This window comes from Actinacidiphila cocklensis, from assembly GCF_907177275.1.
In the GTDB taxonomy this organism is placed as follows: domain Bacteria; phylum Actinomycetota; class Actinomycetes; order Streptomycetales; family Streptomycetaceae; genus Actinacidiphila; species Actinacidiphila cocklensis.
Map to the genome: position 1 here is coordinate 1 of NZ_CAJSLV010000114.1, position 57,671 is coordinate 57,671.

The following is a 57,671-nucleotide window of genomic DNA, read 5'->3' on the forward strand; positions in this document are numbered from 1 at the left end:
GTGCAGGCCGCGGGCGCCGCGTCCGGCGACAGGCCGGCGGCCGGGCCGGTGGCGCCCGCCGCGCCCGCGACGCCGAGGCTGACGGCGGCGGCGAGACCGGCCGCGCCGGCACCGGCCATCAGGGAGAGAAGTCGTTTCCTCATGTACTCATCGGTCCTCTCGGAGGTGGGGGATGAGCCGGCAAGTGGCGCTGCCGTAGGGGGAGTCTGAACACGGCCGCTCCCCGCCGGTAAGGCCCGGCGGGGAGCGGTAGGGATATCCCTATGGGGTTCCTGTGCGATTCACCGCGGCGGCGGCCGGCGGGGGTGCGCGGCTCAGGGCGGAGGCCGGGCCTGCCGGCGTCCGGCTCGGGCCGGCGGCCCCGCGGGAGGTACGGCGGCTGCAGGCGGTGCGGGTGTCGTGCGGTGCGGGACGGCCGGCGGGTTCTTCGCCTGCGGGGTCGCGGTGCCATGGACCGCAGGCCCACGAAGGCGGTGCGGCCCACCGCCTTCGGAGCCTGGGCGGTCGGCGCGGGTGCCGCGGCCATCGCCCACTGGCACGCCCCGCAGCTCTCCGACGCGGTGACCGGCCTGGTCGTCGCCGTGGTGGCCCACGCCACGCTGGAACGGCTGCTGCCCCGGGAACCGGCCCTGCCCGCCGCGGCCTCGGAGCCCCGGGCGACATCGGCGATCTGAGCGGAACCGGCGCCTGACGGCCACCGGCAGGAGCAGCGTCCTCCTGCCGGTGGCCGTCGCCGTCCCCGCGCGAAGGCCGGCCTCGCGGTCGAAGGGGTGGCGCATGGAAGCCCTCAGTCGACGAGCGCGCCCGCGGACAGGTTGACGACGGCCCCGGTCATGGCCCCGGCACGGTCCGACGCCAGGAAGGCGGCCGTCTCGGCGACTTCGGAGAGCCACGGCAGCCTTCCCAGGAGCGTGCCCTGCGTCATCGCGCCGCCGTCCAGCAGCATCTCCTGGACCGACTGCCCGGCCGCTGCCGCGGTCTGCCCGAAGAGGTCCGCGGTGTAGGAGCCGGCCGCAGGCGCGTCGGCGACGGCGTGCGGGCGGATGCCGATCACCCGGACGTCGGGGGCCAGTTCGGCGGCGAGCACCCTTGCGAAGGCCTCCTTGCCCGCCGCGCTCACGGCGTGCCCCAGGATGCCGCCCACCGCGAGCTTGGCGCCCGGCTCGGACAGCGTCAGGATGACGCCGGGGCGTCCGCGGCCCATGTGCCTTGCCACGGCCTTGCTGGTGACGAAGAGCGCCCGCAGGAAGCCGTCCACCGGCCGCATGAACTCCTCCAGCGAGAGGTCCGCCAGCGTCGTCCCCTGGTCGTGCGGGAAGCTCACGGCGTTGAGGGCGATGTCGATGCGGCCGGTGCCGGTCCTCGCCGCGACCGCGTCGGCGTGCGCTTCGACCGCCTGCTGGTCGAGGACGTCGACCAGCGCGGTCTCGGCCTCGCCGCCCGTGGCGGCGATGTCGCGCGCCACGGCGTCGAGTTTCGCCTGCGTCCGTCCGGCGACGAAGACCCGCGCGCCCTCCCGGGCGAACACCCGGGCGACGGCGCCGCCGATGGCGCCTCCGCCTCCGTAGATCACGGCGTTCTTACCGCCGAGCAGCAGCCCACTCACCTGAGTCCTCCACGTGCGATGCGTTCTTCCTGGTGGTGCGGGGCCGGCCCGAAGGCCGCCCGCACCCGCGACGCCGGCAGGGCGCCGGCGCCGCCGGTCAGCCGTTCTTCCGGCGCTGGATCTGCTCCGCGATGCGCTTGATGCGGTTCAGCCGCGCGTCCCATGTGCTGCCGACCTCGTTCAGCTGCCGGACGGCGCGGGCGAGTTGTGCCTCGTCGACTTCGTAGCGCCTCTCACGGCCCAGGGGCGTCGCGTGCACGAGGCCCGCGCGGTCGAGGACGGCCAGGTGCTTGGCGACGGCCTGGCGCGAGATCGGGAGGCGGTCGCTCAGGCCCGTCGGCGTACCGACGCCCTCCGCGAGCAGCAGGTCGAGCAGCCGGCGCCTGACCGGGTCGCCGACTGCCGACCAGAGCTGGTCGTCGTCGACCGTGTCGGCCGTCATCGCACGACCACGGAAGGGGCGTAGCTCCGCAGCCTGGGCAGGAACACGTCCCAGCCGCGCTCGTGGTCGTGGAAGGCCTCCTCCAGGACCGCGGCCTCCCATCCCCGCTCCCGCCAGCCGCTCTCGGTCATGCGCAGGATCGTGCCGTCGCCGGAGGGCTCCAGCTCGAAGGTGACCAGCAGGGAGTTGTCCGCGCCGGGCAGCTCGTCCGGGGGCGCGACCCAGTGGAAGGCGAACCGGTGCGGCCGGTCCACCTCGACCACCGTGATCCGCTCGACCGCGGCGCGGTCACCCCACACGAGCTCGCCGACCTCGCCCGGCTCGGGCACGAACGACGCGTCGTCGGGCCACCACATCCTGATGTGCTCGGGGCGGCTCACCACGTCGAAGACGACGTCCGGTGCCGCGTCCACGCGGATCTCGCGCTCCAGCTTCCCGAATTCCACCACTGACCTCCCATGTGCAACCATCGGTTGCGTATGAATGTAGTGGTGGTGCCGGTGATCCGCAACCTTGTGTTGCGCATGCTGGCGGTGGGTGTGGTTCGGGGCCGTCCGCGGATGGTGGTCGGACGGCCCCGAAGCGGTGCTCAGGTGCTCATGTGCTGGCGTGCCGGTGCGGTCAGGCGGGCAGGTGCCAGAGTTGCCAGGCGTTGGTGTTGCGGTCCCAGATCTGCAGGCGGGTGCCGTTGGCGGTGCTGCCGCCGGGGACGTCGAGGTAGCGGCCGGACTGCGGGTTCTTCAGATGGCCGTCGGACTCGGCGACCCACTGCTGCGCACCGGAGCCGTTGCAGTCCCACAGCTGGAGCACCGTGCCGTTCACCGTGCCCTGGCCTGTGGCGTCAAGGCACTTGCCCAACGCCCGGACCGTCCCGTCGGAACCCACCGTCCAGGACTGGGCAGTCGTGCCGTTGCAGTCGTACAACTGCACCGCAGAACCGTTCGCACTGCTCGCCCCGGCCACGTCCACGCACTTGCCGCCCACACCCGTGACCGGGCCGGTCGCCGAACCACCCGGAGGCGTCGTCGGCGGGGTCGTCCCCCCGCCGGCGGGGACGGTGAACTGGCCCTGGCTGAGCACGCGTGCGGAGTTGAAGGTGGCCTGGAGGCCGGAGGCGGAGTTGGCCGAGGTGATGTAGTCCGCCCAGATCATGAACCAGGTCCACTGCGGCTGCGCCGCCAGCTGCGAGGGGGTGGGCACCGTGCCGACCTCTGCGAGGGAGACGGGCTTGCCGTGGGCGACGTTGACGATCGCCTGGTACCAGTCGCTCGTCGGGAAGCCGTGCACCCACGGGTCGAGGCTGGCCACGTCGACGTAGTTGTCGCCCGGGTAGAAGCCGGACGCGCCGCCGGAACCGCCGTTGGCGTCGCTGTCCTTCACGTTCCACACCCAGATGATGTTGCTCAGGCCCTTGGACTGCAGGTAGTCGTGGGTGATCTGGAACAGCCGCGCGCTGCCGTTCGGCCCCGAACGGCCGCCCCACCACGCCCAGCCCTCGTTCATCTCGTGCAGCGGCCGGAACAGCACCGGGATACCGGCGTCCTTGAGCTGCTGGAAGTAGGGCACCGCGGTGTCGAGTTTGGCCTTGTAGGCGTTGTTGAGCGCGGTGCCGCCGGTGATCAGCTGGTTCCAGTCGGAGTCCGACAAGGACGAGCCGTTGATGCCGCCGTCGAAGGCGCAGGTGGCCACGTCGGGGCGGCACATGTGCCAGGTCAGGTTCACCAGCGAGCCGTTGGCCCACTCGGTCTTCGCCTGGTTGACCATCGTCTGCCGGTTGGCGATGTCCGTGGCCGTGAAGCCCAGTTCACCGCCCCACAGGCCCGGCCACTTGCCGGTGATCGTGTGCGCCTGCGCGGTGTACTGCGACGGGTTGCTCAGCGGTTCCTTGTTGTGCACGCCGCTGACCGTGTGGTTGCCGCTGATCTGGTGCAGGTAGCCGATCACGGCGTCGGGCGTCGAGGCGCCGGTCGCGGACGCCGGGGACGTGGAGGTGGCCAGCCATGCGGCGCCGGCCAGCGGTAGCGCGGCCAGCAAGGCGGCGGCCCTGCGCGTGAAGATCTTCGGTCTCAAGGGGGGACCCTCTCATGAACGGTCATGGGTCATGGGGGTGGAACGTTGCATGTCCGCAGGCAGCCGGCCCTGTTCGGCCGCGCCCGAGTGACATCGCTGTCACGCTCTGGACTGACGCCAGAAGCTAGAACTCCGCACTTCCGGTGTCAATGGATTGGACCAGACCAGATGTAAAACGTGCCAGCAACGCTGGAGAGGAACCCTGCAACACCGTTCCCGCGCCCGGAGTTCCGGCCCCCGCCACGCCCGTACGGCGGGTCCGCGGAGGCCGCCGTCGCCTGACGGGCGCCGGGGAACACCGGAGTCGTGCAGTGGAACAACCCGCAGTTCAGGGGTACTTGCGGCGTCCACGTCGGCGAAGACCTCGGGATTTCTACTTGAACGATATATGGACAGCGGTAACCCGCGGGTCTACTGTGACGCCGATCCGGGACCGCACCACCATCGCCCGGCAGCACTGCCACTTCCCTTCCTGAACCTGCCAGGGCACCCCCCGGCCGGCCCCCGAACCGGGGCACCGGCCGGCGCGGAACGAGGCGCCGGCCGGACCACCTCCTCCCCTCGAAAGGCACCTCCATGTCCTTACGCGCCAGAACCCGCGCGCTGCTGGCCGGTATCGTGGCCGCGGCGACGGCGGGCGTCGCGCTCACCCTGACCGGCGGGAGCGCCGCGGCGGCGCCGCCGGCGGCGTCCGGTGTCACCAAGGCCGACGAGATCGCGTACCTCAAGAGCCTCACCGGGAACCACGTGCTGTCCGGCCAGCAGGGCGGCGCCAACAGCAGCCCGTCCCAGTGGATCAGCAAGGTCCACGACATCACCGGCAAGTACCCGGGCATCTGGAACGGCGACTTCGGTTTCAGCCAGAACGACATCGACAACCGGCAGACCGTCGTCAACGAGGCCAAGGCCGAGTGGAACAACGGCGCGCTGCCCGGCCTGATGATGCACGCGTGCCGTCCCGACGTCGCCACCTGCGCCTTCGAGGGCGGCTCGAACCCCGTCAACGGCAGCAAGCTGTCGGACCCGGAGTGGCAGCAGGTCATCACCGACGGCACGACGCTCAACACCGACTACAAGCGCAAACTCGACCAGTTCGTCCCGTACTTCCAGCAGCTCAAGGACGCCGGTATCCCGGTGCTGTTCCGGCCGCTGCACGAGATGAACGAGGGCTGGGCGTGGTGGGGCGGCCGTTCGGGGCCGAACGGCAGCGCGCGGCTGTTCCAGATCACCCACGACTACCTGCAGTCCAAGGGCCTGGACAACATCATCTGGGTCTGGGCGCTCAAGGACGTCCAGGGCGCCGCCCCCCAGGCGTCCGGCTACTACCCGGGCGACAGCTACGTCGACGTCGTCGGCCTGGACGTGTGGTGGCAGAAGTTCCCCGCCACCGACTGGTACAACGCGATGTCGGCCATCGCGGGCAGCAAGAAGCCCATGGCCCTGGCCGAGGTGGGCAGCGTGCCGCAGCCCGCGCAGCTGTCGGCACAGCCCAAGTGGGTCTACTGGAACGTGTGGCTGGACTACCTGACGAACTCCGGCTACAACACCAACGACTCCGTCAAGGCCGGCTACTACGACGCACGCGTGCTCAGCCGCGGCGACATCCACATCCCCGGCGGGGGGACGCCTCCGGGTGGTCCGGGTACGGGGCCGATCACGGGTGTGGGCGGCAAGTGCGTGGACGTGGCCGGGGCGAGCAGTGCGAACGGTTCTGCGGTGCAGTTGTACGACTGCAACGGCACGACTGCCCAGTCCTGGACGGTGGGTTCGGACGGGACGGTCCGGGCGTTGGGCAAGTGCCTTGACGCCACAGGCCAGGGCACGGTGAACGGCACGGTGCTGCAGCTGTGGGACTGCAACGGCTCCGGTGCGCAGCAGTGGGTCGCCGAGTCCGACGGCCATCTGAGGAACCCGCAGTCCGGCCGCTACCTCGACGTCCCCGGCGGCAGCACCGCCAACGGCACCCGCCTGCAGATATGGGACCGCAACACCAACGCCTGGCAACTCTGGCACCTGCCGCAGGGCGGGGGCGGCACGACGTCGCCGGGATCCTGCACCCCGAGCCTGGGCAGCGGGCAGTACAGCACGCCGGTGTCCTTCGGCGGCAGCAGCTACCAGGTCCTCGTGCACATCCCGGCCCGTGCCGCGGGTACCCGGCTGCCCCTGGTCCTTGACCTGCACGGCAGCCAGTCCACCGGGGCAGGGCAGCTGTCGTACAGCGACATGGCGCCCACCGCCGACGCGGGCGCCTTCATCGTCGCCGCGCCCACCGGCGTGGTGCCCGCCGGCAGCGGCTACATCTGGAACGTCCCCTCCGTCACGCCCAGCGGCACGCGCGACGACGTCGGCTTCCTGCGGCAGGTCATCGACACCCTCACGGCGAGCGCGTGCGCCGACCCGGCGCGGGTGTACGCCACGGGCTACTCCGGCGGCGGGCGGATGACCTCCGCCCTGGGCTGCATGCTCGCGGACAAGGTCGCTGCGATCGCCCCGGTGGCCGGCATCCGTGCGGGCCGGCCCGACCCGGCCGACCACAGCAAGCCGGAGGCGTCGAGCTGCACGCCCTCCCGCGCTGTCCCGGTGATCGCCTTCCACGGGCAGCAGGACGCCACCAACCCCTACGACGGGGGAGGCGACGGGACGGCCTGGCAGTACTCGGTGCCGGTGGCGCAGCAGGCGTGGGCAGGACTCGACGGCTGCACCGCGGCGCCTGCCACCAGCCAGGTGAGCACCCACGTCAGCAGGACCGTCTACAGCGGCTGCCGGGACGGCGCAGAGGTCCAGCTCTACACCGTTTCCGACGGCGGGCACACCTGGCCCGACTCCCCGCAGGACAACGGCAACGGCACGGTCACCCACGAGGTCAGCGCCGACACCCTCATGTGGCAGTTCTTCCGGCAGCACCCCATGCCCGGGGCCTCGTGACCGGATGAGCACCCCTGGGCGGCCGGGACGTGCGGTCCCGGCCGCGCAGGCGACGCCGTACGCGTCGGACCACCGCTACCAGTCGTGGACGGTGCCGTCCACCAGCCGGTTCACCGGCAGATACGCCGCCTCGTAGGGGAAGCGGGCCGCCGCCTCCTCGTCGATCTCCACCCCGAGCCCGGGGTTCTCGCCCGGGTGGAGCAGGCCGTCCTGGAAGGTCGCGGAGGTGCGGAAGACCTCCAGCGTGAGCGGGTCGTGGCGCATGTACTCCTGGATGCCGAAGTTGTGGACGGCCAGGTCCAGGTGCAGGGCGGCGGCCATGCCGACGGGGGAGATGTCGGTGGGGCCGTGCATGCCCGACTTCGCGCCGTACAGGCCGGCCAGGTCCAGCAGGCGGCGCATCGGGGTGATGCCGCCGGTGTGGGTGACCGCCGAGCGCACGTAGTCGATCAGCCGCTCGGTCAGCAGCGTCGTGTAGTCGTGTACGGAGTTGAACACCTCGCCGATGGCCAGCGGCGTGGTGGTGTGCGAGCGGATCAGCCGCAGCGCGGCCTGGTCCTCGCCGGGGGTGGCGTCCTCCAGCCAGAACAGGTCGTACGGTTCGAGGTCGCGGCCCAGGCGGGCCGCCTGCACCGGCGTCATCCGGTGGTGCCCGTCGTGGAGCAGCGGCAGTTCCGGGCCGAACTCGCCGCGCACGGCCTCGAAGACGCTCGGCACGTGCCGCAGGTAGGCGCGGGTGTCCCAGGTCTCCTCAGCCGGCGCCGGCGGGGCGCCGGCCCCCGACCGGCGGGCGGGCTCGTAGTCGTAGCGGGTGCCGGCGGTCGACGCGGCGACCCCGTAGACCGGGCCGAGCCCGGGTACCCCGGTCTGCACGCGGACCGCGCGGAAGCCGGCTTCCAGGTGGGCGCGCACGGAGTCGAGCAGTTCGGGGACGTCCCGCCCGGAGGCGTGCCCGTAGGCGAGGGCGCCCGTGCGGGACTGGCCGCCGAGCAGCTGGTAGAGCGGCATGCCGGCCGCCTTGGCCTTGATGTCCCACAGCGCGGTGTCCACCGCGGATATGGCGGCCATGGTGACCGGGCCCCGGCGCCAGTAGCCCCCGCGGTACAGGTACTGCCAGGTGTCCTCGATACGGGCCGCGTCGCGGCCCACCAGGAGCGGCACGAGGTGGTCGGACAGGTAGGAGGCGACCGACAGTTCACGCCCGTTGAGGGTGGCGTCGCCCAGACCCGTCAGCCCGTCGTCCGTGGTGATCTTCAGGGTGACGAAGTTGCGGCCGGGGCTGGTGACGATGACCTCGGCGCTGAGGATTCTCATGAGTGCGTCCTTGGCTGCTGGTCGATGGAGGTGCGACCGCAGACTATCGCCCCGGCGCTCGCGCGTTTTAGGCAGGCCGCTCGGAGCGGGGAGCAGGGTGGTGTGCGCTTCCGGCTGTCGCACGCGGCTCTCGCCGGGGAAGCGGGGCTGATGCCGCGACAGAAGTTAAGTAAAGACACAGTAGTCATCCGCTCCGGTGCAGGTGGGATCAGCATGCCATCGGCAAACTAGACCGTTCTATGGACACGGCCCTGCGATCCGTCTACGTTATGCAGCCATCGAGCCGCTTCGCCCCGACGACGAGACGTCCGTCGCTGCGCGGCATGCAGTGCGGCGCTTTCCGTTCAGTGACAAGGGAGTGGGATCGGCATGCGTAGAACAGCTCTTGCGGCCACCGCGGTGGTGCTCGCCATGGGCCTGGCCGCCTGCGGCCAGGGGAGCGGCGGCGGTGGCTCGTCCGCGGACGACGCGGCCCAGGTGCCGGCCGACCCGGCCACGGTGACGGGCACCATCACCGTCCTGACCAACCGCACCGACCAGGTGCAGGACGGCACCGCCAAGAAGTACGCCGCGGAGTTCAACAAGCTCTACCCGCATGTGACGGTGAAGTTCCAGGGCCTCACCGACTACGAGGGCGACGTCAAGATCCGGATGAACAGCAAGAACTACGGCGACGTGCTGTCCATCCCCAACTCGGTGCCGCTCAAGCAGTACCCGACGTTCTTCGCCTCCCTGGGCACCTCCGCCGACCTGTCCAAGACCTACGACTTCACCGACCACGCCACCGTCGACGGCAAGGTCTACGGCATCGCCAACATCGGCACCGCGAACGGCTTCGTCTACAACAAGGCCGTGTGGAAGCAGGCCGGCGTCACCGACTGGCCCACCACGCCCCAGCAGTTCGTCGACGACCTCAAGGCCGTCAAGGCCAGGACCGGCGCGACCCCGTACTACACGAACTACCACGACGGCTGGCCCATGACGAACTGGGGCAACGCGCTGGGCTCGCCCAGCTGCGACCCGGCGGCCAACGACAAGCTCGCCACCACCAAGGACCCCTGGGGACCCGGCCAGGACCTGAACACCGTCGACTCGCTGCTGTACGACGTCGTGCACGAGAAGCTGTCCGAGGCCGACCCCAACACCACCAACTGGGAGAACTCCAAGGCCCTGATAGGCAGCGGCAAGGTCGCCACCATGTGGCTCGGCTCGTGGGCCGTGGTGCAGATGCGGGACGCCGCAGAGAAGGCCGGCAAGAACCCCGACGACATCGGCTTCATGCCCTTCCCGACCCAGAAGGACGGCCACTTCTGCTCCGTCGTGCGCCCCGACTACCAGTACGGCGTCAACGTCCACTCCAAGAACAAGGCGGCGGCGCGCGCCTGGATCGACTGGTTCGTCAACAGGTCCGGTGACGCCCGGGCCGCGCTGTCGATCTCCTCGGTCAAGGGCTCGCCGCTGCCCGACGACCTCAAGCCGTTCCAGGACGCGGGCGTGCAGTTCGTGCACATGGCGTACGGCAGGACGGCGCAGGTCGACGAGATCGACAAGGCCTCCGAGATCGGCCTGAACTCCCAGGACTACCCGCAGCACATCGTCGACGTCGCCCGCGGGGCGGCAGGCGGCGACAAGGACTCGATCTTCGACGACCTGAACAAGAAGTGGTCCGACGCGCTGGGCACGGTCGGCTGACCGGCCCCTGCCGGCACCGCGGCTCCGACCCGGCACGGGTCCGGGCGGAGCCGCGGTGCGCACCACCGGCGTACGGGGCAACGCCCCGCGCCCGTCCTCGGCCAGCACCGACCCACGACGCCGCCGCCCAGCCGAGCGGCCACCGGAAGAAGGACCCCATGAGCGCACCGCGGACCGCGGGCCGCACGCCGCCCGCCCGCACCCTGCCGCCGCCGGACGCGGCCCGCTCCACGACCCGGCGCCGCCCGCGGCTGCGCCGCCGGGGCGGAGCCTGGTGGTTCACCCCCTGGCTGTACCTGCTCGCACCGCTCGTGCTGCTGGTGGCCTTCACCTGGCTGCCGGTGGTGGACATGTTCTCCTACAGCTTCACCGACTGGGACGGCATCAGTCCCACCCGCAACTGGGTCGGGCTGGACAACTACACCGACCTGTTCACCCGGCCGCAGCTCTTCCAGGTCTTCTGGGTCAGCCTGTTCTACCTCGGGGCGTCTGCCGTGCAGATCTGCGCGGCGCTGTACTTCGCCACCGTCCTCAGCTTCGACACCCGGCTGCGGAACCTGTTCAAGGGCATCCTGTTCTTCCCCTACCTGATCAACGGAGTCGCCGTCGGCTTCGTGTTCCTCTACTTCTTCCAGCCCGGCGGCACCCTCGACACGGTGCTGCACTGGTTCGGCGTCGGACCGCACCTGTGGCTGGGCGACCCGCACCTGGTCAACACCTCGCTGGCCGGGGTGTCGGTGTGGCGGTTCATGGGCCTGAACATGGTGCTGTTCCTCGGCGCCATCCAGTCCATCCCGCCGCAGCTCTACGAGGCCGCGGCACTGGACGGCGCGAGCCGCTGGCAGCAGTTCCGCTACGTCATCGCGCCCAGCATCCGGCCGATCATCAGCCTGAGCGTGATCCTCGCGGTCTCCGGATCGCTGTCGGTGTTCGAGATCCCGTTCATCATGACCGGCGGCTCCAACAACAGCGAGACCTTCGTCATCCAGACGATCAAGCTGGCGTTCAACTTCAACAAGACCGGACTGGCCTCCGCGGCGGCCGTCGTACTGCTGGCCATCGTGCTGCTGGTGACCTGGGTGCAGCGCCTGCTGTTTCCCGACGAGAGGGTGGAACAGTCATGACCGTGCTCAGCAGCCCCGCCGTGGCGCGGGCACCGCGGTCCGCCGTCCGGCCGGCCCCGCTGCGCAACCGCGTCGCGGTGTTCCTGAAGTACCTGTCGCTCGTCCTGTCCTGCGCGGTCGTCGTGGTCCCGCTGGCCGCGGTGCTGCTCACCTCGCTGCGCACCAGCAAGGAGATGGCGACCGGCGGGGCGCTGGCCGCGCCGCACGACTGGTTCAACCTCCACAACTACGCGGTGGCGTTCACCGACGGCAACATGCTGCGCGCCCTGGGGAACACCACGTTCATCCTGGTGTTCTCGGTGACCGGCACGGTGCTGATCGGGTCGATGACCGCCTACGCCATCGACCGGTTCACCTTCCGGTTCAGGCGGCTGGTGATGGCGCTGTTCCTGATCGCCTCGCTCGTCCCGAGCGTGACCACCCAGGTCGCCACCTACCAGATCGTCAACCGGCTCGGAGTGATGGACACCCGCTGGGCGCCGGTCCTGCTCTACATGGGCACCGACATCGTGTCCATCTACATCTTCCTGCAGTTCATCCGGTCGATCCCGATCTCGCTCGACGAGGCCGCCCGGCTCGACGGCGCCAACTCCTTCACCATCTACTGGCGGATCATCGTCCCGCTGCTCAAGCCCGCCATCGCCACCGTCGTGATCGTCAAGGGTGTGGCCATCTACAACGACTTCTACATCCCCTTCCTCTACATGCCGGACGACAGCCTCGGCACCATCTCGACCTCGCTGTTCCGCTTCAAGGGTCCCTACGGAGCCCACTGGGAGGTCATCTCGGCGGGCGCCGCGCTGGTCATCATCCCCAGCCTGGTCGTCTTCCTCGCCCTGCAGCGCTTCATCTACAACGGCTTCGCCTCCGGCGCCACCAAGTGACGCCGCCGGAGGGCAGGCGGCCGCGTACCCCCGCCACTGACGAGCCCCTCGGGGCCAAGGAGACCGCATGAAGGTCAGCACGCCGCTCACCCGCGGCTGGACCCTGCGCCCGGACGACTCCAGGCACCTGCCCGCGCACGCACCCGGCGGCCTGGCCGGCCGGCCCGTGGCCGCGACCGTTCCCGGCTGCGTGCACACCGATCTGCTGGCCGCGGGCCTGATCCCCGACCCCTTCCTCGACCGCAACGAGACCGACGTGGCCTGGGTCGGCCGGGCCGACTGGACGTACAGCACCGAACTGCCCGCGGGCGGCGCAGGACACGAGCGCACCGACCTGGTCTTCGACGGCCTCGACACCGTCGCCGAGATCCGCCTCGGCGGCAGCGTCCTCGGCCGCACCCGCAACATGCACCGCTCGTACCGCTTTGACGTCACCGGCGAACTCCGCGGCGGCGGAGTGCCGTTGACCGTGGCGTTCACCTCGGCGTACGCGGAGGCCGAGCGGGTCCGCGGGCTGCTCGGCGACCGGCCCGGCCCCTACTCCGAGCCCTTCCAGTTCATCCGCAAGATGGCCTGCTCCTTCGGCTGGGACTGGGGACCGACCCTGGTCACCGCAGGACTGTGGCGGCAGCCGCGGCTGGAGCAGTGGTCGACCGCCCGGCTGGCGGAGGTCCGCCCGGAGGTGACGGTCGCCGAGGACGGCACCGGAATCGTTTCCGTACACGTCACCGTCGAGCGGGCCGTGAGCGGGGCCGGCCGCGCCCTGCGCCTGGTCCTCAGCGTCGCCGGCACCGACGTCCACGCCGAACTCCCGGCAGGCAGCGACCGGTTGACGGTACGAGCCGAGGTGCCCGGCGTCGAGCGGTGGTGGCCGCGCGGCTACGGCGAGCAGCACCGGTACGCCTGCACCGTCACGCTCTCCGGCGACGGCGCTGCCCCGCTCGACGTGTGGGAGCGCGCGGTCGGCTTCCGCAGCGTGGCGATCGACACCACCCCCGACGAGCACGGCAGCGCCTTCACCCTGGTCGTCAACGGGACACCGCTGTTCGCCCGCGGCGTCAACTGGATACCCGACGACGTCTTCCCCTCCCGCGTCACTCCCGAGCGCTACCGGCGGCGCCTGGAGCAGGCCACGGCGGCGGGCGTGGACCTGGTGCGGGTGTGGGGCGGCGGCATCTACGAGAGCGACGACTTCTACGACGCCTGCGACGAGTTGGGCCTGCTGGTCTGGCAGGACTTCCCGTTCGCCTGCGCCGCCTACCCCGAGGAGGAACCGCTGCGCTCGGAGGTCGAGGCCGAGGCGCGGGAGAACGTCGTCCGGCTGATGCCGCACCCGTCGCTTGCGGTCTGGAACGGCAACAACGAGAACCTGTGGGGTTTCCGCGACTGGGATTGGGAGCCGGCTCTTGCCGGGGCGTCCTGGGGCGAGGGCTACTACCTCGACCTGCTGCCCCGCGTCGTCGCGGGGACCGACCCCACGCGGCCGTACTGGGCGGGCAGCCCCTGGTCCGGCTCGCGCGAGCTGCACCCCAACGACCCCGGGCACGGCACCACCCACTCCTGGGAGGTGTGGAACCGGCTCGACCACACCGCCTACCGCGACGACGTCCCGCGCTTCGTCGCCGAGTTCGGCTGGCAGGCGCCGCCCGCGTACGCCACCGTCCGCCGCGCGCTGTCCGACGACCCGCTGACGCCCGACTCGCCCGGCATGCTGCACCACCAGAAGGCCGGCGACGGCAACGGCAAGCTCGCCCGCGGCCTGGCCCACCACTTCGCGGAACCCGCCGACTTCGACACCTGGCACTACCTGACCCAGGTCAACCAGGCCCGTGCGATCGCCACCGGCGTCGAGCACTGGCGCTCGCACTGGCCGCGCTGCGCGGGAGCCGTCCTGTGGCAGCTCAACGACTGCTGGCCGGTGACCTCGTGGGCCGCCGTCGACGGCGACGGCCGCGAGAAGCCGCTCTACCACGAGCTGAAGCGCCTCTACGCCGACCGCCTGCTGACCCTGCAGGAACGCGGCGGCCGGCTCGTGCTGGCCGCCGTCAACCAGAGCGGCGAGCCCTGGACCTGCCAGGCGCGGGTGCGCCGGGTCGACGCCCACGGAGGACCGGGGGCGGAGGCGCAGCTGCCCGTGCGGGTGGCGGCCCGTTCCGTGGCCCTGATCGAGCTGCCGGGTGAGGTCGCGGTCCCGGCCGGCTCCGCGCGCGACTTCCTCGTCGCCGACGCGGACGGGCTGCGTGCGGTGCACTTCCCGGTCCCCGACCACGCGTTCGCCTACCCGGTCGCGGAGATGGCCACCGAGGTGACGCTGCGGCCCGGGGGAGTGCGGGTGACCGTCACCGCCCGCACCCTGCTCCGCGACCTGCTGCTCCAGGCCGACCGCCTGCACCCCGACGCCCGCACCGACCGCGGGCTGGTCACCCTGCTGCCCGGCGAGAGCGCCGAGTTCACCGTCACCGGCTGGAACGGCGAGTATCCCGAGCGGCTGGCGACGGCCCTGCGCTGCGTCAACGCCACCGGCGCGATGAGTCCGGTCGCCGAGTCGGTGCGGTGACGGGTCCCGGCGCGGAGGTTCGTCGGCCTTCAACAGGGCGCCCGGCGTGGCCCGATCGTGCGTGAGCCCGCGCCGGCTACCCGGGCAGCACGCACACCGGCGCCGTGACCGCGAACGGGGCGCCGGCCGGCGTCAGGGCGCCCGTCGCCCGGTCGCGGGCGAACACCGCCACCGTCCCGGAGTTCTGGTTGGCCGCGAACAGCCAGTCGCCACCGGGGTCCAGGGCCATGTGGCGCGGGTAGGCACCGCCGGAGGCGACGGCGTCGAGCAGCCGCAACTGCCCGCCGTCTGAGGACACTTCGTAGCGCGCGACACTGTCGTGGCCGCGGTTCGACACGTAGACGAACGCGCCGTCGGCCGATACGAGCACCTCAGCGGGGTAGTTGCGCCCGGAGCCGCCCTCGCCGGCCGGCACCGTCGGCAGCGAGTCGCCGGGAGTCACCAGGCCCGATTCCGGGTTGTAGCCGCACACGGTCAGGGAGTCGCCCAACTCGTCGGCCACGTACAGGTAGCGCGCCGAGGGGTGGAAGGCGGCGTGCCGGGGACCCGCGCCCGGGGACACCGTCGCGGTCGAGACGGCGGCGAGCTTCCCCGTGCCGGTGTCGAGGCGGTAGGTGTAGACGCTGTCCGTGCCCAGGTCGACGGCCAGCACGAAGCCCCCGGCAGGGTCGTTGAGCACCATGTGGGCGTGCGGCCCGCTCTGCCGGTCGGGGTCGGGGCCTGAGCCGGTGTGCTGCACGAGGTCGGTGCGCTGCCCCAGCGAACCGTCGGCGGCGAGCCGGTGGACCGCGACGCTCCCGGAGTCGTAGTTCGCCGTCAGCAGGTGGCCGCCGGCCGGGTGCACCACGAGGTGGCAGGGCCCGGAACCGCCGGTGCCGCTGCTGTTCAGCACGGCAGGTCCGCCGTCCGACACCGTGACGGCGGTCACCCGGTTCTGGTACTCGTCGACGCAGTAGAGCAGGTCGCTGCCCCACGCGGCCAGGAACGACGGGTCGGACACCTCGGACAGGGCGCCCGATCCGCTGACCGCCCCCGTTGCGGGGTCGTACGTCCTGAGGGCGACACCCGGGCCGCCGGAGGAGGTGTACGTGCCGACGAACAGCGGCCGCGTGCCGGCCCGGGCGGCCCGCGGTCCGGGCACGGGGGCGGCGGCCGGGGCGGGCGCAGGGGTGGTGGCAGGGGTGGTGGCGGGCGCGTCGGCCCGCGCTGTTCCGGCGGCGCTCGCGACGGCGAACGCCCCTGCCGCGCCGAGGAGTTGCCGCCGCGGCAGGCCGCGCGGCCGCCTCTGCGGTGTGGTCCCTGTGCTGATGTGCTCTTCGTTGCTCACGCCAGTGGCCTTCCTTGTGGGGAGGAGGAGCCGGCCGGATCGCTGCGGAGCCCGCGACGTGCGCGGGTCCGCCCGGACTCCGGCCGCGCCCTGCCACGACGGCGACGGGGGAACCCGTGAGTCGCTTACGTCACTCCGGCCACAGGTCCACTTTAGGCGGGCCGGGTTGGCCTGCGCGAGACCGTACGAGACCGGACCAGCCGGGCCGCCTGCCGGGGAGAGGGGATCTGCCGGCCCCGCTCAGCAGGCCGCCCCGGCCGGTTGCAGGTCGGATGCGATCAGCGCGGCTCCTATCAGCCCCGCGTCGGCACGCAGTGCGGCCACCTCGATGCGGACTCCGGCGGCGAACGGCAGCACCGCGTAGGACGCCAGGTGCCGGCGCAGCGGGGGGAAGAGCACGTCGTGGGCCTCGGCGACACCGCCGCCGATGACGGCCACCTCGATCTCCACCAGGGTCGCCACCGCCGCGACGGCCGCGGCCAGCGCCCGCGCGGAGGTGTCGAAGGACGCCAGGGCGATGGCGTCGCCGGCGCGGGCGTCCGCCGCGAGGGCGGCGCCGTCGGGCTCACCTGCGGGCCGCCACCCGTTCTGCAGCGCCCGCCGGGTCAGGGACGTACCGCTGGCCAGCTGCTCGACGCAGCCGCGGGCGCCGCATGGGCAGGGGTCACCGAGCAGGTCGACGGTGATGTGCCCGAGGTGGCCGGCGTTGCCGGTCGGGCCGTTGCGGACGGCGCCGTCCATGACCAGGCCCGCGCCCACTCCGGTGGACACCACCATGCACAGCGCGTCCCGGCAGCCGCGGGCGGCGCCGAGCCGGTGCTCGGCCGCCGTCATGGCGACCGCGTCGCCGCACAGCACCACCGGCAGCCCGGCGGCCTGCGGCAGCTCCCGCACCCTGTCCACCAGCGGAAAGCCCCGCCATCCCGGGATGTTGACCGGGCTCACCAGGCCCCGGGCGATGTCGACGGGACCCGCGCTGGCGATGCCCAGCGAGCTCACGCGGCCCCACTGCGGCAGCGCGGCCAGCTGTTCCAGGACTTCCCGGACGGCGGTGAACACGTCCTCGGGCCCGCCGCCGGGCGGGGTCGGCCGCTGAGCGCGGTGCAGGACGGTTCCGCCGGCGTCGAGCACGGCCCCGGCGATCTTGGTGCCGCCGATGTCGACGGCGGCCAGGAGCCGGCCGCCGGCCGGTGGCCGGGAGGCATGCGATGCCTCGGGAGCGCTGGTGACCATGACTGTTTCTCCGTCCGGATCAGGAGGGTGGGCGAGGAGGCGGTACGGTCGTGCGGGACGCGGCACCCGTTTAATGTAGCGTTTTAGGTCCAGCCGGACAGCGCGGCCATGAACCCGGGGAAGTCGTCGCGGTGGACGGAGTGCCCCGTGCCGGGCACCGTACGCACCACGAACCCCGTGACCGCAACTGCCGCTGCTGCTGCGGCGGGACGCGCTCGCTGGGGTCGGCGAGCAGCACCAGCGACGGTGTGAGTGCGGACTCCGGAAGGCCGGGCGGCGGTTCCAGCACCGCCAGCGTGTCCGGGTCCCACACCGCCAGGCACCGCACCTCGTCGTCGACGGCCGCGTCCTCCCAGCGGGGGTTGGCGGTCCGGATCTCCTCCCGCGTGGCGTGCTTGTAGGCGCGTGCCGGTGCCAGGTCATGGGGCTCGCTGCGCCACGCGGGGTCGCTGTAGACGGCCCGGCCGACCGTCAGACCCCGGGAGATCGCCCGTTCCAGCACCAGCGCGCCCAGCGAGTGCCCGATCGCCAGGTCCGCGCCGCCGGGGCAGGCGGCGGCCACGGCGCGGGCCATGTCCCCCAGCCGGTAGCGGCGGCCGCCGTCCGGGCCGGCCGCACGGAAGCTGCCCCCGTGGCCCGGCAGGTCGAGCCCCCGCACGTGGTAGCCCCGGTCGGCCAGCGCGGGGCCGACCCGGCGCCAGGTGCTGTGGTCGGCCATCATGCCGTGCACCAGCAGCGCCACCCGGCCGCCGGCGGCGCCCCAGGTGCGAGTCGCCAGTTCCATCGTCGTCTCCCGGTGTCGTGGGCAACAGGCCGGGCGGCAGCCCCCGGATCCGCCTCTTGAACGTTTTATAGACGTAATGCCGGTGCGGCGTCTACCGTGAGCCGCAGACCGGCACTCACCGAATCCTCGGCCACCGTGCCGGACCGCCGGGGCAGGCGGCGCTGCGACGCCCTGACGGGCACGGCTGGTTCGCCCCGCGGCGGGGTGTCGGGTCGAGTGCCTTGCGCCCGGGTTCATGTCGGGGCCTGGTCGTAAAACGTTCCACCAGATCCCCTGGTGAGAGCGGCGCACCCATGCGCAAGGCCGCAGGCCGGCAGCGTCGCGCGGCCGTGGTGCTCCCCCCGGCCGGAGGCTATTGTGGGCGTCGTCGTATCGGTCCAGCACAGTGGGGTCGCGGGTACTCGCGCGCTCTACCGGTCGCGGCGCGGTACTCCGGCAACGACGTGAAGGTGGACTTCCTGATGGCTCGCACGACAGCGTCGGGGGAGGGCCGCAAGGCCACGATCAAGGACGTGGCCAAGCTCGCCGGGGTGTCGCCCTCCGCCGTCACCATCGCGGTCCACGACAAGCCGGGCGTCTCCTCGAAGACCAAGGAGCGCATCCTGCAGGCCGCCCGCGACCTGGGCTGGAGCCCCAACCAGGCAGCGCAGTCGCTGTCGGGGCGCGCGGTGCACACCGTCGGCCTGGCCATCGCCCGGCCGGCCCGGATGCTGGGCCTGGAACCGTTCTACATGGAGTTCATCTCCGGCATCGAGAGCGTGCTGTCCCGGCACTCCTGCTCGCTGCTGCTGCGCCTGGTGGAGCCCGAGGAGGAGATCGAGGTCCAGCGCGGGTGGTGGCAGGGCAACCGGATCAACGGCTCGATCCTCGTCGACCTGCGGACCGACGATCCGCGTATCCCGGTGCTCTCGGGCATCGGCCTGCCGGCCGTCGTGGTCGGGCACCCGTCACTGGCCGGCCCCTTCACCTCGGTGTGGACCGACGACGCCGCGGCGACCGCGGAGGCCGTCCAGTACCTGGCGGCGCTCGGCCACCGCAGGATCGCCCGGGTCAGCGGCCCGGAGGAGCTGGGCCACAGCGCCATCCGCAGCAAGGCGTTCGGCGAGACCGCGCAGCAACTCGGCCTGACCGCCCGCACGGTGGTCGCCGACTTCTCCGCCGACCAGGGCAGCCGCGCCTGCCGCTCGCTGCTGCTGTCCCCGGAGCGCCCGACGGCGATCGTGTTCGACAACGACCTCATGGCGGTCACCGCGCTCGGCGTGATCGCGGAGTTCGGCCTCTCCGTGCCGCACGACCTGTCGGTGCTGGCCTGGGACGACTCCCTGCTGTGCCAGCTGACCCGGCCCACCCTCTCGGCCATGCAGCACGACATCTTCTCCTTCGGCGCCGATGTCACCGAGACCCTCTTCGATGTGATGGCGCACCGCGAGGCGGTCTCCCACGCAGCCCAGGTCCCCAGCCTGGTCCCGCGCGGATCGACGGCGCCGCCCCCGGCCGGCCAGCGCCGCTGAGGCGGTACGGGGCAGTACGGAGGTCGGTCCCCGTACCGCCCCGCTCCGGGCGGAGGTGCGGAGGTGCGGAGGTCAGGAGGTCAGGTTGACCTCCGCGATCGACCACCAGCTGGTGGACGTGCCGGTCTGGACGACCTTGACGTAACGGGCCGTCGTCGCCGGGAAGTTCGCCGTCACCTGGGCGGCGGTCCCGGTGCCGGTGGCCACCGCGCTGCCGAAGTTCGTGCCGTCGGTGGAGGTGAGGACCTGGTAGCCGCGGGCGTAGTCGGCCGCGCTGCCCGCCGAGTCCATCGTCAGCTTGGAGAAGGTCCGCGCCGCGCCCAGGTCGAGGGTGAAGGACTGCCCGTTCGCCATCGGGACGCCGGTGCTCCAGCGGGTTGCCGTGCTGCCGTCGAGCATGTTCGCCGGCACGTCCCCGCCGCCGCTCGACGACCCGGTCGCCGTCCAGCCGGTCCTGGGCAGGACGGTGCCCGTGCCGCCCGTTCCACCGGTGCTGCCGTCGGTGAAGACGTTCAGCTCCGCGATCGACCACCAGCTGGTGGAGGTGCCGGTCTGGACGACCTTGACGTAACGGGCCGTCGTGGCGGGGAAGTTCGCCGTCACCTGGGCGGCGGTCCCGGTGCCGGTGGCCACCGCGCTGCCGAAGTTCGTGCCGTCGGTGGAGGTGAGGACCTGGTAGCCGCGGGCGTAGTCGGCCGTGCTGCCCGCCGAGTCCATGACCACCCGGTCGATGCTCCTGGCCGCCCCCAGGTCGAGGGTGAAGGACTGCCCGTTCGCCATCGGAGCGCCGGTGCTCCAGCGGGTTGCCGTGCTGCCGTCGAACATGTTCGCCGGGACGTCGCCGCCGCTGCTGGAGGTTGCGGTCGCCGTCCAGCCGGTGCGCGGCAGGGCCGTCTGCGTACCGCCGCCCGTACCGCCGGCGATCGTGGTGCTGCCGGTGAGCCGGATGTCGCGCGACGAGGAGCCGACGTAGACGCTGTTGGTGCCGGCCGCGTCGGTCCAGCCGTTGTTCCAGTACTGGAAGCTGCGCGCGTCCAGGGTGATCGCCACGTGCTGGGTCTGCCCGGGGTTGAGGGTGATCCGGGTGAAGCCGCGCAGGTTCTTCGGCGGTTCACCGGTCGTGGCGGGCTGGCCCACGTAGACCTGCGGCACCTCGGCCCCGGCCCGCGAGCCGCTGTTGGTGACGTCGAAGCCGACCGCCACGTTGCCTGCGCCGTCGGGCTGCCCGACGGTCAGGTTCGCGTAGGAGAAGGTGGTGTACGACAGCCCGAAGCCGAACGGGAACATCGGCGCGATGTTCTGGCTGTCGTACCAGCGGTAGCCGACCTTGAGCCCCTCGGAGTACTGCACCTGCCCGTTCTGGCCGGGCCACTGGGCCGCGGAGGTGGTCGGCCCCTGCGACAGGGCCGTCGGGAAGGTCACCGGGAGCTTGCCGCTGAAGTTCGTGTCGCCGAAGAGCAGCGACGCGATCGCGTTGCCGTCCTCCTGGCCCGGGTACCACGCCTCGACCACGCCCTTGACGGCGTTGACCCAGGGCATGGTGACGGCCGAGCCGCTGTTGACGACGACGACCGTGTTGGGGTTCGCCGCCGCCACGTCGGTGACGAGGGTGTTCTGCGCGGACGACAGGCCGATGCCGCTCAGGTCGCCGCCCTCGGACTCGAAGTTCGAGACGAACACGACGGCCAGCTTGGCCGCCCGCGCCGCCGCGACCGCCTGGTCGTGCGGCGACTGGCCGGGGATCGACCAGCCGAGCGTGGCGTTGCTGGCGCCCGCGGCGTTGTAGTAGTCGACCTCGATGCTGACCGGCTGCCCTGCGGTCAGCGACACGCTGCCGGTGCGGGTGGTGCTGCCCTGGTTGAACCAGTTGTTGACGATCTGCTGCCCGTTGACGTACACCCGCGAGCCGTCGTCGCTGGTCAGCGACAGCTGGTAGGTGCCGGTGGCCGGCGGGTGCAGGGTGCCGGTCCACTTGGCCGACCAGTTCGCGGCGTTGACGCCGGGGGCTGGTGACGCGCCGCCCCACACGTTGTCGACGGCGGACTCGTTGCGGGTGACCACCGGGGTGCCGGTCAGGCCGGTGTTGTTGTAGTACGACGCGGTGAGCCCCGCGCCGCTGCCCGAACTCGGCGTCAGGTACGCGCTGCCCAGCGGCGGGAGCGCCCCGTCGGCGGCCGCGGTGCCCTGCGAGTAGCTGACGTTCACGCCGCTGCCGGCCCGGTCCTTGATGCCCTGGTAGGGCGTGACCAGGTAAGAGGCGTTGACCGCCGCGCTCCCGCCGCCCTGCGCCATGGCGTGGGTGCCCGCGTCGTCGCCGATCACGGCGATCGAGTCGGTGCCTCCCGCCACCGGCAGGACCGGGCCGCTGTTCTTCAGCAGCACCGCCCCCTCCTGCGCGACCTGCTTCGCGGTGGCGTTGTGCGCGGCGCTGGTCACCACCGCGCCCGCACTGCCGGACTGCGTGCGGTCGAAGAGGCCCGCCTTGAACATCGAGGTCAGGATGCGGCGGACGTGGTCGTCGATCGTCGCCTGCGACACCTGGCCGCCTGCGACCGCGGTGGTCAGCGCCGAGCCGTAGTAGTCGCTGCCCGGCATCTCCATGTCCAGGCCGTTGTCGGCCGACGCGACGGTGGAGTGGGTGGCGCCCCAGTCGGAGGTGACGAACCCGGTGAAGCCCATGTCGCCCTTGAGGACGGTGTTCTGCAACTGGCCGTTCTCGCAGGCGAAGGCGCCGTTGACGGCGGAGTAGGAGCACATCGCCGAGTCGGCGCCGCCCTGCTTGACCGACGTCTCGAACGCCGGCAGGTAGATCTCCCGCTCGGTGCGGTCCGAGACGATCGCGTTGTCGGTGATGTTGTTGCGGTTGGTCTCCTGGTTGTAGACCGCGTAGTGCTTGACCTGCGCCATCGGTCCCTGGCTCTGGATGCCCTGGATGTCGGCGGCGCCCATCTGCCCGGCGAGGTAGGGGTCCTCGCCGAAGGACTCGAAGGCCCGTCCCCACTGCGGGTCGCGCACGATGTTGATGGTCGGGGCCAGCACCACGTTGGTGCCCTTGCCCCACTGCTCGGAGCCGAGCACCTGGCCGTACTGGTTCATCAGCGCGGTGTCCCAGCTCGCGGCGCCCGCGACCGGGGCCGGCAGCTGGGTGACGTCGGTGAACCCGTCGCCGGCGCCGACCGGGCCGTCCTGCAGGCGCAGCGCCGGTATCCCGAGGCGGGAGTTGGCGTCGACGCAGCCGGCGTAGCCGCATCCCTGGCCGCCGTGCATCATGGCCAGCTTCTCGGTCTGGGTCATCGCCGCGAGCAGTTCGTTGGCGCGGTCCAGCGGGGCCTGCGCGGCGTTCGTCCACGGCTGGTCCGCGGCGGCGGCCTGCCCGGTGACGGCGGCGACGCCGGTCGACAGGACCAGGGCGACCGCGGCCGCCAGGACCTCCACGGTGCGCCGGCGGCCCTGCGGACGGCGCCGGCGGGACCGGAAGCGCTGGGCGGGGCTGGGCGGGGCGTTCATGCGTGCGCGCTCCGTTTCTGGTGACGCGCCGCCCTGCGCGGGCGCGGGTCACCGTGAGCCCGGGCGGAACCGCGGGAGCCGTCCGTGCGGGCTGGTGGGGGGTGGGAACTCGACGGGCGAAGCAGGCGGGAGAGCGCTCTCCCGACGCTGACGAGACTCGCCCACGTGCGAGGCGGTGTCAAGGATTCCGACCACTTCTTTCACGCCATGAACTAGCCCCGGGGCGCCGGGCGTTATCGGCTACCGCCCGTCGCGGCCCGGCAACGGAATGACCGCTTCCGTGCACGGTGTCGTCACAGACCGGGACGGCGCGTGAGGGGCGGGTGCCCGTGCCGCAGACTCGGCGTGCGTGCCCGCCCGCATCGACGCAGGGCCGCACAATGCCGACAACGGGGGAAGACCATGAAGACCACCGCCCGCAAGAACCACCGGAGTTCCAGAGCCCGGACGTCCTGCCTCCTGGGGGCCGCGGCGGCCGCAGCGCTGCTCGCGTCCACCGGATGCGGTCCGTCCGACGACGACGGATCGGCCACCGCCGAACCCAAGGACACCCCGAGCGCGACGAGTCCGGCGAGCTCCACGTCCGCGCCGAGCCCGACCGCGACCGCCACCGGCAGCACCGGTGGAGACGACGGCAGCGGCAGCGGCGTCGCCGCGTGCACGGCCGGCTCGGTGTCGCTCTCCGCGACGAGCGCGGACGGCAAGGGCAAGAACGCCAGGCACATCCTGCTGACCGTCGCCAACACCGGCGGCAAGAAGTGCACGGTCTACCACTACCCGTACCTGCGGTTCCCCGACGCCAGGGAGCCGGTCGCGGTGATCAAGGACAGCGCGGACGACCCCGTCACCCTGGCTCCGGGCGAGCAGGCGTACGCCGCTCTGCTGGCCAACGGTGGTGGCATGGACACGTACGACACGAAGACCGTGCCCCTCAGCCTCCAGGGACCCACCCCGGGCAGCAGGGCGACCGATCCGGTCGAGGTCGCCCTGCCCGGTACGGTCTCCTTCGACGACGGTGCGCAGGTCACCTACTGGACGACCGCCTCCGGCCTCGTCCTGCGCTTCATCATGTCGCACTGACGGGCGGACGGGCGCCCCCCGACCCGGTCGGGGGGCGCTCAGGTCAGCGGCGGGATCGTGAGTCGCCGAACAGCACCCGGTAGACGATCAGCAGCACCAGCGAGCCGGCGATGGCGGCCAGCCAGGTCTTGCCGTCGAAGAAGTCGTGCGGGATCGGCTTGTCCAGCAGCTTCGCCGACAGCCACCCGCCCAGCAGAGCGCCGACGAAACCGATCACCGTCGTCCCCACCAGGCCGCCGGGGTCGCGCCCCGGCAGGATGACCTTGGCGATGACGCCGGCGAGCAGTCCCAGAACGATCCAACCTATGATGCCCATATCGGCCTCCTGCCCCGGGCTTTCCGGGACACGCCTGTTCGACTCGCGGGCAACGCGGCGGTCAGCGCCGCCGGTCGGTGTGCCGGTAGCCGAACGGCCCCGGCAGGTCCGCCGAGGTGGTGCGGCGCCCGGTGGTCGACCAGGTGCGGTGGGCGCCCTTGCGCCCGAGGGTGATGGACAGCGACTTGCGGTTCACGTTGACCCGGACGCCGGGCAGGATGTGGAACGACTTGCGGAATGTCATCGGCATGTGGTGGCCTCCCGAGGTTGTCGGGGGTCCGTCTGCCCGCCGCCGGGCCTTTCACCGCGGCGCCGACCCGAATTGACGGGATCTCAGCGCGGACCGCTCCGCCCGCCGGCCCGGTAGCGGCCCGGGGTCGTTCCGATGACGGCGGTGAACGCCGCGATGAAGCTGCTGGGGTTGGACCATCCGCAGGCGTGGGCGGTCCTGACGGTGTCGTGGCCGTCGGCGAGCAGCACGAGCGCGTGGTGGATGCGCAGCTGCGTGCGCCACTCGTAGAAGGTCATGCCGAGTTCGTTGCGGAACAGCCGGCTGAGGGTGCGGGTGCCGGCTCCGACCGTCCTGCCGAGTTCGGCCAGCGTGGAGTTGTCCGCGGGCGTCTCGCGCAGCATCCGGGCGATGGCCTGCAGCCGGTCGTCCCGCGGCTCCGGCAGGTGCAGCGGCTGTTCGTGTGCTTCGCGGAGCTCGTCGACCAGGACGCGCAGGAGGCGGGTGCGCGCGGCTCTGCTGTGTCCCGGTGCGGCGTCGTCGCCGCTGGGGCCGGTCAGGGTGAGCAGGACCTCGCGGGCGAGGCCGGAGGCGAGGAACACGGCGGGACGGTCCGGTACGAGCCGGGCCAGCGACGGCGCGAGGAAGACGATCCGCATGTCGGTGTCGCCGTGGGCGCGGTGGCGGTGGGTGAACCCGGCGGGGGTCCAGGCGACCCGGTTGGCCGGCACGATCCACGTGCCGTGCTCGGTGTGGACCGACAGGACGCCGCCGGCCGCGTACACCAGGTGGCCCCGTGCGTGCGACTGCATCTCGCTCGACCCGCCGGACGGCCACAGGTGCCGCCCGCCGGACGGCCACACGTAGGACGTCGCGCCGGCGGTCGGGCGGGGTTGGCGGCGAACGGGCATCACTTGGCATCGTAGCGGTGGTGAGCCACACCGTGAGCCGGTGAGACTTCCTCCATGGGCGGTGGCCGCCTGCCGCACACACGGCGTCGAGGCGGCGTACCCCGAGGCCACGGCGTGGGAGGGAAGGGGAGACACATGGCGACATTCGTTCTGGTGCCCGGCGGTTGGAAGGGCTCCTGGTCGTACGAGACGGTGGTCCCGCTGCTGGAGCGTGCCGGTCACGAGGTGCACGCGCTGACCCTGACCGGCCTGGGGCCGGACGACGACGAGGCGGCGGTCGCGACCGCCAACCTCGACACGCACGCCGCGGACGTGGTGCGGCACCTCGACCGCCACCACCTCACCGGCGTGACGCTGGTGGGCCACAGCTACGCCGGGATGGTGGTCGCCGCCGCCGCGGACCGCGCGGCCGGCCGGATCTCACGGCTGGTGCACCTCGACGCCTTCGTACCGCGCGACGGCGAGTCGTGGTGGTCGTCGACGAACGAGTACTTCAGGGAGGTGGCCGCCGCCGGCGCTGCGGCCACCGGCTACTCCGTCCAGCCGCCGGAAGGCGGCGACCCCCGCCGCCGCCCCCACCCCCTCGCCTCGTTCCTGCAGGCGATCCGGCTCACGGGCGCCGTCGACCGCGTGCCCCGCCGGGAGTTCGTCTACTGCTCGGGATGGGAGGACCGGACGCCGTTCGCCGAACTCCGCACCCGGCTCCGGGCCGATCCCGGGTGGCAGGTCCACGACCTCCCCACCCGGCACGACGCCATGCACGAGGCACCCGAGGCGGTGGCCGCTCTCCTGCTCGGCGGGGTCGCAGCGTCCGCGTCGTGAACGTACCGCCGGGATCGGGGCGGTGGCCGCCGAACGGCCCGCCGGGGGCGGACCCCGGCCTCACCACCCGGCCACGCGGCCCGCCCGGACACCGGCAGGCCCGGCCCACTATCCTGGCGGCTGTCCGGCACCTCGGGCATCGTTCGTCGCATCGGTGGAGGACCGCGTGTCAGCTCACGACCGCCAGAGCGAGGTACCGGGCCTGGACGAACTCCAGCGGCGGGCCGCCGCGACCAGCGCCCCGCGCCGCGAGGAGGGACTGGTGGTCTGCGAGAACCTCGTGCGGATCTACCAGACCGGGGGAGTGGAGGTGCAGGCCCTGCAGGGCCTCGATCTGGCCGTCTCCGAAGGGGAGATGATCGCGGTGATCGGGGCGTCCGGCTCCGGCAAGTCGACCCTGCTGGGCATATTGTCCGGCCAGGACGTCCCCACCGCGGGGACCGCCGAGGTCGCGGGACACGACCTGCTGACGATGAAGCGCCGCGCCCGGCTCGGCTACCGCCGTACGGCGGTGGGCTTCGTCTGGCAGCAGACGGCCCGCAACCTGCTGCCGTACCTGTCGGCGGCGGAGAACGTGATGCTTCCGATGACCTACACCAAGGTCGGACGCTCCGGCCGCCGCGCCCGCGCCGAGGAGCTGCTCGACCTGCTCGGTGTCGTCCACTGCCGGGACCGCTACCCCGACGAGCTCTCCGGCGGGGAGCAGCAGCGGGTCGCCATCGCGGTGGCCAACGCGAACGAACCGAGGGTCCTGTTCGCCGACGAGCCCACCGGGGAGCTGGACACCGCCACCAGCGACGAGGTCTTCGCCGCCCTGCGCCGGGCCAACAAGGACCTGGGCGTCACCGTCGTCGTGGTCACCCATGACGCGCTGGTGTCCGAGCAGGTCCAGCGCACCGTACGGATACGCAACGGCCGCACGTCGACCGAGGTGCTGCGCCGGGTCGCCACCGACGAGCACGGCGTCGAGGCGCTCTCGGCCGAGGAGTACACGGTGATGGACCGGCACGGGCGGCTCCAGCTGCCGAGCGAGTTCACCGAGCGCCTGCACATGCGCAAGCGGGTGCGGCTGGCCCTGGAGGACGACCACATCGGGGTGTGGCCCGCCCCCGCCGTACCGCGGCAGGACCCCGAAGGGGAGAGCGGGACGCCCGACCCCCTCACATGAGGCGTAGGACCGCGCCCAGCCTGCGCCTGCGGGCCAGGACGGTCTCGGTGGCCGCGGCGGCGAAGACCACCAGGGCCACGCCGCCGACCAGCGCGAGGGTCAGGCTGTAGTCGGTGCGCAGCGCCGGCTGGGCGGGGCCGCCGGTGAACTGCCGCAGGTCCATCGTCCCCGCCAGCAGGCGCGGTTCGAGCACCCCGAGGAGGGTGCCGCCGACGGCCGAGGCCACCGCGAGCGGCAGCAGTTGCAGGAAGTGCACCGCACCGGCCTGCCTGCCGCCCAGTCCGAGCGTACGCAGCAGCGACGTCGTACGGCTGCGCTCGTCGTAGGTGAGGATCAGCTCCATGGCGACCGCGAGCAGGCCTGCCAGGGCGGCCAGCGCCGAGCTGGTGACGTAGACGCTGCGCAGGCCGCGGACCAGGCCGTCGTCGCGCAGGGTGGCCAGCGCCTGGGAGCGGGTGCGGACCTGCGCCAGCGGCCCGAGCGCCTGGACGGCCGCCGACCGCAGCGCCGCGTCGCCGGTGGCGGCGGAACCGTCACCGCGCAGCAGCAGGACGGTGCTGCCCGAGGACTGCTGCGGTATCAGGCGCTCCGCGGCGGCGGTGGTGATGAGGATCGGCGTCCCGGCCCGGATGCGTGCCGTGACCGGCCCGAGCAGCGGGTCGTGCAACTCCGCGGTGCTGAGGGTGCGGACGGGGTCCAGCAGCAGGCTCACCGGCCGGTCGCCGTGGGACGCGCCGGTCGCGGTGAAGCCGCCGGTGCGCTCGCTCGCCCGCAGGTCGGGGGAGATCACGGACGGCACCCGGACGCTCCCGCCGGCCTGGGCCGGGGGCGGCGCCGACAGCGCGGCGAGCAGGGTGGCGGCCAGCGGCGACTTCGGGGTGACGGCGGCCAGTTGACGCGGGTCGACGGTGATCACGGCGACCGCGGAGATCGCCGCGCCGTCGGCCTGCCCCACCAGGTCCAGGGGGCGCAGATGCTGGACGGCCGTACGTATCCCGGTGCCGGCCGGCGTGCCCGGCGCGGGTGCCGTGATCCCGTCGACGGTGGCGGCGGCGTCGGCACCGGCGCTCCAGGTCGCGCCCGTCGCCAGGCCGTCGCCGACCGTGCGCTGCACGAGTCCGCCGAAGACCGCGGTGCCCAGCGTCAGGACCAGGACGAACAGGGCCAGCCCCGTCGCAGGGGCGTCCTGGCTCGCGCGGGCCATCCCGACGACGCCGACCGCCCCCCTGCTGCGCCGGGTGCGGCCCAGCAGGAGGCGCAGGACGAGCGGGTAGATCCGCAGCAGGACCAGCACGGCGGCCAGCGCCACCAGGACCGGCACCGCGCCCAGGATCCCGTCGGGACCCTGGGACCGCAGTGCGACCACCCCGGCGGCCGCCGCGAGCAGCACCGTCAGCTCCATGACGATGCGCCGGCCGCCCGCGGGGGTACGGCGCGAGCGCCGCAGCCGGCCGGGCCTGGGCCGCTCGCGGACCGCCAGCCAGGTCATCACCGACAGCGTCAGCGCCACGGTCACGGCGGCGGCTGCGGCGGCCACCGGCTGCGCGGAGCCGGAGGTCCCCGCAGGAGCCAGCTGCCCGCCGGCCGCCCAGCCGAGCAGGGCGGCGAGCAGCACGACAGGCCACGCCACGGCGCTGCGGAGCAGGACCAGCCGCGCCGTGGACGCACCCCGGGCGCGCTGCAACCCCAGCTGCGCCCTCCTGCGGCGCAGCAGCAGCCGTACGGCGACCGCGGTGGTGGCCAGCGCGACGGCGGCCAGCGAGTCGACGGCGAAGGACGCGAGCGCCCTGGCCTGGTGGTCCTGGGTGGTGAAGGTGCCCAGGAGCGGTGTCAGGTTGTCGGTCACCAGCAGGGACCCGGTGGCGTGGTCACCGACCTGGCAGCTGGCGTCGCCGGTGTACGGGTCCGCACCCTGGCACAGCGCCACGTTCAGGTCCGCGCTGTACTCGGACAGCGGACCGGCCAGGTCGCGGGCGCGGTCGAGCGCCGCCCCGCGCAGGTCGGCGCGCAGCCGCCAGGTCACCATCGGCCCCGATACCCCGGCGTGGGCCAGCAGGTCGGCGGCGTCGGTGCCGACCAGGCCGCGGGCGGCCAGTACGGTGCCGCCGCCCTTCTGCGCCGGATAGCGCAGCGGCTGGGCCAGCGCCGCGTGGCCGCTCCAGAAGCCGTCGGAGCCGGATGCGGCGCGGTAGACCCCGCTCACCACGAGCGTTGCCCTGGGGTCCGTGAGCTGCGCGGTGGGAAGTTTGGCGAACTCCAGGTCGAGCCGGCTGCCGACCCCCACGCCCAGCGCCTGCGCGGTGGCCTGCGACAGCCCGACCTGCGGCGGTGTGCCGGACGGCGTGTGGTCGGCGGGTGCCCGGCCGCTGACGTAGCGCAGGTGCGCCGCGGCGTCCGGCAGGTTGCTGATCGCCAGTCTGGTGCTGCTCACCGGCGGCCCCGGCGGGCTCGGGGCGTCCACGACCGCCTGGTTGTAGTCGTAGCTGCCGCCGGCGAAGGCGAGGTCGCGCGCCGCGGAGCCGCCGAGCCGCCCGGCGAGCGTACGGCCGTCGCCGAGCAGGGCGGCCATGTGCAGGGAGGGCGGGTCGGAGAGGAAGACCTCCGGCACGGTGGTGATGGTGATGAGGGGAGCCTGGGCCTGCGCGGCGTCGATGCGCTGCCGCAGCGCCCGGTCCTCCTGGCGGCCTGCCATCGCGGGAGCCCACGCGCACAGTGCGGTCAACACGACGACCAGCACCGCCAGGCAGGCCAGCAGCGGCAGATCGCCCCGGGTCTCCCTGCGGATCAGGCGCAGCGTCATCGCGGCGCCGGTCTGCGCGGACCGTGTCGCGGTCCGCTCCTTCCGGGTGTCGCCGGCCTTACGGCTCAACGGTCCTCCCCCGCTCGCAGTACGCGGACCAGGTCGACTCGCGCCAGCAGCCGGGCGAGCAGCAGCACGACCGCGCCGATGGCCACCGCGGTCAGCGCCGTGACCAGCGCCACCGTGGCCCACGGCAGCACCACCGGCAGCGGTGGGTAAGGGGCATGGCCGGTGTCGTCCAGGGTGACCAGCGGCAGCACGGTCGAGGCCAGCGCCATGCCCATCAACGCCCCGGGGATCACCGCGAAGAGCACCAGGCCCAGTTGCTCGGCGCCCAGCAGCACCGAGAGGCCCTGGGAGCGGATGCCGATCGCCCGCAGCAGGGCGAACTCCTTGCGGCGCTGCCGGGTGGAGACCACCGCGTGGACGGTGAAGGCGACGACCGCGAAGGCGGGGGCCAGCAGCCGGACCAGTTCCAGCACCCGGTGCAGCCCGCGGCGGAAGGGGTCGGCCTGCAGTGCCGCGGCGGCGCTCGCCGTGGTGGTCGCGTGCCCCAGCGCGGGCTCCGCCGCGACGGCGGCGGCCGTACGGGAAGTGTCGCTGCTGTCGATCCGCCAGAAGGCGGGGTCCTTCTGGAGGCCGCCGGCGAGCGTCAGGGCGGCGGCGAGCTGCCGCTGGTCGGCGATCAGATGGCCCTGCCCGCGGCCCAGCCCGCGCAGCGAGGCGGGCACACCGACGATCTTCGCGGTCACCGGGCTGCTCAGGCCCACGTCCAGCGTGGTGGTGCTGCCCACGGTGAGATGGCCGTCGCGCAGCGCCGTGGCGTCGGCCACCACCGGAAGCGGCGCAGGTCCGCCGGCCGGACCGGCCACCAGCCGCACCTGGCCGCCGGGCGCGGTCGGCGCCTCGACCGAGGCGGAGTCCTGCCCCGGCGGGGCGTCGCCGGCGTACTTCGGGTCCCGGAAGCCGGTGCTGACGTCGGCATGCAGCACGCCGGGGCTGCCGGGGAGGATCGCGCACACGCCGGGAGCGCCGATGAAGGCGTAGCTGTCGGGGCCGTCCTTGCCGCACGCCGCCGCGCGGACGTCCGCGGCGTGCGTGGTGCCGTCGGTCCAGACCTGCCCGGCGGGCAGGGCGGTGGCCCAGCTGTCCGTGGCGCCGCGGGAGCCGACCCGGTGGAGCCTCAGGTCCAGCCGCGCGGCGCGCACGCCGGGTTTCGGCAGGACGTTGAGGGCGGACACGGTCAGCGGGTACGTCCGCGGGTGGCCGCCGCTCTGCGGGAGGCCGAGCGGGACCACGAGGGTGTGCCTGGCTCCGTCGGCGGCCGGCAGGGCGGCGGACACGGTGCTCTGCAGCCCGTCCGCGTCCTGCAAGGTCAGCGACAGGACCGGCGCGGAGCTGTCGCCGTCGCTGCGCAGCGTCTCGTCGAGCAGCAGCGCGGTCGGGCGGCCGGGGAGGGTGATCCCGTCGGCGATCGGGGACCGGGGCCGGGGCGCGGGGCCGCCGAGCGTGCCCACCAGGTCCTCGGTGGCTCCGCCCGGCAGGTTGGCCGGCGTACGGGTCACCGGTGCCACGCCCGTCACCGCGGGCAGGGCGCGGTAGGCGCCGCCCAGGACCGTGGCGGAGTAGCCGTCCTGGCCGGTCGGGGCGACCCTCACGTCGGCGCCGACGGTGTAGGCGGCCTGCTCCGTCGTCAGGCCGCCCAGGCAGGCCAGCGCCGTGGTGGCGAAGGCGCTCGCCGACACCGCCAGGCACATCAGCACGATCGGCCCCGCGTTGCGGGCCGACCGCCGGCTCAGCTGCCACCCGGCCAGCGCGCCGACCAGCGTCCGGCTGCGGCGGCCGAACGCGTCGAGCAGCCGGGACGTCAGCGGCAGCAGCCGCAGCAGCAGGAGCGCCGCGGCCCCGCTCGCCGCGGCGGGGACCAGCACCAGCACCGGGTCAACCGACAGGCCGCCCGCGTTCGACCCGCTGCCGGCGCCGACCAGCGAGTGGTGCCGCCGCAGCTCCAGGTACCCGAGCACCGCGACGGCCAGCAGCGCCAGATCGGCGCCCAGCCGCTGCGCGACCGCGGCCCGCGGGTTCCGGGCCGCCGACAACCGCACCTGCGGCAGCGCGGGCAGCAGCACGGCCCCGGCGTGCACCAGCAGGGTCAGGCCCACGGCCGCCCAGGCGCCGGACCCGCGGCTGCCGGGGTGCAGCAGACCGGCGACGTACGGTGCCGCGAGCGCGGCCGGGACGCCGGTGAGCGCCCATTCGACGCCCGCGCCGCGCAGCAGCCGCAGCGTGCCCGAGCCCCTGGCCTGCTGCAGGGCCAGTTCGCCGCGGCGGCGTACGGTCGTCTGGCGGCCGGCGAGCACCAGGGTGGCCAGCGCGAGCACCGCCAGCATCACGCTCGGCAGGTACAGCTCGGACCGTGCCGCCACGGCGGGCAGCGCCAGCTGGTCGATGGCTCCCGGCAGGCCGGAGGAGATCTTCAGGTCGTCGAGCGGCGGCTGCTTCCCGCGGAAGACCGACACGTTGCTGTGGCTGCCGGCGAAGGCGCGGACCCGGTCGCGCAGCCCCGTGAGGTCTCCGGCGCCGAGGCGGGCGAAGTCGGGCTGCACGCTCCAGTGGGCCGTCAGATGCCCGTTCAGCACGGCACTGCCGTTCACCGCCGCGGCCGGGACGAGCAGCACCTTCTCGCCGGCGCTCTCGTCCGCGGACCCGTCCCCGGCCATCGCGGACCAGAACCCGGCCGCACCGCTCGCGCGGAAGACGGCGGATATCCGCAGCTCCATCGTGCGGCTGAAGGCGTCCTGCACCTGGACTCGGGAACCCGGTCTGAGCCCCAGGCGCCGGGCCAGCGGCTCCGGCACGGCGGCATCGACCGGGGCGGTGGAGCCCGTGCCGACCCGGACGCTCGGCAGCGCGGTGAACGCACCGGCCGCGGCGTCCGCCGCGCCGGCGGGCCAGCGCCCGGCGACCAGCTGCCCGAAGGCCCGCCCGTCCTGTACCGCGATCGGGTGGAGCCCGCTGCCGCCGGGGCCGTCGGGCACCTTCGTGCCCCCGTCGACCCGCTTCACCGCGACCGGCGCGGTACCCACCAGCCCCACGTAGGTCCGCTCCGGCGCACCCGCGAAGACCCGGTCGGCGGCGGCCCGGACGTCGCGGTCGGCTGCGGCCATGCCGGCGGTGTCGAAGGACGCGGTGACCGAGACCCGGGTGTCGGGGTCGGCGGCGAGCCTGCGTATCTGCCCGGACCCGACCGAACTGCCCGCCAGTGTCACCAGGGTGGCCAGCGCCGTCGCGCACAGCAGCACGGAGACGGTGACGGCGGCCAGGGCCAGGCCCTGCTGGGTGGAGCGCCGGACGGCGGCGGGAAGGCGTCGCCTGAGCCGGTGCCGGATGTCCTGGCGCCGCTGTGCCGAAGGCCGCCTCGACGACGAGGGAGGGACCGTCGCGACCACACGTACCCCCGCGAATCGAACATGTGACGACGCCGGTGCGCCTCATTTTTACCAGTGATGAACATTCGTCGCAATGAAATCGATCTTCACCGGACGGGACCTGGCGGTGACCACCCTACGCAGCCGGGGCGGCGTCCCCGCGCGGGGGTCCGCGGCGGCACGGCGGTTCCGGAGGCGATAACCGGGCGAGGCTGGGTAGTCGGCAGGCACACAGCAGTTCGACGCCCGGACCACCGAGGAGAAGAATGTTCGCACTCCCGTCCCGACGGCTGCGCGCCACCGCGCGCCGGGTCTTCGGCTGGCAGAAGCTGCGCCCGGCCCAACTGGCCGCGATGAAAGCGGTGATGAAGCGCCGCGACGTGATCGCCGTGATGCCGACGGGGGCGGGGAAGTCCGCGATCTACCAGGTGCCGGCGGCGCTGCTGGGCGGCCCCGCCGTGGTGGTCTCACCGCTGATCGCCCTGCAGCGCGACCAGATGCAGGGCCTGCTCGACTCCGGGGCACTGCGCGCCGCGGCGGTCAACTCGGCCCAGCGCCGCAGCGACAACGACAGCGCCTGGGAGAGGATCAGCGCCTCGTCGATCGACGTGGTCTTCCTCGCCCCCGAACAGCTCGCCAAGGACGAGGTGCTCGACCGGCTCGCCGCCGCGCGGCCCCGGCTGCTGGTGGTGGACGAAGCGCACTGCGTCTCGTCCTGGGGGCACGACTTCCGCCCGGACTACCTGCGGCTGCGCCACGCGCGGGAGCGGCTGGGCGATCCGCCGGTGCTCGCGCTGACCGCGAGCGCGGCGGCCCCGGTCCGCCGCGACATCGCCGAACGCCTGGGCATGGACGACCCGGTGGAGATCGTGGCCGGTTTCGACCGGCCGAACATCGCGCTCGAGGTGGCGGCCTTCCAGGACGAGGCCGCCAAGAACCGCTTCGTGGTGGAGCGGGCGGCCGTGGAGGAGAAGCCGGGGGTCGTGTACGCGACGACCCGCAGGGCTGCCGACACGCTGGCGCGGGAGCTGTGCGGCCTCGGTCTTGACGCGGAGAGCTACCACGCAGGCCGGACGTCCACCGACCGCGGCGACGTCCAGGACCGTTTCCTCGCCGGCGGCCTGGACGTGGTCGTGGCGACCTCGGCCTTCGGGATGGGCATCGACAAGGCGGACGTGCGGTTCGTCCTGCACGCGTCGGTTCCCGGGTCGCTGGACGCGTACTACCAGGAGATCGGCCGGGCGGGTCGCGACGGCGCCCCGGCCCGGGCGATCCTGGCCTACCGGCACAAGGACCTCGGCCTGCAGCGCTTCTTCGCCGCGGGGGCGCCGGACGCGGAGGTGCTGGCGCGGGTCGCCGAGCGGCTGCGCAAGGCCGGGGGGAAGGTGCGGGCGACCGCGCTGCGGACGGAGTGCGACCTGTCCGCGACCCGGCTGTCCGCCGCCCTGAACCTGCTGGAGGAGGCCGGGGCGGTCCGTACGGCACGCGACGGCAGCCGCTGGACCGGCGGCGGCGGTGGGGACGGGGTGGACGCCGCCGTCCATGCCGCGCTGGCCGTCGACGCCACCCACCGGAAGCTGGAGCAGTCGAGGGTCGACATGATGCGGGGGTACGCCGAGACCGTCGACTGCCGGCGCCGCTTCCTGCTCGGGTACTTCGGCGAGACCGCGGCCGGCTCCTGCGGGTCCTGCGACAACTGCGGCGGAAGGCCTTCCGGTCTGCCGGACGGCCGAGCCCTGCGGGCCGGCGCGGACGAGCCCGCCGCCCGAGGGCGCCGGGCGGGCCGCCGCAGGTCCGCCGGCGGCGGGCGCCCCGCCGGCCGTTCCGAGGCGGCGGCCCACCCCTACCGGCCCGGCGTCCGCGTGCGCCACGAGCAGTGGGGCGACGGCGAGGTGATGAGCGAGGGCGACGGCAAGGTCACCGTGCTGTTCTCCTCCGTCGGCTACCGCACCCTGTCGGTGGCGGTGGTGACGGACCGGCGCCTGCTCGCCCGGCTGCCGGAACCGGGACGCTGAGGCCCTCGGCGACCGCGGGCAGCGCCGTAGGATGCGCGCCATGGGCGATCTCGTGAAGGGCCTCGGGCTGCTGGCACGGGGGCAGCACTGGGCGCTGCGGCACAGGTCGGACTGGCGCTACGGGATGATCCCCGCCCTGATCACCCTGGTCGGCTACGTCGTCGCGCTGGTCGCCCTGGTGGTCTGGGCGGACGATCTCGCGAGCTGGGCGACCCCCTTCGCCGACGGCTGGACGTCCCCGTGGCGCGGCCTCTTCCGCGACCTGGTGACCGCGATGCTCGTCGGCGGCGGGCTGCTGCTCGCGGTGGTCTCCTTCACCGCGGTGACGCTGCTGGTGGGCCAGCCGTTCTACGAGTCGCTCGCCCAGCGGGTGGACGTCGCCGAGGGCAACGCCCCGCAGCCCCCCGAGCGTTCGCCGCTGCGGGAGCTGTGGATCGGGGTGCGGGACAGCGTGCGGGTGCTGCTGCTGGTCGCCGCCTTCGGCGCGGTCCTCTTCGCGCTGGGCTTCGTGCCCGCCGTCGGGCAGACCGTGGTGCCCGCGGTCGGCTTCTGCGTGTCCGGCTTCTTCCTCACCGCGGAGCTGTGCGCGGTGTCCATGCAGCGACGTGACGTCGAACTGTGCGAGCGCCTGCGGCTGATGCGCGGCCGGCCGCTGCTGGTCCTCGGCTTCGGGGTGCCCCTGGTGCTGTCCTTCCTCGTGCCGTTCGCGGCGGTCGTGCTGATGCCGGGCGCGGTCGCCGGCGCGACGCTGCTCACCCGCGAGCTGCTGCCCGCCGCCCCGCCCGGATCCGCCGGCACGCCCGGCGACTGACCCGGCAGCAGGTTCCGCACGCCGGACGTCTCATGCTCCGGAGAGCGGGCAGGGATACAGCGTGGCCCGTGCGCCTGGGCGAGCGGGCGCTGCTCGGCATCCGGAGAGGGGAGCGTGGCGATGGGCGAAGGATCGCTGAAGGCCGTGGGATGGGCGCAGTCCTTCCCGATCTCCGGCGGAGTGCAGTCGGGCAGGCAGTGGGCACGCCGGCACCTGAAGACGCTGAAGTGGACGCAGGACGCCCCGGAGACCGTCGACGCGATCGTCCTGACGGTCTCTGAACTGATCACCAACGCGCACATCCACGCCCACAGCGGTGCGCAGCTGGTCATGGCCTGGGACAGCCGGTGCCTGCACGTCAGCGTCCACGACTCCGACAGCGGCGAACCGGCCTCACCCTCGCAGGACCCGGACCGCACCTCGGGAAGGGGCCTGATGCTGATGGACGCGCTCGCCGACAGCTGGGAGACCCGGCACCAGGCGGACGGCAAGACCGTGACGGCCTGCTTCATCCCGCCGGACCACCCCGACCCGCACGAGTCCGGCACGCGGTGAGCGGACACCCCTGCGCGGAACCGTGCCCGGACGCGGCGCCCGGCCCCGGCAGGGTTCGCGGGGGATTCAGCCGTTGCCGTCGGCGGTGAGTTGTACCGGCAGCGCCCCGCTGGAGATCGCGGCGGCGAGGTCCTGCGCGCCTTCCTTCGTGTAGCTTCCGCTGATCTGGGCCTTGCCGCCGGTGATTGCGGACACGACCGAGGGCGCGGAGATCACCTCTGCGTCGACCACGATGGCGAACTGGTTCGTCGGCGGGGTGTGCTGGGCCAGGGTGCCGGTGACGGCGGCGAACGTCTTGCTGCCCGCGGGGCTGAACGCGAGGTCGACGAGCCATCCGGCGCCGGTCACGGAGTCGAACTCCGCCGTCGCGCTCTCCACCTTCGCGCCGTCGAGGGCGGTCGGCCCGAGCAGGTACTTCTGCTCCTTCACCCCGTCGCAGGCCACGGTCGGACGTGCCGGCAGCGACGGAGTCGCCCGCGTCGTCCGGCTGCAGTCCATGGAGTCGTAGGCCTGCTTGAGCCCGTTCTGCCCGGCGGTGGCCGGGTCGAGCACAGGCCGGAACTCCAGCAGGGCCGTGGTCGTCATCCGCCGCAGCCGGTCGGCGTTGCCGTGCGGCGCCGTGATGGTGACCACGGTGCCGTCGACCCGCACGTCGGTGTCCTTGAGCCCGAGGGCGGCGGCGCGTTCGCGCACCCGGTCGGCGGTCACCCGCATGTCCTCGTCGGTCGGCGTGCCGGAGCCGGCCAGGCTCGCGGTGTACGCCGCGGTGGTGCGCGCCGACGCGTTCTTCTCTTCGGCGCCACCGGAGTCGGAGCAGCCCGAGACGGCGGACGCGAGGGCGAGCACGACGACGGCGAACGCGGCGGAATACGCCTTGCGGTGAGGAAGCATGAACCCAGTGTGGCGTGTTCCTCCCCGCCGGGTGATATTGCCGTGCCCTGAGGCCCTTTCACGTGCCAGGATGCGCCGCGTCGTGATGTCGGCACCTTCGTGGAGCTGCTCTTGCCCGGCAATCGCCGCCCGTTCACCGCCGTGCTCGCCGCCAACGTCGTCTCCATCACCGGGAACGCGCTCACCGGGATGGGCGTGCCGTGGTTCGTGCTGCAGAGCACCGGGAGTGCGGCCGAAGCCGGGTTCGTCGCGCTCTGCACGATGCTGCCCGTCGTGCTGTCCGCCGTAGCCGGCGGTCCCGTCATCGACCTGATAGGGCGTCGGCGGGTCGGCATCGCGTCCGACCTGGTCTGCGGGGCGGCCGTCGCCGCGGTTCCGCTGCTGGAGTTCGCCGGGGTGCTGCGGTTCTGGATGCTGTGCGGGCTGATGGCCGTCACCGGGCTGTGCCACGCCCCGGGCGAGACGGCCCGCGGCGTGCTGCTGCCCACGCTCGCCGGCTCCGCCGGGATGCCGCTGGCCAAGGCGGCCGCGTGGTACGACGGCGCCGCACGCTGTGCGGGGATGATCGGATCGGCGGTCGGCGGCGTGCTCATCGCCCTCCTGGGAGCGCAGAACGTCCTGCTGCTGGACGCCGCGACCTTCGCCGTGTCCGCCTCCCTGCTCGCGTTCGGCCTGCGCGGCCTGGCCGAGGCCCAGCCGCGGAAGCGGTCGGTACCGGCGCTGCCGCGCACGTACCGCCGAGAGCTGGGCGAGGGCTACCGCTATGTGCTCGCCACGCCGCTTCTCCTCGGCATCTGCCTCATGACCCTCGTCACGAAGGGCCTCGACCAGGGCTGGAGCGCGGTGCTCCTCCCCGTCCACGTCCGCGAGGATCTGGGCGGGTCCGCCGACCTGGGCCTGCTCAACGCGCTGTTCTCCGCGAGCGCGCTCACGGGTGCACTGGTCTACGGTGCCGTGGCCGGGCGCTTGAGGCGGTGGCCGGTGTTCACCGTCGCCTTCCTGGTCGGCGGCATGCCCCGCTTCCTGGTCGCCGCCCTCACCGGTACCGTCGCGCCGCTGGCCGTGACGATGGCGATCGAGGGCCTCGCCTTCGGGGTCCTCAACCCCATAATGGCCACGGTGATGTACGAGACCGTGCCCGAGGAGCTGCGCAGCCGCGTGCTGAGCGTGACGACCGCCTCGGTCCTGATGGTCACCCCGCTGGGCGGGCTCGCCGCGGGCTTCTTCGCCGACTCGGCCGGTGTGCCCGGCACGATGCTGGTTGCCGGCGGGGTGTACCTCCTGGCCACGCTCAGCCCGGTGGTCTTCCCCGCATGGCGGCAGATGGACGCCCCCGGCCCCGCCGCGGCCGGGCGGCAGGGCCTGGTGCCGCGGGAGCCGGGGCCGGAGCCGGGGTAGCCGGGCGGCCCCGGTGCGCCGCCGCGGACGAGCCGGTGTCAGCGGCGCAGGCCGAGGGCCGCGGGACCCGCGTAGCGGGCCTGGGAGCCGAGTTCCTCCTCGATGCGGACGAGCTGGTTGTACTTGGCGGTGCGGTCGGAGCGGGACAGGGAGCCGGTCTTGATCTGGCCGCATCCGGTGGCGACGGCGAGGTCGGCGATGGTGGTGTCCTCGGTCTCGCCCGAGCGGTGGGACATGACGACCGTGTAGCCCGCGCGGTGGGCGGTGGCCACCGTGGCCAGCGTCTCCGTCAGGGTGCCGATCTGGTTGACCTTCACCAGGATCGAGTTGGCGATGCCGTCGCGGATTCCGGCGCTCAGCAGCGCCTCGTTGGTGCAGAAGACGTCGTCGCCGGTGAGCTGGCAGCGCGCGCCCAGCCGTGCGGTCAGGTCGCGCCAGCCCTCGTGGTCGTCCTCGGCCATCGGGTCCTCGATGGAGGCGACGGGGAAGCGGTCGACGAGCATGGCGAGGTAGTCGGCGTGTTCCCCAGGGGTACGGCGGACGCCCTCGCCGGCGTAGTCGTACACGCCGTCGCGGAAGAACTCCGAGGTGGCCGGGTCCATGACGAGGGTGATGTCGGTGCCGGGCTTGTAGCCGGTCTGCTCGACGGCGCGGACGACGAAGTCGAGGGCCTCCTCGGCGGTCCGCAGGTCGGGGGCGAAGCCGCCCTCGTCGCCGACGTTCACGTTGTGGCCGGCGGCGAGCAGGCCGGCGCGCAGGGTGTGGAAGACCTCCGAGCCCATGCGGACCGCCTCGGCGAAGCTGGCCGCCCCGATGGGGGCGATCATGAACTCCTGGAAGTCCAGCGGATTGTCGGCGTGGGCGCCGCCGTTGACGATGTTCATCATCGGGATCGGGAGCACCCGGGCGTCGACGCCGCCGACGTAGCGGTACAGCGGCAGCCGGTGGGCGGCCGCGGCGGCCTTGGCGGTGGCCAGCGAGACGCCCAGCAGGGCGTTGGCGCCGAGCCGGGACTTGGTGTCGGTGCCGTCCAGTTCGATCATCGTGTGGTCGACGGTCGCCTGGTCCTCGGCGGCCAGCCCCGTCACGGCGTCCGCGATGCTCTCGTTCACCGCGTCGACCGCCCGCCGAACTCCCTTGCCGTGGTAGCGGGTCGGGTCGCCGTCGCGGAGCTCCACTGCCTCGCGGGCTCCGGTGGAGGCGCCGGACGGCACGGCCGCGCGGCCCAGCGAGCCGTCGGCGAGCTCTACGTCGACCTCGACGGTGGGGTTGCCCCGGCTGTCGATGATCTCCCGTGCGACGACCCGGCTGATGGCGGTCACGGTGCAACTCCTCGCGCTGGGCCCGCGTGGCGGCGGGCGTAGGTTAAGTTCCATAAGGAAACAAAGTGAGTCCCGAAAAGGAACCTACTATGGGCGCATGAGAATGCACAACGCGGACGAGAGCTGCGGGATCGCGCAGGCCGCCCTGGTCCTGGGGGACTGGTGGAACGTCCTGGTGCTGCGGGAGATCGCCCGCGGCCACGTCCGCTTCGACGCGCTGGCCGCTGAGATCGGCCTGTCCCGCAAGGTGCTCACCGAGCGGCTCGGCCGGCTCGTCGGGAGCGGGGTGCTGCGGCGCAGCCTCTACCAGCGGCGCCCGGTGCGCTACGAGTACCTGCTCACCGACGCGGGGGACGCGCTGCTGCCCCTCCTGGCCGCCATGCAGGACTGGGGCGACCGGTGGGTGCTCGGTGACGGCAGCCTCACCGCGACGGCGGTCGAGGACGGGGCCGAACACGCCCGCGTCCACGCCCTGGTCGGCACCCGGCTGCCCGACGGCCTCGAACTGCCCGGCGCGCAGGGCGAGATGCTGCCCGTGGTCGCCCCGGGCGCCGCCGCGACCGTGCTGTTCACCTATCCCGGCACCGGAGTCGAGTGGGGCGCTGTCCCCGGGGCGGCGGGCTGCACCCTGGAGAACCGGCTGTTCCGCGACGCCTGGCCGGACTTCCGGCGGGCCGGCGTGGACCTGCGCGGGGTCAGTACGCAACTCGTCTCGGAGCAGGCGGAGTTCGCCCGCGCCGAGGACATCCCTTACCCGCTCCTGTCCGACGCCGACCACCACCTGGTCGCGGCCCTGCGACTGCCCGCCTTCCGGGGCGCAGGCCGGCTGCGCCACAAACGCCTCGCCCTGGTCGTCGACGCCGAACGGACCGTACGGCACGCGCTCTTCCCCGTCGACGACATCCCGCACGCGGTCACCGAGACCCTGCGCCTGGCGGAGGAGCGTGCCCGCCCGGCCTGACCGCCCCGCCGCCGCGACCGCAGCCCCGCGAGCACCGAGGTGCTCATCTCGGGATCGCTCGCCTCCTCCGGCATTTTCGAGAGCAGGTACCTGTACCTCGCCCGCAGCACTTCCTGGCGGTCGCGCCGCGTCAGTCGCGCGGGGGCGGGAGGAGGTGCCAGGCGCCGGCCGGGGTGGGGGAGGCCGGCAGGGGGTGGTGGAGGGAGGTCAGGGACAGGTGGGCCAGGGTGATGCCGCGGCCCTCGTAGACCGGGTCGGTGGTGTAGCGCCAGCGCAGCTGGAGGGCGCCGGACGGCTGCGGGACCTGCGTGTGGACGTGCCACCAGGCGCGGACGGCCTGGCCGGACAGGGAGGTCGGCGTGCCGGCCGGGGCGCCCGGGCCGGTGGCGGTCAGCGGCAGGGCGTGCCAGGTCGCGCCGCCGTCCGTGGAGTCCTCGACGACGAGCGGATCGGTGGACTCGCTGTTGACGAAGGCGGAGAAGTCGACGTCGACCGGGGCGGTCGCGGTGAGCGGGCCGGTGGTCAGGGTGCTGGTGGTGGCGCCGCCCTGGCCGGAGTACCAGAGCGGGCCGCCGCCGGGCGCCGCCACCCGCATCGCCTGCGACATCGCCACGCCGATGGCCCGGCGCGGCGGGTTGGTCGAGGGGGTGGTGCGGGTGGGGTGCACCCGGTTGCTCAGCAGGATGACGAAGGACCGCGACTGCGGGTCGATGACCAGCGAGGTGCCGGTGTAGCCGGTGTGCCCCAGGGTCTGCGGGCCGGAGAGGCCGCCCATGTACCAGATCTGGTCGAGCTCGAAGCCCAGGCCGTGCGAGTCGCCGGGGAACGCCTGGTTGAAGTTCTGCTCCATCAGCCGGACGCTGTTCCCACCGAGGATGCGGTGGCCCTTGTACGTACCGCCGTTGAGGATCGTCTGGGCCAGGACCGCGAGGTCGTCGACGGTGGAGAAGACGCCCGCGTGGCCGGCCACGCCGCCCAGCGCCCAGGAGTTCTCGTCGTGCACCTGGCCCCGGACCATCCCGCGTGCGGGGCTGGTCTGGTACTCGGTGGCGGCGATCCGGGGGAGCTTGTCGGCCGGCGGGTTGTAGCCGGTGTCGGTCATGTGCAGCGGCGTGGTGATGCCGTCGCGGACCAGGGCGTCCAGCGGCTTTCCGGTCACCTTCTCCAGGACCAGTTGCATGCTGAGCATGTTGAGGTCGGAGTAGAGGTACGTGCTGCCCGGCGGGTTGATCGGCACGGCGTCGAGGACGGCCTTCTCACGCGCGGGGACGTCGGAGTACCCCTGCCACAGCGAGGGGACCGGGTCCGCGTCGAACCCCGAGGTGTGGGTGAGGAGTTGCTCGACGGTGATGTCGCCCTTGCCGCCCGTGGCGAACTCCGGGATGTAGTGCGCCACGGGCGTGCCGAGGTCGATCCGCCCGGCTTCGAGCTGCTGCATGGCCACGATCGAGGTGAACAGCTTCGACAGCGAGGCCAGGTCGTAGATGGTGTCGGTACGGGCCGGGACCCACTGGTCGGGGGGCAGCTCGTCGGCGGCGTCGGCGTACTTCACCGCGTAGCCTCCCGCGCCGCGTTCGACCACGACACCGTCGTGGGCCATCAGCGTGGTGGCACCGGGGAAGAGGTAGCCGGTGCCGGCGGCCGGGTCCTCCCAGCCGGCCATCCGGCGCTCGAAGGCGTCGATGGGCGCCGCGTCGAGCCCCGCGTCGCCCGGGGTCCCCGGGCGGAGCACGGTGCCGGCCGGCGCGAAGCCGGTGTACGGCCGGTCGAACCGGCCGCCGTCCGCGTGCCGCCCCGCCGGGTCCGCGGCGGCGCCGCCGGCCAGCGAGAGGGTCAGCGACGTGATCAGCGCAACGGTCGCCGTCAGTGCAGGAATCCGCATGGGAACCTCGTCCGTTGGGGCCGTCGCACGGGGCCGGGGGCGGCGGCGGGGGAGGGACGCAGAAGCGTGGTCACCAGGTGGTGATCGACGTCGGTAAGTTACTGACCCGCTGTGCAGCGGTCAACCATCCCACCCGGCTCAACACCCCCACGGCCAACGCTTCCTGAGGCACCCTCGGGGCCGGAGCCGTGCCCGGGACCGGCTATAGTCCCGGGCACACCGAGTCCAGGGGAGGGACGCAGTGCATCCGCTCGCGTTGGAGCAGGGGTTCAGGAGCCGTTCCGACCGGTTGCGGGCATGGGGCGTCGGCCTGCTGGCCGTGGCGGGGCTGCTGTGGGTGTACGCGGCCTGGAGCATGTTCGTGCCGTACACCGACCACCACTGGGACAAGGGCTGCACCGCCCCCGCCTTCGCCGACCGCAAGGACCTCTACGTCGACGACGGCCTGCCCGACGGCGACCGGCAGGACCACCTGGAAAGGTGCGCCGCCTCCCGCGACTGGCCCGGACCGGTGAGCGCCCTGGTCCTGTCCACCCCGCTGGGCGTCGGCGGTGCCCTGCTCTACGCGATGGGCGCGACCGCGGTCCGGCTGCGCGAGCACGACGAGTTGCGGGCACGGGCCGAGAGCTGAGCCGCGGGCCGCGTCACGCACCGGCCCGCGCCCGTCAGCGCAGGCGTGCCGTCATCAGCGCGACGTCGTCCCTGCCGTCCGGCGGGAAGTGGGCGAGGAGCAGTTCGCACACCTCCTCCGGGTCCTCCGCGGCGCCGGTGAGCACGTCCGCCATCCGCTGCATCGCCTCGTCGAGGTCGCCGTCGCGCCGCTCCAGCAGGCCGTCGGTGACCATGACCAGCTGGGTGCCGGGGCCGACGAGGACGCGTACCGCCGGCGGATGGGTCAGGTCCAGCCCGAGCATGGGGCCGTGCTCCGTCACGAAGTACGTCTTCTCGCCCCGGTTGCGTACGGCCAGCGGCAGGTGCCCGGCGTTGGCCACCTGGACGGCACCCCCGGACTCCTCGACGAGGGCCACGCAGAGCGTCGCGCCCACCGGCGAGTCGACCTGCCGCAGCAGCCGCTCCAGGTGGGAGAGGATGACGGCGGGGCCGTGCCCTTCGAGGGCGTAGGCGCGCAGCGCGTGCCGGATCTCGCCCATCACGATGGCCGCGTCCAGGGAGTGGCCTGCGACGTCGCCCACGGCGAGCAGCAGCCCGTCGGGGACCGGCAGCGCCTCGTAGAAGTCGCCGCCGATCTCCGCGGTCTGGCTGGCCGGGAGGTAGCGCACCGCCAGGTCGGCGAGCGAAGTGGCGGGCAGCGAGGCGGGCAGGAAGGTGCGCTGCAGCGTCAGGGCCAGGGTGTGCTCCTCCCGGTAGGAGCGCAGCGCCTCCAGCGACAGCGCGCAGGCGTGCGCCAGCTGGGTCAGCACCTCGTAGTCGTCGTCGCCCAGCGCGTCCTGCGGCAGGACGACGCCCGCCGCGGAGCCGGTGCCCTTGACCCGCGCAGAGGCGATGGCGAGCGCCCGGGTGCCGCCGGTCAGCGGGTCGCGGCCGGCCAGCCCGCCGGCCGGCACCACCTCCATCCGCACGCCCGCGTCGTCGCGGGACTGCAGCCGCAGCACCGCCCGGGCGAAGCGTTCCGGCGGCTCGGCGACGGCTGCCGCCGTACCGCCCTGCGTCCCGATCATCTGCACCAGGCCGTCCTCGGCGGTGCGGACCACCACGAGCGCGTCGACGCCGAACAGCCGCCGCGCGCCGGCGGCGGCCCTGGCGGCCAGGTCGGCGACGTTCTCGGCGGAGTAGAAGTCGAGCGTGGCGCGGTTGAGTCCGCGCAGCCGGGTGGCGAGGGTCTCGGCCCGCTGCCGGGCCCGCGCGTAGCGGAGCACGGCGGCCACGGTGGCCAGCAGCTCGTTGGAGGCGACGGGTTCGGTCAGGTAGGCGTCCGCGCCCATGTTGAGGCCCTGCGCCCGGTCGGTGACGCTGATCGCCGAGGCCGACACGTGGATGATCGGCAGCGGCGCGGTCCTGGCGTCGGCCTTGATGATCTCGCAGACCTCGAAGCCGGTCATGTCGGGGAGCCGGATGTCGATCACCGCCAGCTCCGGCAGGTCCGTGCACTGCCGCAGCAGTTCGAGCGCGCTCACGCCGTCCTCGGCCTCCAGCACCTCGTGCCCCGCCCGGCGCAGGTAGGTGCCCAGCACGTAGCGGTTGGTGGGGTTGTCGTCCACCAGCAGTACCGTCGCGCCGGCGGCGCCGGGCAGGTCCACGCTCATCGCTCCTCCGTCCCGGCTCCGGCGGCGGCACGCCGGCCCAGCACGGGCGCCAGGACGTCGGCCAGCCGCGCCGCGGACAGATGCGTCTTGCCGAGCACGGCCTGCGCGTGCGCCAGCCGGGAGTTCTCCAGCCCCGACGGGTCGTTGGAGGTGAGGACGACCACCGGCAGCCGGCTCAGCCCGGGGTCGTCGGCAAGCCGGGCCAGCAGCTGGTAGCCGTCGGGCGGCGGCATGCTCAGGTCGAGCAGGACCGCGTCAGGCAGCCGGCGGCGTATCACCGCGACGGCCTCGGAGCTGTCACCGACCTCGACCACCTCGCGGGCCAGCTCGGCCAGGACCGGCCGGACCGTCGCACGGAAGACCGGGTCGTCGTCGACGACGACGAGGAGGTCCAGCTGCACGGGAGCCGCCGCAGGGTCTCCCCCCGGCGTCGCGGCATGCGGCCCCGCGGGGATCTCGACGACCACCCGGGTCCCCTCACCGGGGGTGCTGTCCAGCATCATCCGGCCGCCGAGGAGTTCGGTGAGCCGGCGGGCGTACGGCAGGCCGAGCCCGGTGCCCGAGTGCGCCCGCTGGTGCGGGCCGCGGACCTGGTAGAACTCCTCGAACACCCGGGCCTGCTCCTCGACGGGGATGCCGATGCCGGTGTCGGTGACGGTCAGCACGCACCACGGCCGGCCCGCCCGCTCGGCCCGCTCCACCCGCAGGACGACCTCGCCCTGTGCGGTGAACTTCAGGCTGTTGGACAGCACGTTGCGCAGGATCCGGGTGAGCATCACCTCGTCGGTGACGACCGGCTGCTGGGGAGCGTCGTCGGGAAAGACCAGCGACGCCCCGGGCTGGGCCGTGCCGCTGAGCGTGCCGCGCATCTGGTGCAGCAGCATCCGCAGGTCGACGGGCACCAGTTCGGGTTCCAGCCGCCCCGACTCGGCCTTGGCCACGTCGAGCAGTTCCTCGACCAGGGCCAGCATCGTGCTGCCCGCCGAGGCGATCATCTGGACCTGCTGGACCTGCTCGTCGGTGAGCGGCTCGGCGCCCGTGGCCAGCAGCAGCCTGGTCAGTCCGAGGACGCCGTTGACGGGGGAGCGCAGCTCATGGCTCACGTTCGCCCAGAAGCGGGTCTTCGCCTTGTTGAGCAGGCTGAGCTCCCGTGTCTTCTCCTCCAGTTCGGCGTACAGCGCCACCACCCCGCTGTTGGTGGCCTCCAGTTCGCTGGACAGTTCCGCGTACAGCGCCATGACGCCCTGGTTGGTCTCCTCCAGCTCCTGGTTGAGCCGCTGCAGTTCCTCCTGGTGGGCGCGGGCCTGCTGCAGCGCGGCCAGCAGGTCGTGGTTCTGGCTCCGCAACTCTTCACCCATGCTTACGTCACCCAGTCCCATCAGCTCCTCGCGTAGCCCGGCAGCCCGCTCGGCGAGGGGCTGAGACGTCTGGGGAACCGGCTGCCCGAGAATCACCTGGGAAAACGGGTTATCGTGCAGCTCACAGGTGTGCAGCAGCCGCCGCGCGGCGTCCAGCGCCCCCTCCGGCGGGCGCAGCGCGCCCGACCAGCCGAACACGGCGGTGATCCGCGGGCGCTCCCCGTCGACCAGCGCGAGCCGGCCGGTGAGCCCGCGGGCGCCCAGCAGGCTCCCGCCCACCTCGCCCACCACGGTGGCCAGCCGAACCGTCTCGGCTTCCGACATGCCCAGCCGGCGGCAGGCCTCCTGGACGTCCCTGCGCATCGCCAGCATCTTCCGGTCGCCCGTGACGGCCAGCGAGAGCAGGACCAGCGGATCGTCGCCGGAGGCCGCCGCGGCAGCGGTCACGAGGGCACCTTGACGACGACGACGCCGGCGTCGTCGCGCCGGGTGCCCGCCTGCCACAGCAGCTGGGCCGCGACGACCGCAGGGACCTGCGCCGTCAGCCCGGGGAACTGCGCGGGCTGCCAGCGGCTGTTGAGCCCGTCGGAGTGCAGCACCACCGCGTCACCGGGGGGAAGGGCGGCGCTGAAGGTCCGCGGGCGGCTCATGTTGTGCCCGACGATGCCCGGCATGGACATCAGGGTCTGCCGGGACTCGGCGCCCAGGACGAAAGCGGCGATGTTCCCCACCCCGCACAGCGACACCCGCCGGGCCAGCGGGTCCAGCCGTGCCACCGCGACCGCGGCGCCTCGGGTGCCCTTGAGCCCGGTGTGGATGTCGGCGAGGATTCCGGCCGGCTCGGCCGCCCGGCTGTTGCGGAACGCGGTGCGCGCCTCGCCGGCCGCGCGCGCCGCGAGCGGGCCGTGGCCCAGCCCGTCGCACATCATCACCAGCAGGTGCGCGGCGCCCTCGGCGACCGGCTCCTCCCGTACCGCCCAGGTGTCGCCGCACTGCGTCTCGCCGCTGATGGGCCGGGTCAGGCCGCTGAACTGCGCGGCCGATCCCGATCCCGATCCCGGTTCCGGCGGCCGGCCGGCCGGCTGGGCGGAGAAGCGGGCGTACAGGCAGGTTCCGCGGCCCGGCAGGGTGTGGATGGCGAAGAAGTCGGCGAGCCGGCGGATGGCGCCGAGCCCGACGCCCAGCGTCCCGGCGGTGGACGAGCCGTCCCGCAGTGCCGCGCCGAGGTCGGCGATGCCGGGGCCGCTGTCGAGTGCCAGCACCTCGACCGCGGCCTGGTCGCCGAAGGCGGTGATCCGCAGGGCCAGCGCGCCGTCGTCGGCGTGCCGCTGGAGGTTGGTGGCCGCCTCGGTGACCACGAGGGCGAGGTCGGCGGCCCGGCCGTCGGCGAGCCCCACCCGGCGTGCCAGTCCTGCGGCCTCGCGCCGCCCGGCGGAGGCCAGCCCCTGGTCGACCCGCAGCCACAGCACCTCGCCGGCCTCGGCGGGCGACGCGGCGTTCACCGTGCCCACTTGACGACCACGACGTGCGTGCCCTTGCCCGGTTCCGAGACGAGGTCGAACTCGTCGGCCAGCCGGCGCGCGCCGCTCAGTCCCAGCCCCATGCCCTTGCCCGAGGACCAGCCGTCGGTCAGTGCGAGCTCCAGGTCGGGGATGCCCGGTCCCTCGTCGCGGAACACCACCTTCACCCCGGTGCGCCCGTCCCGGGTGACGATGCTCATCCGCATGCTCCCGCCGCCGCCGTAGGTCAGGGTGTTGCGGGCCAGCTCGCTGGCCGCGGTGACCAGCTTCGTCTGGTCGACGAGCGAGAGCCGGGCCTGCTGCGCGAGCGCGCGGACCATCTGCCGCGCCTTGACCACGTCGGCGTTGGCGACGATGGGTGACTCTTCTGCCGCCGATTCCTCGACCGGCTCGACGCCGGAGCTCACCGGCCGACCGGGCCCTGGTCCCTGGCCCGGCGCAGCGCGCCGATCCCCTGCTCCAGGTTGAGCGCGGTGCGCACACCGCCCAGCGACAGCCCCAGTTCCACCAGCGTCATCGCCACCGCGGGCCGCATGCCCACCACGACGGTGTCGGCGCCCAGGACGCGGGAGATGGCCGCGATGGTGGCCAGCATCCGGCCGACGAAGGAGTCCACGATCTCCAGCGCCGAGATGTCGATCACGACGCCGTGGGCACCGGTGTCGACGATCCGCTGCGACAGGTCCTCCTGCAGGTCCATGACCATCTGGTCCTCCAGGTCGACCTGGATGGACACCAGCAGGACGTCCCCGATCTTGAGTACCGGTACCCGGTCGGTCACGCCTGCCCGCCGATCCCGGCCGGGACCCTGGTCTGCTCGATCCGGTGCAGCGCGTGCCGCAGCGCGTCGGCGAGCGTCGCCTTGGTGGTGATGTCGCCGAACTCGATGCCCAGCGCGACGATGGTCTGCGCGATCTGCGGCCGGATGCCGGAGATGGTGCACTCCGCGCCCATCATCCGGGCGGCCACCACGGTCTTGAGCAGGTGCTGGGCGACCTGGGTGTCCACCGAAGGGACGCCGGTGATGTCCACGATCGCGTGGGTGGCGTTCTGGTCGAGCAGCGACTGCAGCAGCTTCTCCATCACCACCTGGGTGCGAGCCGAGTCCAGCGTCCCGACCAGCGGAACGCCCACGATGCCGTCCCACAGCTTGACCACCGGGGTGGACAGTTCGAGCAGCTGCTCGGCCTGCGCGGAGATGATCTCCTCGCGGGTCTTGGCGTGCACCTCGACGGTGTAGAGCCCGAGGTCGTCCAGGACCCGCGAGAACCGCACGAACGCGGCGACGTCGGCGGACTCGACGAGGGCCGGCTCCAGCACCTCCTTGAGCGCGAAGAGGCTGATCGCGGTCTCGGTCGGGCTGAAGCCCTGCCGGGCACGGTTGCGCGACAGCTCGGTCAGCAGGCTGCGCACCTCCCCGAACGCCTCGCCCCTGGTGGCCGTGCCGCCCTCCCGCACCGCGACGAGCAGCGCCCGGTACAGCTCGGTGAGGTCCTGCTGGACCTCAGCGGGCGTGAGCCGGCCGGCCAGCGACGATGTCACGGTGCGTATCCACCGTGCCACGAGGTCGTCCTGTCCGTCGGTCAGCAGGCTCAGCAGCCGGCCCGATTCGTCCTGCGCCATCGTGCACCTCTCTTGTCCTGCCGACGTCCGGGGGGAGCCTACGGCATGGCCTGCCGGCTCCCGGGTTCGCCGCTGACGGGACGGACCGGCAGGGCGCACCGCCCGTGACCCCCGAACCGCCGTGCGCCGCCGCACCGTCGGCACCACCGCGCGGCATGACGCGGCATCGCTGTGGCGTGAATCCGTGTAACAGCGGCTTACCCAGGGAAGTCGACGACTCGTGTCCCTTTCACGGCAGGGAGCCGCCGATCACTGAGCCGTCCAGCAGCCGCCGCCACACCGACCTGACAGAGGTCCGCGCATGACCCAGAACTCCTTCCTCGTGGCCGAACCCGTGGTCGACCAGGACCGGCACCCGGCGGCCGCCGCGCGCCGGACCGTGGCGCAGGCGCTGGACGGCGTCGCCGGGCACACCGAACGGGCCAGAGCGGACGCGGAGCTGGTCGTCTCGGAACTGGTGAGCAACGCGGTGCGGCACGGCGGCGGCCTGGTCGCCCTCCGGGTCGGTGTCACGCCCGACGGGACCGGACTGCGGCTGGAGATCGAGGACGCCAGCGGGCGGCTGCCGCAGGCGCGCAGGGTGCTGGGCGAGGACCCCTGCCGGGCCGGCGGGTTCGGGTGGCCGATCGTGCTGCGCCTGGCCACCTCGGTCCAGGTGGACGAGCTGCCCGGCGGCAAGCGGATCCAGGTCGTGCTGCCGCTGACGTGACCCCCGCCCGCGGCGGCGTTCGACCGCAGGTCAGAGGGCGGCCACGGCCTGGTCGACCGTGGGGTAGGAGGAGAAGACCTCGTGCAGCCCCGCGATGTCGAAGACCCGCCGGAGGTTGTCGCTGAGCCCGGCGAGCGCGAACGGCGAGCCGGCGTTCCCGGCGTGCTGCGAGACGGTGACCAGCTCGGTGATGCCGGCGGAGTCGCAGTAGAGGACACCGGTGAGGTCGATGACCACGCCCACCGGCGTGAAGTCCGTGTCACGGATGACGTCGTGCATGTCGGCCACGGTGGAGAAGTCCAGCTCGCCGACCAGGGTGATCAGGGTGGGGCCCGCGGGGTGGGGCTCGGTGGTGACGGTCAGGACGGGGTCCGGATCGGGATCGCTCACGCTGCCTCCTTCTCGGGCCTGCTGTCCGTCGTGGCGCCTTTCACACGTCCCGGGGTCCGGTTGTTTGTCCGCCGATCTGCGGGCAGAGGACATCCTACGGCGCGTGGCGAGGCCCACGGGCCGGACCGGTGCGGAGCCGGAGCAGGACCGTACGCCCCCCGGAGCAGCCGGGACGGCGGGACGGTGAGTGGTCGGAGGCGGCAGGAGGCGCATGCATGGCAGGTCGTGAGGACGACGAGGAGAGCCGGTGGCCGGGCGCCGCGAGCGGCGGGGTGTTCGCCGGGAACGACGAGATCCACCAGGACCTCGCCGCGGTCGACTGGACGGCGACGCCGCTGGGGCCGCCGCAGGCCTGGGAACAGAGCCTGCGCACCGCGGTCAGCATCCTGCTGTCGTCGCGCTTCCCGATGTGGATGGCGTGGGGTCCCGAGCTGACCTTCTTCTGCAACACGGCCTACCGGCGCGACACCCTCGGCCGGAAGTACCCCTGGGCGCTGGGCCGTCCGGCGAGCGAGGTGTGGGCGGAGGTCTGGGAGGACATCGGGCCCCGTGTCACCGGCGTCCTCGGCACCGGCAAGGCCACCTGGGACGAGGCGCTGCTGCTTTTCCTGGAGCGCTCCGGCTACTCCGAGGAGACCTACCACACCTTCTCCTACAGCGCGTTGCGCGACGACGCCGGCACCGTGGTCGGCATGCTGTGCGTGGTCAGCGAGGACACCGACCGCGTCATCGGCGAGCGCCGGATGGCCACACTGCGCGACCTGGGCTCCGACGTGAGCGTGGCGCGCAGCGAGGAGCGGATGCTCGCGTTCGCCGCCAGGCAGCTCGCGCACAACGAGCGGGACCTGCCCTTCACGCTGACGTATCTGTTCGACGAGGACGGCGGCGCCCGGCTGGCGGCCGCGACGGGCATGGCCCCGGGGCATCCGGCGGCCCCGGCCCTGCTGGCGGCCGACGACCCCGACGCGGTGTGGCCGGTCCACGAGCCGGCCGCGTCCCGCTCCGCGGTGGTGGTGCTGGACCGGGAGCCCTTCACCGGGCTGCCGGCCGGCGCCTGGCCGCAGCCGCCCGCGCAGGCGCTGGTGGTGCCGCTGCTCCAGCAGGGCAGCGACCCCTACGGCTTCCTGGTCGCCGGGCTCAACCGCTACCGGCGGCCCGACGAGGCCACCCGCGGCTTCGTCGAACTGGTCGCGGCCCACCTGGCCGCCGGCGTCGGAAGCGCCCGCAGCTACCGGGTGCAGCAGCGGCGGGCCGAGGAACTGGCCGAGCTGGACCGCGCCAAGACCGCCTTCTTCTCCAACGTCAGCCACGAGTTCCGCACCCCGCTGGCACTGATCATGGGACCTGCCGAGGAGTTGCAGGCCCGGCTGGCGGGCGCCGAGCCGCAGGTGCGCGAGGAGCTGGAGGTGATCCGCCGCAACGGGATGCGGCTCGGCAAGCTCGTCAACACCCTGCTGGACTTCTCCCGTATCGAGGCCGGCCGGATGCAGGCCGGTTACGAACGCGCCGACCTGGCCGCCCTCACCGCGGAGCTGGCCAGCGTCTTCCGGTCCGCCGTCGAGGCGGCGGGGCTGTCCTTCGACGTGGACTGCCCCCCGCTGCCGCAGCCGGTGCTCCTGGACCGCGGCATGTGGGAGAAGGTCGTGCTCAACCTGCTCAGCAACGCGCTGAAGTTCACGTTCGACGGCGGCATCCGCCTGACCGTGCAGGACGGTCCGGGGGAGGCGGTCGTCACGGTCGCCGACACGGGCGTCGGGGTGCCGGAGCAGGAGATGCCGCGGCTGTTCGAACGCTTCCACCGGGTGGCGAACGTCCGCGCGCGCTCCAACGAGGGCAGCGGCATCGGACTGGCGCTGGTCAAGGAGCTGGTCGCGCTGCACGGCGGCACGATCGGCGCCGCCAGCCGGGAGGGGGAGGGCACCACCTTCACCGTCCGGCTGCCCTACGGGAACGGGCACCTGCCGCCGGACGCGGCGGTCGGGGCCGACGGCACTCCCGCGCCCCCCTCCGGCGCCGAACCCTACGTGCAGGAGGCGCTGCGCTGGCTGCCCGACCCGGCGGTGCCCGCCGAGGTGCCCGGGCAGGGCGGCGGCACGTCCGGCGGAGCGCCCGTCGACGTGGTGGTCGCGGACGACAACGCCGACATGCGGGAGTACCTCACCCGCCTGCTGCGGGGCGCCGGCCACCGGGTCCGCGCGGTCGGCGACGGCAAGGCGGCGCTGGAGGCCGTGCACGCCCACGCCCCCGACCTGGTGGTCGCCGACGTGATGATGCCGCGGCTCGACGGGCTGCAGCTGGTCGCGACGCTGCGCGCCGCGCCGCGTACCGCGGGCGTCCCGGTCCTGCTGGTGTCGGCGCGGGCCGGGCAGGAGGCGTCCGTCGAGGGCCTGGACGCCGGCGCGGACGACTACCTCGTCAAGCCGTTCTCCGCCGCCGAGCTGCTGGCCCGGGTGCGGGCGAACGTCGAACTCGCCCGGCTGCGCACCCAGCACGCCCGCTGGCGCCGCGCGTTGACCGACTCGATGCAGGAGGCGTTCTTCGTCTGCGACGCACAGGGCGGCATCGTCGAGGCCAACGCCGCGTTCGCCGACGTGCTGGGCTTCGGTCCCGAGGACCTGCCCGCAGGCCCCGACCAGCCGTGGTGGCCCGACGCCGCCGCGGACCCGGAGGGCCACCGGCTCGTGGCCGAGGCCTTCGCCGGCCCGGAGGAGCGGTCCGGCGCCGGCCACATCCTTCCGCTGCGGCACCGCGACGGCCGCCCGCTGTCGGTGTCGGCCAGCCTCGCCCGGGTCCAGGACCCGGAGACCGGCGGGCAGATGGTGGTGGGCACCCTGCGCGACGTGACGGCCGAGCAATACGCCATCCGGCGCGAGTCGGCGGTGGCGGCACTGAGCGTGCGGCTGTCCCGGTCCGCCAGTACGGCGGAGTCCCTGGACGGCGCCCTGAAGGAGATGGGCGCCCTGTGGCAGGCCCGCCACGCGCTGGCGGTGGTCTTCCCCGACGGCGGGCGGCCCGTGCTGACGGCGACCGGCGGGGCGACGGACTGGTCCGCGCTGACCGCCGAGCACCGGGCCGCGCTCACCGCCCTGCGCGACGGACCCCCGCTGACGCCGTCCGGCGACGGGCACGGCGGCGTGGGAGTCGGCCTCGCGCACCCCCGGGGGCCGATGGTGCTCTGGCTCGACCTCGGCGAGCAGCGGCCGTTCACCGACCAGGACGTGAACCTGCTGTCGCTGCTGGCGGGACATCTGGTGCAGGGCCTCTCCCGCGCCCACCAGATCGACCAGCAGCGGGAGACCGCCCTGGCCCTGCAGCGGGCCATCCTCGGCCCCGCGGAACTGCCCGAGGGCTTCGCCGTACGCTACGAGCCCGCCGCACGCCCGCTGGAGGTCGGCGGCGACTGGTACGACACCGTCGCCCTGTCCGACGGGCGCATCGGCATCGTCGTCGGCGACTGCGTGGGCCGCGGTCTGCAGGCGGCCGCGGTCATGGGCCAGTTGCGCAGCGCGTGCCGCGCGCTGCTGCTCCAGGACCCGCGTCCGGACCGGGTACTCCTCGCGCTCGACCGTTTCGCGGCCAACATCCCCGGGGCGATGTGCACCACCGTCTTCTGCGGCGTCCTCGATCCCGGCAGCGGCCGGGTGGCGTACTCCAGCGCCGGGCACCCGCCGGGGGTGCTGGTCGACCCCGACGGCGGCGTCAGGCTGCTCGACCAGGGGCGCTCGACGCCGCTGGCGGTGCGCGCCGTCGACTCCCGCCCGTGGGCGCAGGAGGAGGTCCCGCCGCACGCGACCCTGCTGCTGTACACCGACGGCCTGGTCGAGCGCCGCCGCCGGCCGCTGACCGAGGGCATCGACCGGGCCGGGGCCGCGGTGCGCGAGGCTCGGCACATCGGCGTCGAGGACCTCGCGGCACGCGTCATGGACCGGATGGCCCCGCCCGGGGGATACGACGACGACGTCGCGCTGCTGCTCTACCGGCATCCCGCGCCGCTGTCGGTGAGATTCCCCGCGGAGGCGGCACAACTCGCCCCGGTCCGCAGGGCGCTGCGCAGCTGGCTGAACCAGTGCGCCCTGCCGCCGCAGACCGTCCAGAACGTCCTGGTGGCGGCAGGCGAGGCGTGCGCCAATGCCGTCGAACACGGTCACCGCGACACCCCCGGTGACACCATCCGCCTGCGGGCCGAGGCCCAGCAGGGCAGCATGCGCCTGACCGTCTCCGACACCGGGCGCTGGCGGCCTCCCCGCCCCGAGGCCAATCCCAACCGCGGGCGCGGTATCGCGCTCATGCGGGCGCTCATGCAGAACGTCACCGTCACTTCAGGTCCCGACGGCACCACCGTCGCGATGAACACCGGGATCCCTCGATGACCACACCTCTGAGCCTCATCTGCAGCAACCGGCCGGACGGCGCCGTCGTGCTCGCCGTCACGGGGGAGGTCGACATGAGCAACTGCGCCGAACTCGCCGCCGCCGCCGACCAGGCCCTCGGCCGGGGACCCGGCTCGCTGGTCGTCGACCTGAGCGCGGTGGGCTACCTCGACAGCGCGGGGCTGAAGGAACTCCTCACCCGCGCCGACCGGATCGAGATCGTCGCCTCCGGCGTTCTCGGCCCGGTGCTGACCGTCAGCGGTCTCACCGAGCTGACCGCGGTCCACGGCCTGGAACCGCCCGGGCGCCTCGACGGGGACCTGCCCACGCAGCCTTACGAGCCGCCGAGTTGACGCCGCCGCCGGGGAGGCGGCTTTCCCGGGCTGCGGGTCAGTGCAGCGCCATCGTCAGCCGGACGGTGGTGCCGCGCCCCGGCGCCGAGCGGATCTGCACCAGGTCGCAGAGCTGGTGGACCAGCCACAGGCCCCGCCCGCCGTTCTGGCCCGGGGTCGGGCGGGAGCGGCCCGCGAGCGGATCGCTGATGTGGCCCGCGTCGTGGAACTCGCACACGAGCAGGTCGCCGTCGCCCCAGGTGCGCAGGGTGCCGGAGCCGCCGCCGTGCCGGATGCTGTTGGCGGCCACCTCCGTGACGGCCACCAGCAGTTCCTGCAGCCGGGCGCCCCGCAGACCCCACCGGGAGGCGCACTCGGTGACCGTGCCGCGGACGGTCGCGAGCGCGCCGGCGCCATAGGCCAGGGTCCTGCCGGGATCGCCGGCCGGGGCCAGATCCTCGAAGCGGAAGGGCTCGTCGGCGAAGGTGGGGTTGCGGCCGTGCGAGCCGTCGGCGAGCTGGAAGGGGTGGCACAGGCGGGCCGACTCCAGGGCGGCCGCCTCGACGGTGGTGACGTCGTAGGGACACAGCAGCCACCAGGCGGGGGAGGCGGCGAAGGTCAGGTTCAGCAGCCACTCGTGGTAGCGCAGCTCGCCGCGCTCGGCCGGGGTGGCCGTCCCCCACGGCGACTCGCTGATGCCCCGCACCGGCAGGCCGTCACTGACGCTCTTGGCGATCCAGTCGTGCCAGGCGGGGATGAGCCGTCCCGGGTTGCGTCCCAGCGCGCCGGTGTCCACGAACGACACCTGGCGCTCCACGCCGCTGCTGTCGAGCGCGTCGCGCAGCATGACCTGCTTGTCCTCGCCGACCGCGACGAGCACCGTCTCGTCGGTCGCCAGGGCGTCCTCGATGAAGGACACCGCCCCCTGGAGGAAGCCGGAGTCGCCCTGGTAGGCGTACAGCTCATGGCGGAAGGCGGGCGCCGCGTCGGCGCCGTGCTCGGCTGTGCGGGGCGGGGTCACGGCACCAGCTCCGCGGGGACGGCGGGATCGTCGTAGCCGAGCAGTTCCCAGCACCTTCGCACCGTGGGGTTGGCGCGTTCGAGCACGATCCTCCTGCCGGGCATCGCGGCAGCCGCGTCGGCGAGTGTCTGCATGCCGACCGCGTCCATCAGCTGCAGGCCGTCGCAGCGCAGCCGCAGCGTCGCGAGCGTCCGCAGCAGCCCGGTGACGGCGGCCCTGAAGGCGCCCGCACCGTCGGCGTCGACGACGCCGCTGACCCGCCAGCAGTCCGCGGCCTCGCTGAAGATATGGAAGGAGGGTTGCTGTGCGGGGTGGCCCGCGAAATGAGGATGCACGCTCGCCGCCTGTTCGAGCACCTTGGGTGCAAGACCGGGACTCGCATAGGCGCAGACCACCATGGCGGCAGTGCCGCCGGTCAGCGCGTCCAGCCTCAGCTCCTGATCGGCCACCTGCTCAGCCGTGATGTCGGCAGGCCAGATGCGGTCCATCTCTGCCAGTACCCGCAGGGCACGGAAGCCC

The 57,671-nt window shown here is 73.3% G+C and carries 45 protein-coding genes (1 of these 45 running past the window's edge); 19 read left to right on the forward strand and 26 right to left on the reverse strand.

Annotation, left to right across the window (positions count from 1 at the left end; all coding sequences use genetic code 11):
- Positions 1-449 precede the first annotated feature (449 nt).
- Positions 450-674, forward strand: coding sequence for a hypothetical protein (locus NFU81_RS37595; RefSeq protein WP_251500750.1), 225 nt, complete (start codon positions 450-452; stop codon positions 672-674).
- 113 nt (positions 675-787) lie between these two features.
- On the opposite strand, the gene NFU81_RS37600 is transcribed toward NFU81_RS37595, so the two are convergent.
- The 4 genes from NFU81_RS37600 to NFU81_RS37615 form a co-directional block, all read right to left on the reverse strand.
- The gene (locus tag NFU81_RS37600) at positions 788-1,606 is read right to left on the reverse strand and encodes an SDR family NAD(P)-dependent oxidoreductase (RefSeq protein WP_251500753.1); all 819 of its coding nucleotides are present in this window, start codon (positions 1,604-1,606) and stop codon (positions 788-790) included.
- Between the two features lie 97 nt (positions 1,607-1,703).
- Entirely contained in the window at positions 1,704-2,048 is a 345-nt protein-coding gene (locus tag NFU81_RS37605) for an ArsR/SmtB family transcription factor (protein WP_251500756.1), read from the reverse strand.
- Positions 2,045-2,494 carry an SRPBCC domain-containing protein gene (locus NFU81_RS37610; protein WP_251500758.1) on the reverse strand — a complete coding sequence of 150 codons (450 nt, stop codon included), beginning with the start codon at positions 2,492-2,494 and terminating at the stop codon, positions 2,045-2,047. Before NFU81_RS37610 ends, NFU81_RS37605 begins: the two co-directional genes overlap by 4 nt.
- 175 nt (positions 2,495-2,669) lie before the next feature.
- Positions 2,670-4,118 carry a glycosyl hydrolase gene (locus NFU81_RS37615; RefSeq protein WP_251500761.1) on the reverse strand — a complete coding sequence of 483 codons (1,449 nt, stop codon included), beginning with the start codon at positions 4,116-4,118 and terminating at the stop codon, positions 2,670-2,672.
- A 576-nt stretch (positions 4,119-4,694) separates the two neighbouring features.
- Here NFU81_RS37615 and NFU81_RS41050 point away from each other — a divergent pair.
- Positions 4,695-7,043, forward strand: coding sequence for an extracellular catalytic domain type 1 short-chain-length polyhydroxyalkanoate depolymerase (locus NFU81_RS41050; RefSeq protein ID WP_308208372.1), 2,349 nt, complete (start codon positions 4,695-4,697; stop codon positions 7,041-7,043).
- 75 nt (positions 7,044-7,118) lie between these two features.
- Here NFU81_RS41050 and manD read toward each other — a convergent pair whose 3' ends face one another.
- Positions 7,119-8,357, reverse strand: a complete 1,239-nt coding sequence (gene manD, locus NFU81_RS37630) for a D-mannonate dehydratase ManD (protein WP_251500768.1) — start codon at positions 8,355-8,357, stop codon at positions 7,119-7,121.
- A gap of 369 nt (positions 8,358-8,726) precedes the next feature.
- Here manD and NFU81_RS37635 point away from each other — a divergent pair, with 369 nt between their 5' ends.
- The 4 genes from NFU81_RS37635 to NFU81_RS37650 all read left to right on the forward strand — a co-directional run bounded on the left by NFU81_RS37635 (position 8,727) and on the right by NFU81_RS37650 (position 14,614).
- The gene (locus tag NFU81_RS37635; protein WP_251500782.1) at positions 8,727-10,049 is read left to right on the forward strand and encodes an ABC transporter substrate-binding protein; all 1,323 of its coding nucleotides are present in this window, start codon (positions 8,727-8,729) and stop codon (positions 10,047-10,049) included.
- Between the two features lie 158 nt (positions 10,050-10,207).
- The gene (locus NFU81_RS37640) at positions 10,208-11,173 is read left to right on the forward strand and encodes a carbohydrate ABC transporter permease (protein WP_251500785.1); all 966 of its coding nucleotides are present in this window, start codon (positions 10,208-10,210) and stop codon (positions 11,171-11,173) included.
- Positions 11,170-12,057 carry a carbohydrate ABC transporter permease gene (locus NFU81_RS37645; protein WP_251500788.1) on the forward strand — a complete coding sequence of 296 codons (888 nt, stop codon included), beginning with the start codon at positions 11,170-11,172 and terminating at the stop codon, positions 12,055-12,057. The genes NFU81_RS37640 and NFU81_RS37645 overlap by 4 nt, the downstream gene beginning before the upstream one ends.
- 67 nt (positions 12,058-12,124) lie before the next feature.
- Positions 12,125-14,614, forward strand: a complete 2,490-nt coding sequence (locus tag NFU81_RS37650) for a glycoside hydrolase family 2 protein (protein ID WP_251500791.1) — start codon at positions 12,125-12,127, stop codon at positions 14,612-14,614.
- Between the two features lie 76 nt (positions 14,615-14,690).
- Here NFU81_RS37650 and NFU81_RS37655 read toward each other — a convergent pair whose 3' ends face one another.
- The 3 genes from NFU81_RS37655 to NFU81_RS37665 form a co-directional block, all read right to left on the reverse strand.
- Positions 14,691-15,941 carry a lactonase family protein gene (locus NFU81_RS37655; RefSeq protein WP_251500792.1) on the reverse strand — a complete coding sequence of 417 codons (1,251 nt, stop codon included), beginning with the start codon at positions 15,939-15,941 and terminating at the stop codon, positions 14,691-14,693.
- A gap of 240 nt (positions 15,942-16,181) precedes the next feature.
- Positions 16,182-17,174: an ROK family protein gene (locus NFU81_RS37660; RefSeq protein ID WP_251500795.1), complete on the reverse strand. Its 993-nt coding sequence runs from the start codon at positions 17,172-17,174 to the stop codon at positions 16,182-16,184.
- 70 nt (positions 17,175-17,244) lie between these two features.
- A complete protein-coding gene (locus NFU81_RS37665; RefSeq protein ID WP_308208373.1) occupies positions 17,245-17,958 on the reverse strand; it encodes an alpha/beta hydrolase in 714 nt (237 codons plus the stop codon).
- A 461-nt stretch (positions 17,959-18,419) separates the two neighbouring features.
- Here NFU81_RS37665 and NFU81_RS37670 point away from each other — a divergent pair, with 461 nt between their 5' ends.
- Positions 18,420-19,469: a LacI family DNA-binding transcriptional regulator gene (locus NFU81_RS37670; protein ID WP_251500797.1), complete on the forward strand. Its 1,050-nt coding sequence runs from the start codon at positions 18,420-18,422 to the stop codon at positions 19,467-19,469.
- 72 nt (positions 19,470-19,541) lie between these two features.
- On the opposite strand, the gene NFU81_RS37675 is transcribed toward NFU81_RS37670, so the two are convergent.
- Positions 19,542-22,976, reverse strand: a complete 3,435-nt coding sequence (locus tag NFU81_RS37675) for a beta-glucosidase (RefSeq protein ID WP_251500810.1) — start codon at positions 22,974-22,976, stop codon at positions 19,542-19,544.
- Between the two features lie 402 nt (positions 22,977-23,378).
- Between NFU81_RS37675 and NFU81_RS37680 the strand changes: the two genes are divergently transcribed.
- Positions 23,379-24,056: a DUF4232 domain-containing protein gene (locus NFU81_RS37680; RefSeq protein WP_251500813.1), complete on the forward strand. Its 678-nt coding sequence runs from the start codon at positions 23,379-23,381 to the stop codon at positions 24,054-24,056.
- A gap of 43 nt (positions 24,057-24,099) precedes the next feature.
- Here NFU81_RS37680 and NFU81_RS37685 read toward each other — a convergent pair whose 3' ends face one another.
- From NFU81_RS37685 to NFU81_RS37695, 3 genes are all read right to left on the reverse strand, one after another.
- A complete protein-coding gene (locus tag NFU81_RS37685; RefSeq protein WP_251500815.1) occupies positions 24,100-24,372 on the reverse strand; it encodes a GlsB/YeaQ/YmgE family stress response membrane protein in 273 nt (90 codons plus the stop codon).
- A gap of 61 nt (positions 24,373-24,433) precedes the next feature.
- A complete protein-coding gene (locus NFU81_RS37690) occupies positions 24,434-24,622 on the reverse strand; it encodes a DUF4236 domain-containing protein (RefSeq protein ID WP_251500818.1) in 189 nt (62 codons plus the stop codon).
- A gap of 83 nt (positions 24,623-24,705) precedes the next feature.
- Positions 24,706-25,413 (reverse strand): AraC family transcriptional regulator, encoded by a 708-nt coding sequence (locus NFU81_RS37695; RefSeq protein ID WP_251501373.1) that lies wholly within the window; start codon positions 25,411-25,413, stop codon positions 24,706-24,708.
- Between the two features lie 234 nt (positions 25,414-25,647).
- On the opposite strand from NFU81_RS37695, the gene NFU81_RS37700 reads away from it, so the two are divergent.
- Together NFU81_RS37700 and NFU81_RS37705 are read left to right on the forward strand one after the other, a co-directional pair.
- A complete protein-coding gene (locus tag NFU81_RS37700) occupies positions 25,648-26,334 on the forward strand; it encodes an alpha/beta fold hydrolase (RefSeq protein ID WP_251500821.1) in 687 nt (228 codons plus the stop codon).
- Between the two features lie 166 nt (positions 26,335-26,500).
- The gene (locus NFU81_RS37705) at positions 26,501-27,502 is read left to right on the forward strand and encodes an ABC transporter ATP-binding protein (protein ID WP_422665390.1); all 1,002 of its coding nucleotides are present in this window, start codon (positions 26,501-26,503) and stop codon (positions 27,500-27,502) included.
- On the opposite strand, the gene NFU81_RS37710 is transcribed toward NFU81_RS37705, so the two are convergent.
- The gene (locus NFU81_RS37710) at positions 27,495-30,371 is read right to left on the reverse strand and encodes a hypothetical protein (protein ID WP_251500823.1); all 2,877 of its coding nucleotides are present in this window, start codon (positions 30,369-30,371) and stop codon (positions 27,495-27,497) included. The genes NFU81_RS37705 and NFU81_RS37710 overlap by 8 nt on opposite strands.
- Positions 30,368-33,751 carry an FtsX-like permease family protein gene (locus NFU81_RS37715; protein WP_251500825.1) on the reverse strand — a complete coding sequence of 1,128 codons (3,384 nt, stop codon included), beginning with the start codon at positions 33,749-33,751 and terminating at the stop codon, positions 30,368-30,370. Before NFU81_RS37715 ends, NFU81_RS37710 begins: the two co-directional genes overlap by 4 nt.
- 245 nt (positions 33,752-33,996) lie before the next feature.
- Here NFU81_RS37715 and NFU81_RS37720 point away from each other — a divergent pair, with 245 nt between their 5' ends.
- The 3 genes from NFU81_RS37720 (at position 33,997) to NFU81_RS37730 (ending at position 37,111) form a co-directional block, all read left to right on the forward strand.
- Positions 33,997-35,745 carry a RecQ family ATP-dependent DNA helicase gene (locus NFU81_RS37720; RefSeq protein ID WP_251500829.1) on the forward strand — a complete coding sequence of 583 codons (1,749 nt, stop codon included), beginning with the start codon at positions 33,997-33,999 and terminating at the stop codon, positions 35,743-35,745.
- Positions 35,746-35,785: 40 nt separating this feature from the next.
- On the forward strand, positions 35,786-36,556 hold the full coding sequence (locus NFU81_RS37725; protein ID WP_251500831.1) for an EI24 domain-containing protein: 771 nt from the start codon (positions 35,786-35,788) through the stop codon (positions 36,554-36,556).
- Positions 36,557-36,676: 120 nt separating this feature from the next.
- Positions 36,677-37,111, forward strand: a complete 435-nt coding sequence (locus NFU81_RS37730; protein WP_251500834.1) for an ATP-binding protein — start codon at positions 36,677-36,679, stop codon at positions 37,109-37,111.
- A gap of 66 nt (positions 37,112-37,177) precedes the next feature.
- Here the strand turns inward: NFU81_RS37730 and NFU81_RS37735 are convergent, their stop codons facing one another.
- Positions 37,178-38,002 (reverse strand): preprotein translocase subunit SecD, encoded by an 825-nt coding sequence (locus NFU81_RS37735; RefSeq protein ID WP_251500836.1) that lies wholly within the window; start codon positions 38,000-38,002, stop codon positions 37,178-37,180.
- A 111-nt stretch (positions 38,003-38,113) separates the two neighbouring features.
- Here NFU81_RS37735 and NFU81_RS37740 point away from each other — a divergent pair, with 111 nt between their 5' ends.
- Positions 38,114-39,400: an MFS transporter gene (locus NFU81_RS37740; protein ID WP_251500838.1), complete on the forward strand. Its 1,287-nt coding sequence runs from the start codon at positions 38,114-38,116 to the stop codon at positions 39,398-39,400.
- Positions 39,401-39,438: 38 nt separating this feature from the next.
- Here the strand turns inward: NFU81_RS37740 and eno are convergent, their stop codons facing one another.
- Positions 39,439-40,722: a phosphopyruvate hydratase gene (gene eno, locus NFU81_RS37745; RefSeq protein WP_251500841.1), complete on the reverse strand. Its 1,284-nt coding sequence runs from the start codon at positions 40,720-40,722 to the stop codon at positions 39,439-39,441.
- Between the two features lie 97 nt (positions 40,723-40,819).
- On the opposite strand from eno, the gene NFU81_RS37750 reads away from it, so the two are divergent.
- A complete protein-coding gene (locus NFU81_RS37750; protein WP_251500844.1) occupies positions 40,820-41,683 on the forward strand; it encodes a winged helix-turn-helix transcriptional regulator in 864 nt (287 codons plus the stop codon).
- A gap of 130 nt (positions 41,684-41,813) precedes the next feature.
- Here the strand turns inward: NFU81_RS37750 and NFU81_RS37755 are convergent, their stop codons facing one another.
- Positions 41,814-43,565 (reverse strand): serine hydrolase domain-containing protein, encoded by a 1,752-nt coding sequence (locus tag NFU81_RS37755; RefSeq protein WP_251500846.1) that lies wholly within the window; start codon positions 43,563-43,565, stop codon positions 41,814-41,816.
- Positions 43,566-43,806: 241 nt separating this feature from the next.
- On the opposite strand from NFU81_RS37755, the gene NFU81_RS37760 reads away from it, so the two are divergent.
- On the forward strand, positions 43,807-44,196 hold the full coding sequence (locus NFU81_RS37760) for a hypothetical protein (RefSeq protein ID WP_251500849.1): 390 nt from the start codon (positions 43,807-43,809) through the stop codon (positions 44,194-44,196).
- Between the two features lie 34 nt (positions 44,197-44,230).
- On the opposite strand, the gene NFU81_RS37765 is transcribed toward NFU81_RS37760, so the two are convergent.
- The 6 genes from NFU81_RS37765 to NFU81_RS37790 form a co-directional block, all read right to left on the reverse strand.
- Positions 44,231-45,829, reverse strand: coding sequence for a fused response regulator/phosphatase (locus NFU81_RS37765; protein WP_251500854.1), 1,599 nt, complete (start codon positions 45,827-45,829; stop codon positions 44,231-44,233).
- Positions 45,826-47,634 (reverse strand): hybrid sensor histidine kinase/response regulator, encoded by a 1,809-nt coding sequence (locus NFU81_RS37770; RefSeq protein ID WP_251500857.1) that lies wholly within the window; start codon positions 47,632-47,634, stop codon positions 45,826-45,828. Before NFU81_RS37770 ends, NFU81_RS37765 begins: the two co-directional genes overlap by 4 nt.
- The gene (locus NFU81_RS37775; protein ID WP_308208374.1) at positions 47,631-48,698 is read right to left on the reverse strand and encodes an ATP-binding SpoIIE family protein phosphatase; all 1,068 of its coding nucleotides are present in this window, start codon (positions 48,696-48,698) and stop codon (positions 47,631-47,633) included. The genes NFU81_RS37770 and NFU81_RS37775 overlap by 4 nt, the downstream gene beginning before the upstream one ends.
- Positions 48,686-49,027: an anti-sigma regulatory factor gene (locus tag NFU81_RS37780; protein WP_251501381.1), complete on the reverse strand. Its 342-nt coding sequence runs from the start codon at positions 49,025-49,027 to the stop codon at positions 48,686-48,688. Before NFU81_RS37780 ends, NFU81_RS37775 begins: the two co-directional genes overlap by 13 nt.
- Positions 49,028-49,110: 83 nt before the next feature.
- Positions 49,111-49,488, reverse strand: coding sequence for an STAS domain-containing protein (locus tag NFU81_RS37785; protein WP_251500860.1), 378 nt, complete (start codon positions 49,486-49,488; stop codon positions 49,111-49,113).
- On the reverse strand, positions 49,485-50,330 hold the full coding sequence (locus tag NFU81_RS37790) for an STAS domain-containing protein (RefSeq protein ID WP_251500862.1): 846 nt from the start codon (positions 50,328-50,330) through the stop codon (positions 49,485-49,487). Before NFU81_RS37790 ends, NFU81_RS37785 begins: the two co-directional genes overlap by 4 nt.
- A 301-nt stretch (positions 50,331-50,631) precedes the next feature.
- Here NFU81_RS37790 and NFU81_RS37795 point away from each other — a divergent pair, with 301 nt between their 5' ends.
- Positions 50,632-51,039: an ATP-binding protein gene (locus NFU81_RS37795; RefSeq protein ID WP_251500865.1), complete on the forward strand. Its 408-nt coding sequence runs from the start codon at positions 50,632-50,634 to the stop codon at positions 51,037-51,039.
- A 30-nt stretch (positions 51,040-51,069) separates the two neighbouring features.
- On the opposite strand, the gene NFU81_RS37800 is transcribed toward NFU81_RS37795, so the two are convergent.
- Positions 51,070-51,429, reverse strand: a complete 360-nt coding sequence (locus NFU81_RS37800; protein WP_251500868.1) for an STAS domain-containing protein — start codon at positions 51,427-51,429, stop codon at positions 51,070-51,072.
- 215 nt (positions 51,430-51,644) lie between these two features.
- On the opposite strand from NFU81_RS37800, the gene NFU81_RS37805 reads away from it, so the two are divergent.
- Together NFU81_RS37805 and NFU81_RS37810 are read left to right on the forward strand one after the other, a co-directional pair.
- Positions 51,645-55,799 (forward strand): SpoIIE family protein phosphatase, encoded by a 4,155-nt coding sequence (locus tag NFU81_RS37805; protein WP_251500871.1) that lies wholly within the window; start codon positions 51,645-51,647, stop codon positions 55,797-55,799.
- Complete coding sequence (locus NFU81_RS37810) at positions 55,796-56,152, forward strand: STAS domain-containing protein (protein ID WP_251500874.1); 357 nt, start codon at positions 55,796-55,798, stop codon at positions 56,150-56,152. The genes NFU81_RS37805 and NFU81_RS37810 overlap by 4 nt, the downstream gene beginning before the upstream one ends.
- Before the next feature lie 37 nt (positions 56,153-56,189).
- Here NFU81_RS37810 and NFU81_RS37815 read toward each other — a convergent pair whose 3' ends face one another.
- Together NFU81_RS37815 and NFU81_RS37820 are read right to left on the reverse strand one after the other, a co-directional pair.
- Positions 56,190-57,152, reverse strand: a complete 963-nt coding sequence (locus NFU81_RS37815; protein WP_251500877.1) for a sensor histidine kinase — start codon at positions 57,150-57,152, stop codon at positions 56,190-56,192.
- Positions 57,149-57,671 carry the 3' portion of an MEDS domain-containing protein gene (locus NFU81_RS37820; RefSeq protein ID WP_251500880.1) on the reverse strand. The gene runs 293 nt beyond the window's last position, so 523 of the gene's 816 nt are visible here — the last part of the coding sequence; its start codon lies beyond the right edge, outside the window; it ends in the stop codon at positions 57,149-57,151. The genes NFU81_RS37815 and NFU81_RS37820 overlap by 4 nt, the downstream gene beginning before the upstream one ends.

Bases quoted from the DNA above. Each gene is read 5' to 3' on its own strand.
- NFU81_RS37595 (WP_251500750.1), top strand. From the start codon at position 450: ATGGACCGCAGGCCCACGAAGGCGGTGCGGCCCACCGCCTTCGGAGCC.
- NFU81_RS37605 (WP_251500756.1), bottom strand. From the start codon at position 2,048: ATGACGGCCGACACGGTCGACGACGACCAGCTCTGGTCGGCAGTCGGC.
- NFU81_RS41050 (WP_308208372.1), top strand. From the start codon at position 4,695: ATGTCCTTACGCGCCAGAACCCGCGCGCTGCTGGCCGGTATCGTGGCC.
- manD (WP_251500768.1), bottom strand. From the start codon at position 8,357: ATGAGAATCCTCAGCGCCGAGGTCATCGTCACCAGCCCCGGCCGCAAC.
- NFU81_RS37635 (WP_251500782.1), top strand. From the start codon at position 8,727: ATGCGTAGAACAGCTCTTGCGGCCACCGCGGTGGTGCTCGCCATGGGC.
- NFU81_RS37640 (WP_251500785.1), top strand. From the start codon at position 10,208: ATGAGCGCACCGCGGACCGCGGGCCGCACGCCGCCCGCCCGCACCCTG.
- NFU81_RS37645 (WP_251500788.1), top strand. From the start codon at position 11,170: ATGACCGTGCTCAGCAGCCCCGCCGTGGCGCGGGCACCGCGGTCCGCC.
- NFU81_RS37650 (WP_251500791.1), top strand. From the start codon at position 12,125: ATGAAGGTCAGCACGCCGCTCACCCGCGGCTGGACCCTGCGCCCGGAC.
- NFU81_RS37660 (WP_251500795.1), bottom strand. From the start codon at position 17,174: ATGGTCACCAGCGCTCCCGAGGCATCGCATGCCTCCCGGCCACCGGCC.
- NFU81_RS37665 (WP_308208373.1), bottom strand. From the start codon at position 17,958: ATGGAACTGGCGACTCGCACCTGGGGCGCCGCCGGCGGCCGGGTGGCG.
- NFU81_RS37670 (WP_251500797.1), top strand. From the start codon at position 18,420: ATGGCTCGCACGACAGCGTCGGGGGAGGGCCGCAAGGCCACGATCAAG.
- NFU81_RS37675 (WP_251500810.1), bottom strand. From the start codon at position 22,976: ATGAACGCCCCGCCCAGCCCCGCCCAGCGCTTCCGGTCCCGCCGGCGC.
- NFU81_RS37680 (WP_251500813.1), top strand. From the start codon at position 23,379: ATGAAGACCACCGCCCGCAAGAACCACCGGAGTTCCAGAGCCCGGACG.
- NFU81_RS37685 (WP_251500815.1), bottom strand. From the start codon at position 24,372: ATGGGCATCATAGGTTGGATCGTTCTGGGACTGCTCGCCGGCGTCATC.
- NFU81_RS37690 (WP_251500818.1), bottom strand. From the start codon at position 24,622: ATGCCGATGACATTCCGCAAGTCGTTCCACATCCTGCCCGGCGTCCGG.
- NFU81_RS37695 (WP_251501373.1), bottom strand. From the start codon at position 25,413: ATGCAGTCGCACGCACGGGGCCACCTGGTGTACGCGGCCGGCGGCGTC.
- NFU81_RS37700 (WP_251500821.1), top strand. From the start codon at position 25,648: ATGGCGACATTCGTTCTGGTGCCCGGCGGTTGGAAGGGCTCCTGGTCG.
- NFU81_RS37720 (WP_251500829.1), top strand. From the start codon at position 33,997: ATGTTCGCACTCCCGTCCCGACGGCTGCGCGCCACCGCGCGCCGGGTC.
- NFU81_RS37725 (WP_251500831.1), top strand. From the start codon at position 35,786: ATGGGCGATCTCGTGAAGGGCCTCGGGCTGCTGGCACGGGGGCAGCAC.
- NFU81_RS37730 (WP_251500834.1), top strand. From the start codon at position 36,677: ATGGGCGAAGGATCGCTGAAGGCCGTGGGATGGGCGCAGTCCTTCCCG.
- NFU81_RS37735 (WP_251500836.1), bottom strand. From the start codon at position 38,002: ATGCTTCCTCACCGCAAGGCGTATTCCGCCGCGTTCGCCGTCGTCGTG.
- NFU81_RS37750 (WP_251500844.1), top strand. From the start codon at position 40,820: ATGAGAATGCACAACGCGGACGAGAGCTGCGGGATCGCGCAGGCCGCC.
- NFU81_RS37755 (WP_251500846.1), bottom strand. From the start codon at position 43,565: ATGCGGATTCCTGCACTGACGGCGACCGTTGCGCTGATCACGTCGCTG.
- NFU81_RS37765 (WP_251500854.1), bottom strand. From the start codon at position 45,829: ATGAGCGTGGACCTGCCCGGCGCCGCCGGCGCGACGGTACTGCTGGTG.
- NFU81_RS37780 (WP_251501381.1), bottom strand. From the start codon at position 49,027: ATGGTCCGCGCGCTCGCGCAGCAGGCCCGGCTCTCGCTCGTCGACCAG.
- NFU81_RS37790 (WP_251500862.1), bottom strand. From the start codon at position 50,330: ATGGCGCAGGACGAATCGGGCCGGCTGCTGAGCCTGCTGACCGACGGA.
- NFU81_RS37795 (WP_251500865.1), top strand. From the start codon at position 50,632: ATGACCCAGAACTCCTTCCTCGTGGCCGAACCCGTGGTCGACCAGGAC.
- NFU81_RS37805 (WP_251500871.1), top strand. From the start codon at position 51,645: ATGGCAGGTCGTGAGGACGACGAGGAGAGCCGGTGGCCGGGCGCCGCG.
- NFU81_RS37810 (WP_251500874.1), top strand. From the start codon at position 55,796: ATGACCACACCTCTGAGCCTCATCTGCAGCAACCGGCCGGACGGCGCC.